Raw genomic sequence first — 57671 nt, forward strand, 5'->3', positions numbered from 1 at the left:
GAAATCATGCGCGACAGCGGGATTTTCGCCGATGCAATCTGACCCATCAACTGCTCTGCCGCGCCTCCCTGCCATGCGTCCATAAACGGAGAAAGGTAGTTTTCAAGTTCCGGGTAACTGGTGAGGATGGGAAACAAATCCTCATATCGGCGGTTGAGCAACTCTATTGCGTGTGGGAAAGTGCAGTAGATGCCATCCTTGTAGAGCTTGAGAAAATAGATGATTGCAGCGAACAGCACAATCGGAGACTCCACAAAGAAATCACCCTGTTTTTGCACCCAATTTCGGTTCAAGTTCATCATTATGGTATAGCTGCTCTCATAAGCGTCGGCTATGTCCGTCATGAAGTCCGGGTGAATTGGGTTGCAGCGGTGGCTGCGCTCAGGATCATCGAAATTTATCACATAGAATTTCGGCTTGATTTTGCCGTAACCATCACGGTGCATCAACAGATGATTGTATGCAATCGTCGATAAATCAGGGTACTTGAAATCATAAATGTATGCCGCAAAGCCCTTCTCTATCTGCTGTTTAATGAACGAATTGATGACTGCATACGATTTGCCGGAACCGGGTGTGCCGAGTACGATTGTGGCTCGAAACGGGTTTACAACATTTATCCATCCCCGGCGCAGTTTCTTCTCGCAGTAGAATTTTGTGGGAAGATTGACCGAATACTCGTTTGTCAACAGTCGTGTCTCCTGCATGAAACTCTCGTTCTCGTCGTTGAAACGGTCGTCCATCATATTGTTCTTCAGACGGCGGCTAATCCATATTCCACCCATCAGCAAGCACACATATCCGCTCACAGTAGTAATAATATAGGTGTATCTCCAGCCGATAGCCGGCATCCACCAGTTGAGAAGAAACAGCAATATGCCAATGGTTACAGCAATGCCGATATGAAGCCATGTTATCTTCTCGTTCTTCACGCCCTTTGTGCCGAAGCACGAGAGGGCGAGGAGCATAAGGGCGAAAAGTTTGGCGTTGAATGTTGTGCTGAAAAGTCCGCATGTGCGGTTGAAGTTGACGCAGATTTTATGGACTGTATTGTAGAACCAACCGCTATCGACGGTTTCCAAACGGGTAAACCAGTAGAGATTGGCAACCACAAGGACGATGCTCACCGCCCTCATGAAATCCATAATCTTCGCCAACGCTCTGAGGTCATCCTCCTGTTGGCTCATAATAAAATGTATTTGGGGTTAAAATTTCGGGCGATGCCCTTTCTTTTTCTTACGCTGCATACGGCGTCGGAATTCTTCCTCGTCGGGATTGAACGACTGCCCCGGCTGGAACAGGTCAAGGCCGGGCAATGTGAAGTCAAAATCTCCGCTGTCGCTGTGGATAGGTTGACTTTGTGTTGGAGCTGGTGCAGTTCCGGCCGATGATGTCGATTGACTTTGAGGTGTATCTTCTGTGGCAGGAATAACCGGAATAATCGGTGCTTGTTCTGTTGTCTGCTGTTGCTGACTGAACCGTGCGTTGAGTGCGTTTGCCGAAAACTCTTTGCCGAGGCGGGAGCCGTTCAAGGCTGTCATCGTGTCGTGGTCAACGAATGTCACGCCGTAGATGCGTCCTTCATCGGTGTAGCGGAAAACAACATCTATGTTGCGCTCCTTGAGCTTGGCAACGAAATCATCTTTGCCGGAGGCTTGGTTGAGAACATCTGCAACTTTACGTTTTGTCGGTGCAACATCTATCTTCTCTTTGGCTCTCTCGAAACGTCCATCTATCGCGGTGCGGCTTGCAAACTTACCGAGTCGTGACGCTTTGAGAGGATTGGCGATTGTATTGCCGTTATCATCGGTGGCGAAATAGACAAGACCGTGATACTCGCGCCCGTTGACACGTCCGTCGGCTGTGTCACATCTCACGTTGTAAAGTCCAAGAATGGCGTTATACTCGCCCATAGTCTGGAACTTGTAGCGCATACCAACCATCTTGACCGTATTGGCAACCTGTCGCTTGATGTCGCCATTCGGATCAATCTTGGTTATCGGAGTATCGGGAGAAATTTTCTCACGCTGCGCCTTGTGAAGATGATACTTTTCCTCCAGTTCGGTCGTGATTTTCTTACTGCGCCGGTAGAGAAAATCCTGATTGAGCCGCTTGCCATCCTCGTTGACATTGACCGTAACGATATGGATATGGTGGCGGTCTATGTCCTCATGTTTATAGATAACATAAGGTTGTTCACCAAAGCCGAGTTTATCAAGATACTCGCGGGCGAGTATCTCAAAGTCTTGGTCGGACAGTTTATCATCAGGATGCGGGTTCAGGGAGATATGAAGAACGGGCTTCTTAGTCTTGCCCATCTTCGGCATGAACAGACGGAAGTTCTCAGCCATCTGCCCGATGTCGGCTTTGCCGTCAACCGGAATGATGATTTTGTTCGAGCCTAAGATGCGTCCGTTCTCCTTGTTCACCTTTTCTCCGTTGTAGCAGAGAGCACCGTAGAGCGATGAGCCTATTGAGATTTTTGCGACCATCGTTCGTCGAATTTTTCCGATAAAGACTTCACCTCCCCCGTCATTTTCACGAGGTCGATTGTCGCTTTCTCCAACTTGTAGAGAAGTGTCATGGCTTTCTTTTCGGTGAAATTCTCCCTGAGAGTTTTCACAACGAGGTCGTAATTGACACCAATCATACGGTACTGGGCGAAGAACTCGGAGAGCTTGGCGCAGTAAACCGACAGATTTTTGTCTGTTATCAGTACCTTGAATGGCTTGCCGAAGATAAGCTGTTTGATGAACGTGGCCTTGACGGTCATATCGGCTCTCTCCATCATTCGGGTAAGCTCATCCCATTCGGCATTGTTGAACCGTACTTTGACGCAGTGGTCGCATCGGTCGATCAGTGGCGGTCGTCCGCCTTTGGTGAAATTAGTCATAAAAAAGTGGATTATGTGTGGTGAGTGCATCGCGGAGCCTGAGCCAACGGCAGTTTCATCGAGGGATATTCGACTTTGGAGAAATATCCTGCATAGCAAGGTTGTTTTGGTGGGACGCCGGTTCCCCAAAACCTTTTCGGACCCCGAAAAGACACCTTGCTATGTTCATGTGAACATTCTCCATACTATGAAACAAGTGGTTATGCGGTTAATGATGCCCGGTTATCATTAAAAGATGTACGATAGTCGTACTAACTTCTCCATTCATGGCGGCAACTGGCTTGCTGCTCCGTTCTGCTTACCTAAATTTACAAAAAATCCGTCGCAATTCCTAACGATGAAAGAAAAAATCAGGAATACTATACTGAAAAATTGATGCTCCAGTGCAGGTCGGGAGCGATGTGCCGAGCGACTCGAAAATTTTTTTGTTAAAAATTAAGCCAAGTTTTTGCGGCATATCCCGGCAAATCCGGACATAGGCGGACAATCCTCTAAATTCCAGCAATCTCGCTCTTTTGGCGACTTGACAAATCGCTGAATATTTTGTTTCTTTGTGTAGAGGTTGGTTCGCAGGATAGCCTTCACGAAAGTCAATTTCCTTCCTATATTATGCACTGTCCGCCTGAACTGCTGTCACGCTTCCCGGCCTCGCGTGAATATTCCAAGCCATACGGCAACAAAGCTGCCTATCGGTCTGACAAACGCCCTTCCGAACAATCTAATTGATTGATTGTGTATAGAGATTTGTTCCTGAACGGCTATGTTACGACCTTTATATATAGCGAAGTTGCCCCGTGGTAAAGAATATTTCCACCCATCTACCTACCTATGGCTATATGGCCCTATGGCTACATAGCCGGGAGAGTACCACCACTATTTATCCACAATTAAACCCGTTTTCAAATGACTGACAAAATCCCAACCCCAAGCACAGATTAGCTGCCGAGTTCCCTGTACGGGAGAAAGCCCGGTTTCCCGTGTCAGGATATACGCTGACGGCCACCGCTGTGTAACCACCACTTCATCCAACAATCCAAAGTTTTTTATGACAGACCCTAAATTTGTCGCTTTCTCCACCCAGAAAGGTGGAGCAGGCAAAACGACTCTGACCGTTCTCGCGGCGAGTTACCTCTACTATCAGAAAGGGCTGAAGATCCTTGTAGTGGACTGCGACTATCCGCAGTACAGCATCGAGGAAATGAGGCAGCGTGACAAAGACCTCATCGAGTGCAGCCCCCGTTTCAAAAAATTGTTTTCCGACAATCTCAGGCAGACAAAGCTCACGCCGTACCCGCTGTTGACCGCCAAGCCGGAAGAAGCTATGCAGAAGGTACGCGACATAATCGAAGCCGGCAATGAGATCGACATCGTTTTCTTCGACCTGCCCGGCACGGTCAATAACCGTGGAGTTGTCAACATCCTCAACTGTATGGATACGGTCATCGTACCCATCGCCGCCGACAAGGTGATACTTGAAAGCTCCCTCGCCTTCGCCCTGAAAATTCAGGAGTGGCTCACTTCAGGCCGCACGCAGGTCAAGGAGATGTATATGCTCTGGAACCTCGTCGATGCCCGCGAGAAAACCGACCTCTACGACCAGTATGAGGCGATTTTCGAGGAATACGGTTTGCAGACGATGCAGACCAAAATCCCGGACACCAAGAAATACCGCCGCGAGGGGTCAAAGACACTCGACCGCGCCGTGTTCCGCTCCACGGTCATGCCGCCCGACAAGACACTGCTCAAAGGAACGCGCCTGCCCGAACTTACCGACGAACTGCTCGGCATACTCAAGCTCTGATGTCTATGGGAAAGGTATATGAGTCCGACATCGACCCCGATGAGTTCATCAGGTCATTCCGCGAGGAGTCCTCCTCACTGTCAACGCTGAAAAAGCCTGCCGAGCAACCTGAGGAAAATCCGGCTTTGCCGCAACCTGAGTCACAATCCAAGCCACAACCCGTCAAGGAAATTCCATCCTCGGAGTCTGACCGTGAGAAGGAATACATGGACAGGTTCGTAAGAAACATGGCATATATGGCTCCCGAAGAAAAATTCACGCCCACCGAGATTGACCCCGATTTCATCTGGAAAATCCGCAAGATACTTTTCTGCCGACAGAAAGGGCGTGTGTGCTCCGTCAAGGCTTACATCAACAATGTGCTGGCCGCTCACTTCGATGAGTACGCCGATATTATCAACCCCAAACTTTAACGCATGACTAAATCCCGGTCAATCGTCACCATTGCGGTGACAGCACCATCGGAAGTTGAACTGAGGGCTTCCGAAGCACGCGACAGATATGTGTCGCAATTCCTCAGTCCCCATGAGGTAAGGTCGAACACAAAGGCATACCTCTATCCTGAAGTCCACGCGGTGTTGAGCCGTATGGTGAAAGCCCTCGGCAAGAGCGGAGTGTCAATAGGCTCATACGCCTCCGAGATACTGCTCGACCATTTCGCCCACCACCGGTCGGTAATGCAGAGCGTTTTCGATAACGGTAAAGAGCCGCTGTTCTGATGGAGATGGTTCTTATAATCGCGTTGCTTGTCAGCAATGTGTGGCTTATAAGGAAAGTCCTCAATAAGCCGGATGCGCCGACACCGGAAAAACCGCAGGATGCAGAAACGCCGCCCGCTCCTGAGCAGGAAAATCCTGCCGACATCGTGGGCACGAGTACGTTTGACATCCGCGAGTTTACCGACTCTGTGCGCGAGGCTGCAAAGGAAGCCGCCGTGGAAGCCGCGAAAGAGGCGATACCGCTTATCGTCAAGGAACTCGGCACACCTGCCGATGCCGGATTGCCAGATGAGAGTGCGGAGGAACATCCGCGACAGGTACAGTCTGAAAATCTTGACAAGGTTTTCTCCAATCTCTCGGCGAGTGAACTTACAGGCGAAACTCCCGCTCCGGCTGAGCCAAATGCCGACGGCATAGACTTCGAGGATATGCAGAAGACTATGGAGGTCATCAAAGACAAGCCTCATACGCCCGAAGATGAGCAGACCGCCAAGAGGGTACTTGCAGAACTTGAAGGCACTGAACTTATCGAGTATGTCAAACTTGACCCCGTTGTGCGGAAACGCATCCTTATGATTGAGTGCCGACTGCCTGAAGTGGAGGAAGCCGAAACTACATCGGCCACTCCAGTCGCAGAAACACCTACCAATCCTCCCCGCAGAATTGTATTCCATGCCGACATCGACACCACCGACATCGACGCTATTGACTTCAATATCCTGCACTGACCACCACTATTATCCACAAATCCATCCAAATTTTTATGACTAAATTCTTCAGAACTCTCTACAACCGCATCGTGGCGTGGATGAACCAGCCCCACCTCCGCCGTCCTATTGCCGCGATGCTTCTACTCACCGCCGCAATCCAGATGTGGGCCGCCGGCAACGGCATGGCGGGTATCAACGAGGCTACCTCTATGGTGACATCCTATTTCGACCCGGCGACAAAACTTGTCTATGCCATCGGCGCGGTGGTCGGACTTATCGGCGGCGTGAAGGTCTATTCAAAATTCAGTTCCGGCGATCCCGACACCAACAAGACCGCCGCCTCGTGGTTTGGCGCGTGCATCTTCCTGATTGTCGCCGCCACAATCCTCCGCTCGTTCTTCCTCTAAGTCTATGGAGTTCACAATCAACAAGGGCATAGGCCGGACAGTGGAATACAAGGGTCTGAAAGCGCAGTACCTTTTCATCTTCGCCGGAGGTCTTATCGCTGACTTCGTGCTGTTTGTGGTGATGTATATGTGCGGCATCCCCCAATGGTTCTGCATCTCCTTTGGAGTGGTGTCTGCCTCGGTGCTGGTCTGGTACACATTCCATCTCAACGGCAAATACGGTCAGTACGGGCTGATGAAACTCACATCAGTCAACTATCGCCCCCGATACATCATCAACCGTATCCGTATCACCCGACTGATTAAACACAAAAGGAAATGATAAATACACTTAAAGCAACAACCCTCGAAAGCAAATTGCCGTTGCTTGCAGTTGAACACGGTTGCATCATCTCAAAGGACGCGGATATTACCGTGGCCTTTGAGGTGAGCCTCCCGGAACTGTTCACTGTCACCAGTCAAGAATATGAGGCGATGCACTCGGCTTGGTGCAAGGCAATCAAGGTGCTGCCGCATTTCTCCGTGGTGCATAAACAGGACTGGTTTGTCAGTGAGAATTACAAACCTGAGCTTCAGAAAGACGATTTGAGTTTTCTCGACCGCTCATTTGAACGCCATTTCAATGAACGTCCGTATCTGGCTCACAAATGCTACCTGTTCCTGACAAAGACAACAAAGGAGCGTATGCGCCAGCAGAGCAATTTCTCAACCCTCTGCCGCGGTCGTATCACTCCGAAGGAGCTGAACCACGAGATGGTTGTCAAGTTCATGGAGTCAGTTGAACAGTTCGAGCGCATTATCAACGACACCGGCTATATCAAGCTGCGCCGATTGACCGATGATGAGATTGTCGGCACTGAAACTACCTCCGGCATTATCGAAAGATATATGTCGCTCTCAATGGGCGAAGTGAATTGTCTGGAGGACATAGACCTGTCGGCAAAGGAGATGCGTATCGGTGACAAGATGCTCTGTCTGCATACCCTCTCTGACACGGAGGACTTGCCCGGCAAGGTCAGTACAGATAACCGCTATGAGCGTCTATCCACCGATAGGTCGGATTGTCGCCTGTCATTCGCCTCTCCCGTTGGGTTGCTTCTGCCCTGCAATCACATCTATAATCAGTATGTGCTGATTGACGACCACGATGAAAACCTTGCACGATTTGAGAAAACGGCTCGTAACATGAACTCCCTGTCAAAGTACAGCCGCTCAAATTCCATCAATAAGGAGTGGATTGACCGCTATCTCAATGAGGCACATTCCTACAGCCTGACATCGGTGCGCTGCCACTGCAACATCATGGCGTGGAGCGATGATGCCGAGGAACTGCGCCGGATAAAGAATGATGTTGGCGGACAGCTCGCCACAATGGGCTGTATGCCACGCCACAATACCATCGACTGCCCGACACTGTTCTGGGCGGCGATGCCCGGCAATGAGGCTGATTTCCCAGCCGAGGAAAGTTTCTATACCTTCATCGAGCCTGCGGTGTGCTTCTTCACCGCCGAAACCAACTACCGCAGTAGCCTTTCCCCCTTCGGTATCAAAATGGTTGACCGCCTTACGGGTAAGCCTATCCACTTGGATATAAGCGACGAGCCGATGAAGCGAGGCATAACCACCAACCGAAACAAGTTCATATTGGGCCCGTCAGGTAGCGGAAAGTCGTTTTTCACCAACCACCTTGTGCGCCAGTATTATGAACAGAACGCCCATGTGCTGCTGATTGATACCGGCAATTCTTACGAAGGGTTATGCAACCTTATCCACAACCGTACCCACGGCGAGGACGGTGTGTATTACACATATACGGAGGATAACCCTATCTCTTTCAATCCGTTCTATACCGATGATGGGGTCTTCGATGTGGAGAAGAAAGACAGCATCAAGACGCTGCTTTTGACCCTCTGGAAATCGGAAGATGACCGTGTGACAAAGACTGAAAGCGGTGAATTAGGCTCGGCACTCTCAATGTTCATCGACAAGATGAAGTCTGACCGAAATATCGTGCCATGTTTCAACTCATTCTATGAGTTCATGCGTGACGAGTACCGCGATGAAATGGCGAACCGTCCAATCCCGATTTACAAACAGGATTTCGACATCGACAATTTCCTGACGACCCTTCGCCAGTATTACCACGGCGGACGCTTTGACTTCCTGCTCAACTCAAAGGAGAACATCGACCTGCTCAACAAGCGTTTTGTGGTATTCGAGATTGACGCCGTGAAGGATAACAAGGAATTGTTCCCCATTGTGACAATCATCATAATGGAAGCCTTCATAAACAAGATGCGCCGCTTGAAAGGTGTCCGCAAGATGCTAATCTGCGAGGAAGCGTGGAAAGCGTTGTCAACGGCTAACATGGCTGAGTATATGCGCTATATGTTCAAGACCGTCCGCAAATATTTCGGCGAGGCAGTGGTTGTTACACAGGAGGTTGACGACATAATTTCGTCACCGATTGTCAAGGAAACAATCATCAACAACTCCGACTGTAAGATACTGCTCGACCAGCGTAAGTACATGAACCGCTTCGACCAGATACAGGAGTTGCTCGGCTTGACCGATAAGGAAAAGGCGCAGATACTCAGTATCAACATGGCGAACAACCCGAACCGACTTTACAAAGAGGTATGGATCGGACTGGGCGGAACACAATCAGCCGTCTATGCCACCGAGGTATCGCCGGAGGAATATCTCTGCTACACCACTGAGGAAACGGAGAAGATTCAGGTACTCAACCGCGCCGCCCAACTTGGCGGCAACATAGAAGCCGCCATCAAACAGTTAGCCAATGAAAGAAGGGAGAAATAATGTATGAAAGTAATATCCGTGTTAGCCAAAATCGTGGCAGGTATCTTCGCTTTATCCGTGGCCCTCCTGACGGCATTGATTGCGATAGTCGTGAGCATGGCTCACAAGATACGATAACTCAATTTTAATCAATTCAGAATGAAGCAACTCAAATTTCTTATCCCCGTAATTGCCTTGTGCCTGATGCTCGGCACAGGCAGGGCTTCCGCCCAATGGACGGTAATAGACCCGTCCAACATCGCGCAGAGCATCGTAAACAACTCCAAATCACTTGTGCAGGAGTCGCAGACGGCCACGCACATGGTCAAAAATTTTCAGGAAACCGTGAAAATTTACCAGCAGGCGAAGAAATATTACGACGCTCTCCAGTCTGTCAACAACCTCGTCCGCGATGCCCGAAAGGTGCAGCAGACAATACTGATGCTCGGCAATATCTCCGGTTATTATGTCAACAATTTCCAGAAGATGCTCACTGACCCCAATTTCACATCTGCGGAACTGTCGGCCATCGCCTCCGGTTACACAAGGATACTCGAAGATGCCAACGGTGTGCTTAGCGACTTGAAGCAGGTAGTGAACATCACTACACTCTCCATGACCGACAAGGATCGTATGGATGTGGTAGATGATTGCTACAAGGAGATGAAGCGGTTGAAGAACCTCACGGCATACTACACCAATAAGAATATCAGCGTGTCATATCTCCGCGCCAAGAAGAAAGCGGATACAGAGCGTGTGGTGGCTCTCTATGGCGACGGCTCTGAAAAATATTGGTGATGCCTATGCTCTGCGCGATAGATTTTTCAAATCTCCACTCCATACTCCGGTCGCTCTACGATGAGATGATGCCGCTGTGCGAGGATATGGCGGGAGTGGCGCAAGCCATAGCCGGATTGGGTGCGCTGTTCTATGTCGCCTACCGTATCTGGAGGTCGCTTGCAGCCGCCGAACCGATTGATGTGTTCCCGTTGCTCCGACCATTCGTGATTGGTTTCTGCATCATGTTTTTCCCGACTGTTGTCCTCGGCACTATCAACAATGTCATGTCGCCGATTGTGCAGGGTACAGCCACAATGTTGGAGGGTCAGACCCTCGATATGAAGAAGTACCGTGAGGAGAAAGACCGCTTGGAATATGAGGCGATGATGAACGACCCTTCCACCGCCTATCTCGTTGACGATGCAGAGTTTGACAGGCAGATTGACGAATTGGGTGTGACGGAGATCGGCACAGCCGCCGGAATGTATATCGAGCGCGGAATGTACAAGGTGAAGAAGGCTATACAAAATTTCTTCCGTGAACTATTGGAGATGCTGTTTCAGGCAGCATCCCTGACAATTGACACGATAAGGACTTTTTTCCTAATTGTCCTCGCCATTCTCGGCCCGATTGCCTTTGCCCTCTCCGTGTGGGATGGTTTCCAGTCAACCCTTACGCAATGGATCTGCCGATACATACAGACATATCTTTGGCTACCGGTCGCAGACCTGTTTTCTACCATACTCGCCAAGATACAGGTGTTGATGCTCCAGAACGACATTTCAGAGTTGACCAACAACCCGAATGTGGACTTAGATGGCTCAAACACAGCTTATACCGTGTTTATGATAATCGGCATTATCGGATACTTCACAATCCCGACGGTAGCGGGCTGGATTATCCAAGCCGGAGGTGCAGGAAACTATAACCGTGCTGTCAACAACACCGCCATGCAGGTAGGTTCGGGAGCTGCGAGTGTCGGAGGTGCGGTAGCCGGTAATGTGGCAGGTCGTGCCGGTAAACTGCTCAAATAATTTTCAAACCATATTCTAACGACATTCAAATGGAGTTCAAATCACTCAGAAACATCGAGACATCTTTCCGTCAGATACGTCTGTTCGGAATAATCTTCGTGGCGATGTGCGCTGTGGTGGTGTCGGTGGCCCTTGTATCGGCATTCAATTTTGCCGAAAAGCAACGGGAGAAAATCTATGTCCTTGACAATGGCAAATCTTTGATGCTTGCCTTGTCGCAGGACATGGAGCAAAACCGCCCCGCCGAAGCACGCGAGCATGTGCGCCGCTTCCATGAACTGTTCTTCAACCTTTCGCCTGACAAGTCGGCAATCGAGCACAACATCAACCGTGCGCTGATACTCAGCGACAGATCAGCTTACAACTATTACACCGATTTCTCGGAGAAAGGTTACTACAATCGTATAATCGCGGGGAATATCAATCAGGTGGTGCAGGTTGACAGTGTTGTATGCAATTTCAACAGCTATCCATATTCAGCTACCACCTATGCCCGTCAGATGATAATCCGTGAGAGCAACGTGACCGAAAGGTCGCTTGTCACGAAGTGCCGCCTCTCAAACGTGTCGCGCTCCGACGACAATCCCAACGGCTTCATCATCGAGGGTTTCACAATCATTGAGAACAAGGATCTAATCACAACCAAACGATGAATTTATTTTCCAAATCACGCGCCGCGAGAGACGCCATATATAATATGGTGTGGCGCAACCCAAAGGGCAGACTCTCGGCAAAGCTGCGGAAAAGGTGCGACAAGCTTCCGCATAACCAACGGCTGACGGTAATAGCGGTGATGCTCACAGCCTTTGTACTGATAGCGTTCTTCGTATTCGGTCACGCCTGTTACCGCATAGGCCTCGGCCACTCCCGGCAATCCCTTGAAGTGGAGCATATCCGCTCACTTGAACTGCCTACCCTCGAAAATGATGTCCAAACCGTAATCCCAACCGCCTATGACGATGCAGGAATGGAAAGCGAAGATTAACTCAATCTTCCAGCCTAAAAATCAGGCTGAGCGGCAGAAGATGATGAAATATGTAATCGTCATGCCGGCGGCTATTCTATGCGGAATTGTCATCGTATGGCTACTGTATTCAAGCATCAAAAATGATGATGCCAAAGCCGGAAACGCTTTCAATACTGAAATTCCTGACGGTGAGAACACCGGAATGAAGTCGAAAGCGGAGGAATATGCCGCTGCGGAGGTAGCCAAAGAACGGGAGCAACGGCAGGCAACCATTGCCACCCTCGACACTCTTGCCGCCACAACACCCGACACTGTAACCCAACCCTCCGCTATTGAAACATCAGCGCAGGCATATCAGGAGGTACAGGCTTCACTCAACGACTTCTATATCCCGGAAACCGACCAATCGGCGGATATGGTAGCATTGCAGGAGCGAATTGATGAACTGGAGGCGCAGAATGCCTTAGCCCAGCAGCAGACACAGCAACCCAATGAACTGGAATTGATGGAACGCTCATATCAGCTTGCCGCCCTATATATGGGCAATGGAAATGCTGGTAATGTTCAGGCATCACCTCCGATAGATGAAAAAGGTAAACGGAATGTACAGCCGGTGGCGCAGGTAAACCACAATGTCGTTTCTTCGCTCGGATCATCTTCCAACCGCTCGTTCAATACCTCGGTCGGCACAAAATCAGCCACGGCAAAGAATACAATCGCCGCTGTTGTCGCCGGAAACCAGAGTGTGATTGACGGCGAAAGTGTGAAGCTCCGTACCACTGAACCGATGTGGATTGGCAACCGCCTTATTCCTCGCAATACCACAATCACCGGGTCTGCCCGTGTGCAGGGAGAGCGCCTTGAAATTGAGATAACCTCAATCGAATGTGAGGGGTCAATCTACGAAGTGGAGTTGCAAGTTTACGACTCCGACGGACAGGAAGGTATAAACATTCCTCAGTCAATGGAGAGTGACGCACTGCATGAAATCGGGGCCAATATGGGCAGCACAATGGGCAGTTCAATCAACATCTCCACCAATACCGGGGCGCAGATAGCGTCAGATGTCGGTCGTGGACTTATCAACGGAGTGTCGCAGTATCTCACCAAGAAGATGCGAACCGTCAAAGTTCACCTCAAAGCCGGATACCGTGTGATGCTCCACCAACCGGTGGATTTATAATTTACTCACCACTTTATCCACAATTCAATGAATTTCAAACTGTTTTTATTTACTCTCGTTGCCATTCTCGGTATGGCAACCCCGGCATTCGCCAAAAACACCAAAGTTAACGTGTCTTCCGACACTGAAACCACCGAAGTAACCGAACACGACCTTAACGTGTACGGAGCAAACTACACCGACGGAGACAAATTTGACGGTCTGACCCGCAAAGTAGGTTTCGACCGAATGATACCGCCTCATGCGCTGGAGGTGTGTTTCGAGAAAACGACGCACATCATCTTTCCCTCGGAGGTGGTCTATGTTGACCTCGGCAATGAGAACCTTGTTGCGGGTCTCGCAGATGGCGCGAAAAACGTGCTGCGTGTCAAATCGGCTTTCAAGTCGTTCAAGCAGGAAACCAATCTCTCGGTGATTACCGAAGATGGCAGCTACTATTCATTTAACGTGAAATTTGCTAAAGAACCGTTGTTGCTCAACATTGAGATGACCGTTTTTCTCCATGACGGCGAGGCGGTCAACCGCCCGAATAACGCCCAAGAGATATACTTGGAGCGTCTTGGTCAGGAGTCGCCGATGCTTGTGAAGCTGATTATGAAATCTATCCACAAGCAGAACAAGCGCGAAATCAAGCACATAGGCAGTAAACGCTTCGGGGTGCAGTTTCTCCTGAAATCTATTTACACAAACAACGGACTTCTCTATTTTCACACCGAGCTGAAGAACACATCAAATATCGCTTTCGATATTGATTATATCTCGTTCAAGATTGTCGATAAGAAGGTTATCAAACGTACTGCCATGCAGGAGCAGGTCTTGGAGCCCCTTCGCGCCCAGAATTATGTGACGGTGGTACACGGCAAGCAGTCTGAGCGCACGGTGTTCGCACTGGAGAAATTCACCATCCCCGACGACAAGCAGCTTGTTATCGAGGTCGCCGAAAAGGAGGGCGGCCGCCATCAGTCCTTTGTGGTGGAGAACGAGGATATTGTGAGAGCCAACGTAATCGACGAACTTTCAATCCAGTAAACCAATGAGAAAAGCGATAATGATTTTCGCTGCCATGCTTGCCCTTTTCACGGGGCAGGCAATGGCCCAGCGATGCCTCCCCGGAATGTCGGCAGTGGAGGTAAAGGCAAATATGGCAGACGGTTTCTATACAGGTAACTCTCGCAACTGTGGCTATTCTTTCGGAGTGTTTTACTCCGTATTCAAGGGCAACGCCAACACTTGGAGTTTCGGCGGCGAGTATCTCCAGACTTACAAACCATACGGCGAGAAAGGGCGTATCCCCGTCGCGGAGTTCACTGGTGAGGTCGGTTACAATCTCCACCTGTTGAGCGACTACTCGCAGACTTTCCACCTTTACGGCGGTATGTCAGCCCTCGGAGGATACGAAACGGTCAACTGGGGTAAGTCGGTACTGCCCGACGGTTCAACTCTCCACAATGGCGATGCCTTTATATATGGTGGCGCACTCACAGTTCAGGCTGACTTTTATCTATCGGATAAAATCGCACTGACAGCCAATGTGAAAGAGCGGTTTATTTTCGGCAACTCAACGGGACATTTCCATACACAATATGGTGTCGGCGTAAAGTTTATAATCGAATAAGCGTATGGCAGTGATAATGAATTTTGACCCTCGTAAAGTCAAACTCACTGACTTTATGAAAGCTCTCGGTCAGGAGCATCCGGTAGCAGCCGACGGCAACCTGCGCATCTACAATGCGCCTTACGACAATGAGCGTAAGCCGACATTGGTAATCAACCTCGAAACAAACCTGTGGCGTGATACTGAAAGCGGTGCATACGGCGGCATTTATGATCTTGCATACGAATTGACCGGAAGTTGCAACCGCTCGGAACTGAATATGTATATCGCCACGGAAATGTCGAAGTTTCAGAAAATATCCATGCGGCAAGAGCCGGATATTGTTGAGAAACGCAAACGAAAGATGCGTCTATGAACATCGACGCTATCAGACAAATCCCGCTGGTGGATTTTCTCAACCATCTCGGCTATCAGCCCACCGGACGCGACAGCAAAGGATTATGGTTTTATGCCCCATACCGCAATGAGCGTAAACCGTCGTTTCATGTCAACCCAAGCAAAAACCTATGGTTTGATTTTGGCATGGGAGCGGGAGGTGACATCTTCACGCTTGCCGGAGAAATGTCCGGTGAAACGGACTTTTTGAGGCAAGCCAATTTCATCGCGGTGAAGATGCAGCTCCCGGTCGAAAAACCATACAAGCCTGTGCCATTCAAGGAAGAGCCTACTTTTGAGGATGTGGAAATCTCACGTCTGGAATCCCCTGTGTTGCTGAACTATCTCGCCGACCGTGGCATACCGCGCGACATTGCACAACGCTATTGCGTACAGGTTGACTATACGCTTCATGGCAAACGGTATTATGCCATCGGTTTTGAGAACAATGCACACGGATACGCATTGCGCAACTCTTTTTTCAAAGGAGCTTTTCCTCCCCAGCATATATCTCATATCAGCAACGGCAACCTGCGATGCAACGTTTTTGAAGGCTTTATTGACTTTCTTTCAGCGGAAAAGCTCGGCTATAATGACGGCAACGACATAATAGTGCTAAACTCTGTATCCAATCTCAATAAAACCATTCAACCGCTCTCCGATTACTCCGTAATCAGCTGTTACCTTGACAATGATGTGGCCGGTCGTGCGGCACTCGCCAAACTTCAGCGCGAGTTCGGCGACAAGGTAATGGATAAATCCTCACTCTATCCCAATCACAAGGATCTAAATGATTTTCTTGTGTCAATCACCACCAAACCCACAATTAAATCCAAGTTCAAATTATGATTTCAAATCTGATTTCCCGTATCGGCGCAATCCGCGTCACTCCAGCTCGATTTTTCGGATTTTGGGCAGCACTCTTTGCCCTCGTGTTCACTCTCTCGTCATGCAATGACGACCTCGATGTCCAGCAATCCTACCCGTTTACCGTGGAGGTAATGCCTTACGCCGAAAAGATTGTCAAAGGGCAGACCGTGGAGCTGCGCTTTGAAATTAAGACTGAAGGCAACTACACCAACACCCTCTATACAATCCGCTATTTCCAGTATGACGGCGATGGAACGCTCAAACTCGTGGATGGCCCGGTGCTGGTAAACAATGACCGTGTGCTGCTCGAAAGCAAAACCTTCCGCCTGAACTACACCGCAAAATCAGACGGCGCACATAAATTTCTCGTGGTCTGCGAAGATAATTTCGGCTCGACTCCGTGGGAACAGACCTTTGAGTTCAACGGTAAGGACTCCGGCGATGACAACGGCGGCGGTTTGATTGTCAAGCCCATAAATCCCGGTATCATAACACCCGTGGGCCAATGAAAAAACTGATGATGCTGTTCGTGGCGTTGCTGACCCTTGCGGCAGCAACGCCCGCTGCTCACGCCAAACGTAGCATAATGGAGTTACCGCTATTTGAGCGTGCGGTGTTGATAATCAAAAAGTTTGAAACTCTCCATAAGCCGAAGCACTGGCCGACAATCGGTTTCGGACATGTGGTACAACGTGGTGAGCCATACCGAAAAGGCATTCAACTCACCGAAAGACAGGCCGACGCACTCCTGCGAAAAGACCTCCGGAAATTCGTTTCACTCTACAAGCACATGGGAGAACGTAACGCAATCCTGCTCGGTACACTCGCCTACAATATTGGTCCAGGCGCAGTCAACAAATCCAGCGTGTATCGCAAACTGAAGAATGGCAACCGGGATATCTATAAGGAATATACTGCTCATTGCCACTACAAAGGGAAATTCCACAAACAATTATATATTCGTCGTAAAACGGAAATAGTATTACTTTTCTTATAATACTCTAATACAATTAAATAAGTTGTGCCTATTTTATTCCTTTCTATATTGGAATTTGGTGGCACAACTTATTATATTGAGTATAAAATGGTTCCATCGCTTAATATGAATTTTATTGTTCCCGTATCAACTATCTCAGTAAGTATCTCAGCGAATATTTTACTCCCCAAAAATATCCATGCCGAAAAATCTTCAAACATTAAATAATCTTCTGGGCGGAGATATGAATTTGCACGAAAAGCTGTTGTATAATGCTCTGTGAGTGATAAAAACCGATAATGTGCGTATAGTTGGTTTACATAGTAAAATATTTCAGCCGGATGCTTTTTTAGACATGAGGCCATTGATGCTGTATCTATTTTTTTGTTTTTATTCTTAGAGTAAAATTCTTTTGGAGAATCAGGATTGACATATTTAACAAATGTAGCATACATTTTATCCAAATCTATATTTGTTGTGTCTTGTGTATCCACTTTCTCATAAAACTCTTTTTTCTCTTTAACCCATATTTCAAATGTTCTTGCAGCCTCTAAATTACGTTTCCATAATTCTTCTTCAAGTTCCTTTTCTGCTGACGCCACGAGATAAATTGCCTCTACTATATCAGCAAACATGGCACGAAGTATTAAACGATACGCAACAACCGTATGCTCGGATATTTTTATATTTAAGAGAACATTTATATTGGTCTGAATTCTTTTTAATATATCTCGTCCGATTATGAGTTTATTGTCGTTTGGAGTCAAACGTAGTTTTTCATCAATCTTATTGCCGATTTTTGCAATTAAATTGAATGTATCGTGATAATGCGATTCTATTTTAGAAATTATTTCACGAATATTAAGTGGCAATTCCTTTTTCATAATTCAAATTTACGCATAATTAGGAAATTAAGCACTCTGATAGTACAAAAAAATGCCCAAACGCCGCCTGTTGGCGGCCGAAATTTTCAGCAAAATGAGCGAGTAACTCTATATCGCATAGGGTTACTCGCTCTGTCATTACGACTATTGGCTAATTATTTCTTCTTGTAGAGCCATTCATCACGCTTGCGTCTGCACTCTGCGAGTGTCGGAGCAACGCAGGAAAACAGCTCGTTATCGGTATCCCGAAAATCGTACATCACACGGCTTATTCGTTTGCCACGGTGTGCCGAGTGGAAAGTCTCGTATTGTTCAGTGCCGGGGGCAGTGGTCGTGCTTACCCCGTTGGCGGTCATTCTCGTTGCCATATTCATTGCTTTTTTTAGAATTTCACAATCATTCTCCGTTGTTCAAAAATCTTGGTCGGGTCGCTGAATTTGCGTTGCTTCACCCAAAAGTGGTGGCTGCCGTAACCATATACAAAATACTCGTTGAGGTCGGTTTTCTCTGCACAGTCGGCTACTGTAGCTCTCTGCTCCGTTTCATTGCGTGTGAGCAATATCCGGTTGATTAGTTCCAGCACAACGGCTCTTATCTTGTCATCAATGTCAAATATCACATTTTCAAATATCACGTTCATATCGGTGGGATTTATGACCTGCGCCATTGTTGACGCAGGTCGGATTAAACTTATGCAGCCATTCTCTTTCGCTTTCTGATTAGCTTGGTATTAGCCTTGATAATCTCTGAAATGCGGTCGGTGTACTTGCATACTCCGTTGGCGAAGGCTCTGCATTGTAGGATTGAAAAGTCTTTCAGCGAGATTTCAATGGTGGCGATTGTCTTGTTGCCTATCTTGGCAATGAACACCAGAGAGTCCTTTTTCAGATAATATTCCGATGAGCCAACGCAGATATGCTGGCGCTTGCCTTCCTCGTAATACTCGGCTACGGAGTTGAGGGTGTGGACAGTGATTTCTCCGTCTGTCATCACAAGTCCGAGATACCTCCCTTTGAGTTTTGCGAACTCGGCTTCATCGGCTTCCGCTCTCTTGCGGTCGGCTTCCCTCTGTTCCTTGATGCGCTGACGCTCCACCTTTGCCACATATTCATCGTGTGCCGCTTTGAGGTCTTGCGGAGCCACCAACTTGGGGTTATGGAGGTCTTTGCCCATACGCTCCAACATCTTGATGTAGTCAAACCACATCTTGCCGTCGCTGACCTTGTATCCTGCACGCCGTGCCACCTTTATGGTGTTCCAATATTTGTCAACCTCGGAGGGGTGGGCGCAAAGGTATCGGAGCAACTCAATCTCTCCGGCTTTCATCAGAGTTTCAGCCTTCGGATTGGTGAGCAACTGCTGAAAGAGGGTTACGGGGTGAATGTCGTGGGTGCGCCCTTCAAAGCCGTTTCTGCGGATAGTATCGGTTGACTTGATGCGTGGGTACACATATTCATCGGATATGCGTTGGAACGCCTCGTGTTCCTGCCTTATCTCCAAAGGAGAGCCAAATGCGAAGGAGTCCATATACCAACCCATAGTGCGTTTTATCCCTACAAGTGTCCTGCCACCTTTTACATCAATCCAATACTGCCCGATTTCAAGATAGGCTGGGTTGACTGCCATTCCCTTGCGGAATTCGGCGATGAGAAGAAACATCCTCACAACCTGATAGTCGCCGACTGCGGTTATCACGTTGAAATACGCTTTGGTATGGTACACCCTTTGCGTGGTGGTCTCAACCTTCACCTTTATTCCGCAGTGGGGGCAGGTTGCCATACCCTCGTCTGCCGTCCATTCGTGTCCGCACGACATACATACCGCTTTGCCATTCTTCAGACGATAGGCGTAATGGTCGATTGTGTTGTTGAACGCCCATTTCTTTTGAGGGGTTGTGAGGGGGCGGAGCTGACCGCTCAATGCGATTATCTCTTTCTGTTTTTTTGTCTTGGGTTTCATAGCCGTGTGTTTTAGAGGTCAAAAAGACTTGGTTGGACATTCATTTCTGCTCCGGCTTTGGGAGCGGAATGTGTTGCCTTCGCTTGTGGCTTAGGCTGGTTTTGTCTGCGGAGTTCTCGGAGCTGTTCCTCCTTGTACTGCTCCATAGCCTGCTCCTTGAGATTGGCTTTATCCTCGGCGGAGAGTTCCGGCTTGCCGACAACGATATTGCAGTTGACATTACCGCAGTCCTCAATCTCGTTCTCGTCAAAGTAATGCACCAACAGGTTCATCACGGTGGTGTCGTCAACCACGCATAGACCGCTCTTTTGGATTTGTGAGCATAGGTAGTTGACCGCTCCCTCCATAGACTTTGAGGGGTTTGCCATTTTGATTGCGAACATCGGCTCTGCGATGCAACGCTCCTGCAACATCTGCTGCATCACGTGGATTGCAGTGTCGTTTGATTTAAGTGTCTGTGCCATAGTCGTAAATGTTTTTAGAGTGTCATTAACCAATAGATTATCGCTGTCATCGTCAGTATGGAGATTAGCCACCCCACACCTCGGAATATCGGCTGTACAATCGCCCATACCATCAGACCGACAATAGCACCAATGATAACCACAATCACCTTTGCAACCTTTTTTAATGCGGTATGAGCTGGTGAAGGAGTGAAGCTCGATTTTTTAATATGTCTGTCATTCAGTGTCATAAGGCGATATTTTTTTAATGCGTATAATCGCAGTTTGAAGTTTGTTCGCTCGATGAACTCTCCGCGTGACGGAAAACAAAGGGGTGTTCGCCTCACGGCTTATAAAAATACGAGCTGACAACGGGAAGTCTGGAGATTTTTTCAGCCGAAAGGCAAAGAATACCCCGTTCCGGCACGTTCATCGCCACGAGCGAACATACTTTGAACTCCGCTTATAATCAGCATGAAAGTAGAGCCAGCGCAGCCCCGCAGGGTGACACTGAGTGACAGACATACGAAAATGGTATCCCTGCCAACGAGGTGGAGGTACAACGACCAATGAAAGTAATACAATGAAGCGAGCGTGAAGAACACGGGTTGCCGATTTCAGTCGTGCGAGGTACAGCGACGTCTCCGGCGCATCATCACACGGCGTTGAGGCTACCGGTGTTTAACCCGCTTTCTCTCTATGGAGTGCGGTCAATGGGTGTCAGGCGTAGCCCGTCACCTTTTGACGGCACTCAACCGACACAACCAAGCGTTGCACCTCCACCTCGTTTCGCCAGAGAGAAAAATAAAACTATTGAACACTTAGTTTATTCAAATGTTTCTCAAATAAGAAACTTTTATTATATTTGCACCATGAATACTAATTTCAAGAAAATAGGAGAGTTGCTGTATCTGCGACGTAAAAGCAAGGGTCTTACCCAAGATGAGGTAGGAGCCATGATTGGTGTGCAGAAAGCGATGGTGTCGAAGGTCGAAAACGGATTGTGCGTGAACTTCAACACAATCAGTCGTATTGCAGATGCTCTTGAGGTTGAGCCTGTTGTTGAACTGAAACCAATAAAAAAAGCTGATAAGAATGTCATAGATTATATAATGACAGCCATAATCGAGTTTTCAAAAAGACACCGCCTGACAATCCGTGAGGCCAGCAATTACCTTAATCGCTTCAAGGGCATTGCTTTCCTGACTGAATTTTATGATGTGGAACATACATTGTCGTTTAATGACTGTGTTGACGACCTTACTGTCGTCTGCCAAAATAACGGAGGGGCTATCAAATGATACTGTATCACGGCTCAAACATGGCGATAGACAGGATTGACCTCGGAAAGTGTCGTCCTTACAAGGATTTCGGAAAAGGATTCTATCTTACCGACATTCGGCATCAGGCTGAAAGGATGGCTGCAAGAACAGTAAAAATGTTCAAGGGAGAACCCACATTGACAGCCTTTGAGTTTGATTTGGAGAATGCTGTCACAGTAGGGTTGAAGATAAAAACATTCAAATCGCCTGACGAGGAGTGGGCGAGGTTTGTGATGTCCAACCGCGATATAAATGTTCCTCAACCATGCCACGACTATGATATAGTCATTGGACCGGTTGCAGATGATACGATTGCTCGTCTGCTCCGTATGTTTTCGGAAAATTTCATCTCAGAGGAACAGCTTGTAAAGGAACTTACATTCTCACAAGTAACATCACAATACTTTTTCCATACGGAGGCAGCGATCAATATGCTGAAAAAATTATGAAGGACAGGAACGCACGTTATTTATTTGAGGGCATATCAGCCGATGTTGTCCGCTATCTTGTGGAACGGGACGGAATGGAATTGACGGAGGCTATCTCGACTTTCCACAATTCAGAGACATTTTCCAAACTGGAGGACTTTTCCACAGGATTGTATATCGAAAGTCCGGCATATGTCTATGACCTGCTGCTGTCGGAAATGAAGAATGGCCGTCTTGTGCCATAACTGATATTTACCCGTTAAAAATTTGAACTTTGCAGACAAGCTACATTTATGCTCCCGAATTTATCGGCTCACAAGAATGACCCGATAAATGGCTCTGAAAAGTTGATTTATAATCGCATCATTTCTTCTCCGGGAATAAGTACGCTTGCTCTGTAATGTGTATGTCGTCGGAGCTTAGGTGGAGAGGTGGCAGATGATGACAAATTTTAACATCGGAAAATGCCGTAAATCAGACTATTATTGCTAACTTAGCGTTGTAGATATACGAAGAACATTGAAATGTCCGGGTGTGCAAAAAGGGAACAGCCGCGATTTTCAGAAATTCTAAAGTATTGATAGACAAGATACTTAACCCCATGCGAGGTAAACCTCTCCGGGGTCACAAAGCAGTCAGCACATCGCTGACTGCTTTTTTATTGCCCAAGCCCCATCCCACCGCATTTTTCTGAAAATTCATGTACTTGAATTTTGAATTATGCCCCCAATATATTATCTTTGTATTATAATACCAATGAACTTACATTCACGGTGGCTAATAGCCGCTGACTATTATTTAAATAATTCATAATTGTAAGTTTTTTGGTTAATTAGGAGGCTGTGTCGTAATAAGATTTACGGTGCAGCTTTTCTTTTTAAGCTTTTAGGTTTCAATTATGAGCTAATTGGACTAATTGCAAAAAAGTATGCAGAAATAATGTACCACTTTTTGAGTGGTATATTGCCATGGCAGTGGTATAACTGTTGCCATTCTATTTTATTTACACCACTTTTGGGCGCATGGAGGTGTAGGGCTGTGGAGGATGCGGAGTGGGTTAGGGCTTTTTCTTGGGGGTGTATTTGGATTTGACGAGGGTGTAGGCTCTTTGGACGAGGGCGTAGATCTCGGGGTCGGGGATGTCGCCGTTGAGGTTGAGCTGTATCCAGTGTCGAAGGCTCTGATTGAGAGGGTTGCTCACCGATAAGTGTCGGTTGCGTATTTCCGCTATCTCTTCGGGTGTTGACTTGACAGTCACCGATGTGAAATCGTCCATATCCACGAAGCAGAACATGTGGTCGAGGACATAGAATACAAGGATGGAGTCGTAGCGCCGGGCAAATTTGCCGAAAGGTGTTTTTTCGGTAACACCGTCCATCGACAGGCAATATTCACGGAATTCTTCGATGTTCATAGTTTCGGGTTATTGTATAACGGCAGTCTTTATCTTGTCGGTTAATTAAATATAAATTGATTTTGGTATATAAAAGCGGCGTTTTCGTCACATTCAGTGGGCTTTCGACTGTATCAAGCTGGGATTGACGCGCTTTATAGTTGCAAAATTAATAAAATATCGGATATCGCGGATGCAGTGCGGCGTTTTCCCGCGCTTGTGGGATTGTAGGATAATTTGTAACTTTGCACCCGCTATGACACAAAGGACTAAAAATATACGCAATATGAATAAGCACGCCGAGTCACGGATGTGCCGTATAGTCTTTGTGCATTGGTTCAGCGGATTCATCTAAATCAAGGAATGTTTCTTGTCAAGGGCGCTGGCTTCTTGACAATGCCTTGACGGCCTATGCCATAGACTGTCGGGGGCTGAGGCTGCCGGAATGTTGGCCACCACGGCTTTGCTTGCCAACATAATCAGGGAGCTGGCGGCATTGGTGTTCTGCTCCTTCTTTTCGAGGAGCGGTCGAGGCGTATCGGCCATATCTCTTGCCGGAATAAACTCGATGGATGTGTGTCTTCCGTCCATATTGTCCGACCGTAGCCGCAATAATCTTATGCCGTTGGCTATAATCCATGGAATTATTCTTGAAATATCGGTTCCGGTGCTCATCTCGATATTCTGTTAAGATTCAAGCAGTCGTGTTGAAATGATTTTTTTGCGTTAAAAATGCGCTTCGCGACATTATGGGGTGAAATCGGGCGCTTCGGCGCATTATCTTTGCCGAAAAAGATAATACCATGGAAAACGCCGAAACGCCCAAGAAGAAGAGAGTTTACAAGTTGAAGTTTGATCAGTTGTGGGTCGATGCCATCAATCAGATACCGGTGTGCTATCACAGCGAGATATACTACTGGCTTGACTATTATCAGAATCATAATCACAGCGATTTGATAGGCACTATCAAGGACGACCTTGTGCGCTCGTTGTTCATGCTCATCTATCCCACGATCAGGCGTCGCCGCCTCGCCCGCGAGCGTCAGCGCCGTTACTGTGCGCGCAAGAAAGCCGCCCGCCTTGCCGCCGAAGCTTCTACACAGACTTCTGCCGCTTCTAAGCCTTCCTCTCCTGCCATGCAGACTGAACGTGCAGCGCAAGATGGTCATGCCTCTTCTGTCAAGCCCGATTGTCGTCGTGAGGGTTACCGATCGACACAGCCGTGCGCGCAAGAGCCGCATCCACAGGTGACGCGCGGCAATGACGACCCTCAGCTTGAGGAGCGTATCAGGCGTTTATTGGAGTTTTGCGACAGGATATGTCCTCCCGATTCCTGCTACTATGTAGAGGCCGATGCGTCCATAAACAGTGGCTGACCTGCGTTGCGCTTGTGTCGACGGGTAATTGTAATGCCAAAATAATCATAAAAAGCTCATCTCTGCATTAGTTTTTTTGCGATAGAGTTGCATAATTAAAAAAAAGAACGTAATTTTGCATCGCAATTTACGGGAAGCCGTAAATATCCTACTAAATAATTGCTTCAATAGCTCAGTCGGTTAGAGCATCTGACTGTTAATCAGAGGGTCGTTGGTTCGAGTCCATCTTGAAGCGCAATTCCGATTCCCGGTGAAAAAGGTCGTCCGATTTTCGGGCGACCTTTTTATTTGTATCCATTCCGCGGGTGCCCCTCGTTGTTAAGCAGCTAACGCAGCTTTTGCGCTGACGCGGGGATTTGCCGGTGGAGGGTATGGATGATGTGGGTGCGGGTTTGGGATGTGGTGAATTGGCGGTTGATTTTGTGGGTGATTCAAAATAATTATTTAACTTCACGGATTAATCTTAAAATGACCATTATGAAACATGTGCTATTGAAGTGTTTTGCGCCATTGGGCGTTATGGCGATGGCGGCGTGTGCCGCCGAGGCACCGAGCGAAGGTGAGTATAAGCCGCGAGTGGTGATATTGACCGATATCGCCCCCGTGGAAACCGAACCCGACGATATGGAGTCGATGGTGAGGCTGCTTTCACATGCCGACCTTTATGAGATTGAGGCGATAATAACCGCATCGGGGTGGAACAGCAGCGGCCGCGAGTATCCTGAGGAGTGGGGCCAATATCTTCAGACGGTGATCGATGCCTACGAGAAGGATCTGCCCAATCTTATGAAGCGTTCCGAGCAGTCGGAGTTCAAGCCGCTTGCCGAGGAGGCCGACAAGCAGATGATAGGTTACTGGCCGAGCGCCGATTACCTGCGCAGCCGTGTGTTCAGCGGCAGCAAGTATCTTGGAGTGTCGCATATAGGAGCCTATAACGTTTCGCCGGGAAGCGACTACATACTTTCGCTTGCGCGTGAGGATGATGAGCGCCCACTGTGGGTTCTCGTGTGGGGCGGCGGCAACACCGTGGCCCAGTCACTGTGGCAGGCACGCAACAGCGACGACAAGGAGCTGCTCGGCGATGTGCTTGACAAAATCCGGATATACACTATCACCGACCAGGATGTCGACTGGATCAAGAGGGCGCAGCACGACCTCAGCTCCCATCAGTGGATGAGGGAGGAGTTTGGCGACAGCCTCTTCTTTATATGGGACGAGAGCGCATGGCTGTCGCAGAATGAGATAGGCGCAGCCCACTGGCCCGAATATGAGCAACACATCCAGGGCAAGGGCAACATGGGCGCTGTTTATCCCCGTTACCGCTGGGGAGTCGAGGGCGACACTCCGTCGTTTCTCTACGTGATGCCCACGGGACTTAACGATCCCGAGAATCCTTCGGATATAAGCTGGGGCGGATATTTCAAGAGCGGTATGACGGCCGACAGCGTTACTTCCTGCTACACCAACATCTCGCCCGAGGTAAAGGCTGTGTCACGTAAATATGAGGAGCTTTTCTATCCGGCCGTGTTCAACAACTTTGCCGCCCGAATGGCCTGGGCTCACGAGGGGAAGGGCAATCGCAATCCGGTGGCCGTGGTCAACGGCAAGAAGGGGCTTGCGCCAATCGTGGTCAATGCACGCGGCGGTGAGTCGATAACTCTCGATGCGTCGCAGTCGACCGATCCCGACGGCGACAACATAAATGTCAATTGGAGCCTGTTGCCCGAAGCCGGCAACGCCGATGTGGAGGGTGTGGTGATTGCCGACCCCGACAGCCCGAAGACCGAGCTTACATTGCCCGCGCTCGACAAGGGCAGCCGGGTGAATGTGCTGTGCACGGTAACCGACAACGGCACTCCCGTGCTGACATCCTATCGACGGGTGATAATCGACATCGAGTAGCGGACGGCCGAATCAGCCGGGTTGTAATGGAAACGGGGAGGTGCACCTGGCGGTGCATCTCCCCGAAGTTTATTCTTAAGCTATGTATGCTGTTTTATTAGTCGATAAGCTGATCGGCCTTGTAACCGCCCATCTCACGGATGGCGTTCTTAAGCATTACATATTGCTCGAAGAGGTTGTTTACGGGTATTTCGTTCTTTGTATAGTCGTGCATCGGGCTCTTGAGGAAGAAGCTCAGGAATGACTGGATGCCGTAGCGTCCGCAACGTGCTGCGAGGTCGCTCAACAGAACGAGGTCAAGACACAAGGGAGCAGCAAGGATTGAGTCGCGGCAGAGGAAGTTGATCTTGATCTGCATCGGATAGCCCATCCAGCCGAAGATGTCGATGTTGTCCCATCCTTCCTTGTTGTCGTTGCGCGGAGGATAGTAGTTGATACGTACCTTGTGGTAGTAGTCGGTGTAGAGGTCAGGCTGCTTTTCAGCAACGAGGATTGACTCGAGAGTTGAGAGCTTGCTCACCTCCTTGGTGCGGAAGTTGGCGGGTTCGTCGAGTACAAGACCGTCGCGGTTACCGAGGATGTTGGTTGAGAACCATCCTGCGAGGCCGAGGCAGCGTACACCGATGATGGGGGCGAAACCTGACTTAACGAGGGTCTGGCCGGTCTTGAAGTCCTTACCTGCGATAGGCATCTTGGTCTTCTCGGCGAGCTCCCACATGGCGGGGATGTCGACTGTAGTGTTGGGGGCGCCCATGATGAAGGGAGCACCTTCGGTAAGTGCTGCATAAGCGTAGCACATAGAGGGGGCGATGTTCTCGCGGTCGTCGGCCTTCATAGCGGCTTCGAGATCGGCGAGTGTATAGTGTACCTTCTCGTTTACGGGAACATAAACCTCGGTAGAAGCAGCCCAAAGCACAACTACGCGTGCGCAGCCGTTGGCTTCCTTGAAGTCGCGGATATCCTTCTTAAGTTCCTGAACCATGTCCCAGCGGGTCTTGCAGTCCTTGACGTTGTCACCGTCAAGACGCTTTGCATAGTTGTGGTCGAAAGCGGCCTTCATGGGCTTGATCTTCTCGAGCTCGTCCTTAACGGGGAGGATGTCCTTCTCCTTGAGAACTTCGGCGTTCATAGCCGATTCAAATGCGTTGGCGGGATATACGTCCCAAGCTCCGAACACGATGTCGTTGAGGTCGGTGATGGGAACAATCTGGTTGTATTTGAGGTATTTCTTGTCGGCACCTTCTCCAACACGCATTACATCATATTGTGTCATTGAGCCAACAGGCTTGGCAAGACCCTTGCGAGTCATCAATACACCTGTCATAAAAGTTGAGGATACTGCTCCAAGTCCTACTACGAGAACGCCAAGCTTGCCTTCGGCTTTCTTTACTTCAATCTGATTCATGATTGTGAGGTTAAATTTTACGGTTTAAGTATTTAAATTGTTGTTTTAGTCACTTGCATAATGAAAATTACGCGCTCATCCGATGCCGTTAGCAGCGAAAAAGCGCGTAAAAGTAATCCTTATTTTTCAAATGTAAAAATATTTTTCAGCTAACTTTCCTTATTTTTCGTAAAGAATGGTTAAATATAAGGCTGTTATGTTAACGTAGTAAAATTTACGTTCACATCTCGAGTGACAATGTTAATGGACTATAACGCTGCATCGAGCACATCGGCCAACTTTTTGATGATTGAGGGGTGCATCACGGCATCTTCGTCGGCGGTCCAGCCTTTTCCTTTAAGCCAGGCCACCTTGCAGCCGATGCTTTCGGCGGGCACGATGTCCTTTTTATAGGAGTCGCCCACTACGAGCACCTCTTCGGGCTTCAGGTGCAGAGCCTCGACTCCGAGGCCGAATATGCGCGGGTCGGGCTTGCGCACGCCCACAACGGCGCTTTCTATTATATCCTTGAAATAGTGGCGCAGGTTGAAGTCGCGCAACACGCTCTCGACATTGCCGTAGAAGTTGCTCACAAGTACCATGGGATACTTCTCGTAGAGTGCCTCAAGCGTGGGGCGTGCCTCCTCGATGCATTGGCGCGCCTGATCGTAGCAGTACTTTGCAATGTCGGGTGCAAGAGTGTCGACGGCCTCGCGCTTGACGGCTCCGTTGTCGGCGAGATGTGTCAGCTCGATTTTCATTTTCTTGAGCAGCAACACGTAGAAGTTGTCGTCGGGCATTATGTGACGAACTTTGGCAAGTTCACGCTCGGCATACACGTAAGCCTCACGGAATGTGTCCTTGTCGATTTCCACTCCCGATGCCCGGTATCCGTCCCAGATTATTTCGCTCCAGTGGGTGCCGCGGCTGTCGATTGTGCCGCCGTAGTCAAATATTATACCTTTAATATTTTCCATCCTCAAGCTCTTTAGTGAATGTCTTGCAAATGTTTTCGTGGCGTATCACCATTCCGGCCAGCAATATGTTGAGCACCGTCAGTTCAAAGGCGAAGTAGAGCCAAGGCATCTGCAGGAAGAGCGATGCAAACAGGGCTATCGTGCGCCAGTTGAACGACAGGATGTTGGTGTACTTCATCAGGGGCAGGCTCTTGGCGCGGAATGCGTCGCGGAATGACTGCGGGATGCGTCCGTCGGGGAACCGGCGCTTAAGCTCGGCGCGTAGCGCCTGCATGCGCGGGGTCCATGCCTCCTGGTTGATGGTGTAGTTGGTGTAGAAGGTCAATGTGAGCTTCTTCCAGAAGTTGTGTTTCCACGACAGCTCGGCGAGCTTGCTCTTCAGGTCGGCGGCCGATTCAAGTTCACTGCCGTCCTCGCCCTTGAGGAAGTAGAGGTGGAACTGGCGGTAGTAGTCGGCCATTGCAGCCTGCTTGGCATGGCATATTCCCGTCACTACGGCGGTAACCCATATCACCCAGTGGTGCTGTGAAAAGAACTCCGATGTGACATTGGTGCGGAGGCATATAGCCACGTATATCGTAGCAAACCAGAAGTCGCCCGACAGTCCGTCGAGTATTCGTCCTATGCGTGAATATTGCTTGGTCATTCGGGCCAGCTGTCCGTCGGCCGAGTCAAATGAGTTGGCCCATATCAGCAGCAACATTCCTATTATGTTCAACCACAGGTCGTTGAAGTAGAACATCACTCCGGCGCCGATGCCGAGGAATATCGATGCTATGGTTATGGCGTTGGGCGTTACGCCGAGCTTCTTGGCGAGGCAGGCCCACATGTAGCCTATCGGGCGATAGAACGCGAGGTCGATGTGCTCCTCGGTGTCCATCGACTTGAGGCTGTCGCGATAGCTTGATGTGGACGGTTGTGCGTTATTTATCTGTTGCTCCATAGCCGTTATTTGCGTTTTTTGATTTCGTTGAGGATGCACTTGGCTATATGGGGCGCCGCTTCCTGACGGCAGGGCGCGAAGCTTGGCCAGTCGTTGAAGTCGATGATGCGAATGTCGCCTTCGGGGCTTATTATGCAGTCGCCGCCGTAGACCTTCACATCAAGAACCTCGCTCGCGTTCTGGCAGATGGCACGCAGCTTCTCCTTGTCAAATTCAAGTCCCTGCGACTTGCCGTTGATGGCTTCGTGGCCGTATTTGGAGTGGCCGAGGTCGAAGGGGTAGAACCAGAAGAAGAACGGAGTGCCCTGAACGCCGTAGAACTTTATGAGGTCGCCCACGAGGTGACGGTTGATGACGGCGCGCTTGATGCCGCGCAGGAAGTACTCCTGTAGCACCTCCTGAGCCTCTTCGGGGTGACGCACGTAGCTCACATCCTCCTTGTGCATGGCGTGGAAGTCGCCGCGCTTGATCCAGCACTGTGTGAATCCGGCCTTCTTGAGGGTTGCGGTTACGCCTTCGTCGGTGTTTACGATGAGGCTTTCGGGGTAGGGGATGTTGGAGCCTACGAGTATTCGTGTCATGCGCTCGCGGGTGCAGTTCTCGATTCCGAATCCCGAGTTGATCACCAGGGCTCCTTTCTGCTCGAGTTCCTGAAGCTTGTGTATCGACTTCATTTCGCGGCACATGTTGACGATGACCGGTTCGGTCACTTCGTCGGCAATGAACTGCTCTTCGCTGTATATGTTCACTATGCATCCGCGTTTGCGCAGATGGTCGGCAGCTGCATTGAATATGGCAGCGTCGTTGCCGATGTGGTTTGGCGAGTAGGCACCGGCACGCATGATGCCGGCAATCGTTATTTCAGCCATTTTAATAATATGTTACAATGATTGATTCGAGTTGCTTGTTGGCGTGGGCTTATGCGTTCCCTTCGGCGATGAATCGCTCGGCAGTGGCAATGTCGCCGGCATGGTCGACATCGACTATCTTGCTGAAGGGATAGGCCTTAAGTCGCAGCCCGCCCTCCACGAGTGCGCGCTGGTAGTTGCGCATGCGGCTCACTCCGCGCTTCATGCAGTCGTCGAGAATGTCGAGCGCGGGGGCTGTGAGGCCGTATATTCCGCCTGAGATGTACTTCACTCCGTCCCATGGGTTGTCGCGGAACGCCGTTATGAACATGTCGTTGTCGACATCGATGTAGAGCGGCTTCTCGTCGTCGATAAACGATGTAACGGCCATGTATCCGTCGGCGCTGTCGTCATGCTCGAAGGCGTTGACATATTGGCGGAAGTCCTTTTCGTGGAATATGGTGTCGACTGTCGTCAGCACGAATTTTCCTATGGCGGGGAACTTGCGGCTCACTTCCCAGAAGGAGTGCATCGAACTGGGTGTCGACTTCACGGTGAGGTAGAGCGGCACGGGCAGGGTGAGGCTTTCGATGTATCGGCGCACCTCGGTCATCTGCTCGTTGACGATAATCGACAGCGACTCGGCGTTGCAGTCGAGCATTATGTCGATGAGTCGTTTTATCATGGGGGTGCCGTTGAGCTCTACGAGCGGCTTCGGGCGCTCTACACCCTCCTGAGCGAGGCGGCTGCCTTCGCCGGCGGCTATTATGGCGTAGTTCATTTTATCTTGTTTTGTGGGTTGATTAGTCGTTTTCGCTGTCGTCCTTGGTGAGGTCAAGCACAACGTTGTCCTTGCTCTTGTCGAAGTACTGCTTGCGCAGCGGATTGCGGTAGGCGCGGTCGTAGCGCAGGCGGTTGCGGTAGATGTCGATGGCCATGTATATTGCGCTGCGCATCGACTCGGCCGATGCCATGTCCTTGCCGGCAATGTCAAATCCAGTCCCGTGGTCGGGCGAGGTGCGCACGTAGGGAAGGCCGGCGGTGTAGTTTACGCCCTGATCCATGGCGAGCGCCTTGAACGGTGTGAGTCCCTGGTCGTGGTACATGGCAAGGATGCCGTCAAACTTCTCGTAGGCTTCCGAGCCGAAGAATCCGTCGGAAGCGTAGGGCCCGAAGGCGAGTATCTTCTCGTCGCCGGCCTCTTCGATTGCCGGTATTATTACATCACGCTCCTCGGTGCCGAGCAGTCCGTTCTCGCCGGCATGGGGATTTAGCGAGAGCACCGCTATGCGGGGGCAGTCGATGGCGAAGTCACGCTGCAGCGAGCGGTTGAATATGCGCAGCTTCTCGAGTATCGCCTCCTTGGTTATGGCCGATGGCACCTTGGCCAGCGGCATGTGGGCTGTCACGAGGGCCACGCGGATGTCGTCGGAGCAAAGCACCATGAGGCTCTTGTCGCCGTCGCCTATCGAGGCTTCGAGGTATTCGGTGTGGCCGGGGAAGGTGAATGTTTCGCTCTGTATCGTGTCCTTGTTGATGGGCGCAGTCACGAGCACATCGATGCTTCCCGAGCGGAGGTCGGCTACGGCACTCTCAAGCGACGCGAAAGCGGCCTGTCCGGCTGTCTTTGATGCCACTCCGGGTTCAATCTTGGTGTCCTCGGGCACAACGTTTATTATGTTTACATCGCCGTCGCGCGCATCGTCGGCCGACGGAACCTGAACCAGGTTTACGGGGGCTATGTCGAGCCCTTTGCGGTAATATGCGGCTATCTTTGCCGAACCGTAAATTACGGGGGTGCAAAGTTCCACAAAGCGTGGATCGTCGAGGGCCTTGAGTATCACCTCGTAGCCAATTCCGTTTATATCGCCTTGGGTTATTCCCACTTTTATCTTTCGGTTGTCCTTCATTGTTGTAGTTTATAGTTGTAGAGTCGTAGAGTGGCCCGTAGGCGCACATTTACTCAAAATAACGCGCTAAGTTACGAATAATCCCCCACATAACCGCGTTACATCGGCAAAAATGTGGAAATCGCAATCCATGTTTCGTTGCCGATTTGTGGGGATGTGGAGTAATGCTTAACTTTGCCGAATAAAACAATGTGGATGTTTATGAAGATAAGAGAAGTGCGCACCGACGACGCAAAGGAAATTGCCGAGATATACAATCACTATGTAAGGACTTCGACCGTGACTTTCGATACGGTCATAGCCACCGAGGAGATGACGCGCAACCGCATCGAGGCAATCGCTTCGCGCTATCCCTACTATGTGTGCGAGGACGAGGGGCGTGTGGTGGGCTATGCCTACGCTCATGAGTGGAAAGGACGCGGAGCCTATCACAACACCCTTGAGGCATCGGCCTACGTGCTCGACGGAATGACCGGGCGCGGCATCGGCCGCAAGCTGATGGAGTGTCTTATCGACGACTGCCGCAAGCGCGGATTCCATGCCCTGATAGCGTGCATCACCACCGGCAACGAGGCGAGTGAGCGCATGGTTAAGTCCTTTGGCTTCTACGAGGCGTCGCATTTCCGCGAAGTGGGATATAAGTTCGGACAATTCCTCGACGACAGCGACTACGAGCTTCTGCTGTGACATATATTTGTGGCTACGATGAGCTGTGACGCAAACAATGGACGGCCCGGCTGCGTTACATCATAGTAACCAAGATTTTCAGGATGATGAAACGAATTGTTATCATGGGGGCCTCGTCGGGGATAGGCCTCCGCACAGCCGAGATATTTGCTTTAACCGGATGGCATGTGGGCGTGGCTGCACGCAATGAGGGCCCGTTGAGGGCTTTGAAGGAGATGTTTCCCACTCAGGTAGAGTATGAGGTTATCGATGTAACCCGAAGTGACGCTCCCCACAAGCTGACTGAACTTATAAGGCGGCTTGGAGGCATGGATGTCTACTTCCATGTGGCCGGCATATTCAGCGAGAATCCCAGCCTTGATCTTGACAAGGAGGTGGCCGTGACCGAAACCAACACAACGGGCTTCGTGAGGATGGTCGACACCGCCTATCACTACTTCTGCCTCACGAGAATCAAGGGCACCATCGCCGCCGTGACATCGGTAGCCGGAGTAAAGGGCATAGGGCGGATGGCCGCCTACTCGGCATCGAAGCGTTTCCAATGGAACTATCTTGAGGCGCTTGAACAGCTCTCCAACAACAAGCGCGCCGGAATATCATTTGTCGACATACGCCCGGGATGGGTGCGCACCCCGCTTCTCGACAAGGAGCGCAAATATCCGGTGAGCATGTCGCTCGACCATGTTGCTCCGCTCGTTGTCGATGCGATAGAGCGCAAGATACGCATAGCCGTCGTCGACTGGCGGTGGGCCATAGGGGTGTTCTTCTGGCGTTTGATTCCGGGATGCCTCTGGGTGAAGATGCCCGTAAAGGTGTCGAGGGCGGTTAAGCGCATACCCCGACCCGCTAAATGATGTAACGGTCGATACAATAAGCCGCGACCTGCATTCGTTTACATTTTGTAATGAGTGCGGGTCGCGTCATATTGTCACGTTTCGTTGTCGTCCTCATCCTGATAGCCGGGGTGGGATGTCACGCTTGTGCGCAGCGCAACAACCGCGTGATGAACCGTCCCTATACCGACCTGAGGCCGTGGCATCTCGGATTCAGTGTGGGGCTGCACACCCAGGATCTCCAGCTGACGCATAACGGATATGTCACGCCCGACGGCGAGTCATGGTTTGTCGAGCAGCCCGACTTCTCGCCGGGATTCTGCGTGGGCGGACTTGTAGATTTCCGGCTCAACGAGTGGTTCAGCCTCAGGGTGTCGCCGGGCATCTATTTCGGCAACCGTAGCCTGGTGATGCGCGACCACGAGAGCGGAGCAGTTGAGCGTCAGGACATCAAGAGCAATCAGGTGGTGCTGCCTGTCGACTTTAAGTATGCGTCGTTGCGCTACCGCAACGTGCGTCCCTATCTTGTGGGCGGCGTAATGGGCGCATTTGATGTGTCGAAGCGACATGCCCGCGACCTGTTGCAACTCAATAGTGCCGATGTTCTTGTGTCGTTGGGGCTGGGGTGTGACATCTATCTCCCATATTTCAAGTTGTGTCCCGAGCTGAAGTTCTGTTTCGGGCTTACCGACATGCTGCGTCACGACCGTCCCGATCTTGCCGACGACCCTGACCGTTACAAGTTCACGCAGTCGCTTGCCAAGGCGGCTACGCGCATGGTTGTACTAACCTTTTACTTTGAGTGACGCATGGCAAGGATTAACCGCATATTGTCGCTGATTGCCGTTACGGTCGCATCGCTTGCCGTCACCGTCGACGCGCAGGTCGACATGATGATGACCAATTATGTCGAAGCACTCAACTACTACAATGCCGCCGCCATAGGCACGAGCGACTATCTGCGCGTGAGAGTCGGCGGCCGTTGGGACCGTATAGGCGCCGACCCGGCTCCCAAGTCGTTTATGCTCACAGGCGACATGCCTCTTCCCCTCCTCGGCAACAAGCTTGCGGCGGGAGTGGTGGCGCAGCGTGAAAGCATAGGGCTTTACCGCAACATCACCGCCGGACTTCAGTGCGGCTACAAGATAACGACCGGACGAAGCTCGAGTGTCACGCTTGCGGTTCAGGCCGGCATCATCGACAACGAGTTCCGATGGTCGGAGAGGGAGCTCCCCGAAAGTGACGCTGCAAGCGACGAGGCCGGTGACATCCCGATTGAAGACCAACGACATTCGGCTGTGGATCTGTCGCTTGGAGCGTTCTATAACTCGCGTCACTTTTGGGCGGGAGTGTCGGTGACGCATCTCAACCGGTCGCAGGTCACTCTCGATGTCGACGGCGACGGTGACAACGCCGTCGCGTTTAATGCCGGACGCAAGTTTTATTTGATGGTCGGCGGCAATATTCCCATAAAAAACACGTTATTTGAGATACAGCCGTCAATGCTTCTGAGAGCCGACCGCGACCGCGTGACGGGCCAGCTGACGGCCCGCGTGCGTTACAATCGCTTCCTGTGGGCCGGTGTGGCGTGGCGTCACGACGATGCCGTGGCACTGCTGCTCGGAGCCGAGTTCAGCAACATCTTCATCGGCTACAGTTACGACCGTGTCGTGGCCGATGTGTCACGCCGGGGGCGAGGCAGCCACGAGGTGTGGGGCGGCTACAAGGTAAAGCTTGACTTCGGGCCGCGCAACCGATACGGGCATAAAAGCATACGCATAATGTAATCATCACAATATGAAAGGAGTATCGACAAGATTATCAATCATTATAATGGCCTCGGCCATGGCGGTGTCATGTGCCGTGGGAGGGCATGGAAACTCCGGCGGCGAGGTTACCGGCGTGGGCGGCGTGTCGTGGAGCGAACCTACGCCCTACGGCATGGTGCTTGTCGACCGAGGGTCGATAATGGCAGGTCCGGCCGAAGCCGACAGCGCATGGAACCTGCGAGCCGACGCCCGCGGAGTGTCGGTCGACGGATTCTGGATGGATGAAACCGAAATCACCAATGCCAAGTACAAGCAGTTTGTCTACTGGGTGCGTGACTCCATAATCCGCGAGCGACTTGCCGACCCGGCCTATGGCGGCAACGACGAGTTTCGCATCGAGGAGGACCGTGACGGCAATCCCGTGGGGCCCTATCTCAACTGGAGCAAGCCCATTCCGTGGCGTAACGCCGACGAGGACGAGCAGCGTGCCATCGAGAGCATGTACCGCGTGAATCCGGTGACGGGTGTGCATGAGCTTGATCCCGAGCAGCTCACCTACCGTTACGAGGTGTACAACTACACCGAGGCGGCCAAGCGAAAGAACCGCCTGAACCCGGCACGGCGCGAATACAACACCGACAAGCCGGTGCCCACGCGCGACCCGGTGATATCGAAGGACACGGCCTACATAAACGACGACGGCGAGATTGTGCGCGAAACCATAACCCGTGCATTGACCGGCGAATACGACTTCGTGAACACCTATATAGTAAATGTCTACCCCGACACCACCGCGTGGATCAACGACTTCGACAACTCGTTTAACGAGCCCTACGTGCGACTCTACTTCTCCCACGGCGGTTACAGCGACTATCCCGTGGTGGGCGTGAGCTGGGAGCAGGCTATGGCATTCAGCAACTGGCGCACCGACTTCCTGCGCAAGTCGCTCGGCAAGGAGGGCATCCACATCGAGCCTTACCGACTGCCCACCGAGGCCGAGTGGGAGTATGCGGCCCGAGCCGGAAAGAGTGAAAACAAATATCCCTGGGACGGTGACCTGCCGATGAGCGAGGACAAGGGGTGCTTCTATGCCAACTTCAAGCCCGGCGAAGGCAACTACACGCGCGACGGCCACATAATAACCTCCAAGGTGGGAACCTACGCGCCCAACGACTTCGGCCTATACGACATGGCCGGAAACGTGAGCGAGTGGACCTCTACCGCCTACAATGAGAGCGTGAGCCGCCTCACGAGCGATGTAAATCCTGAATACCGATATGACGCCGCCGTGGACGACCCCTACCGCATGAAGCGCAAGATAGTGCGCGGCGGCTCGTGGAAGGATGTGCAGCACAACGTGCGCAGCGACCTGCGCATGTGGGAGTACCAGAACGAGCAGCGCAGCTACATAGGATTCCGTAACGTGCGCACACGCATCGGATTTGCCAAGGGGCGCAACAAATAACCGTCAATAGACAACTGTGACAATGGGAAAAATCAAGAGATACCGTAACCGCGTAGAGCGTTTTCTGTCAAGCGACCGCGGACAGAGCTTTTTCAATTTCGCCTATTCGATAGGCGCCGCCATCGTAATATGGGGTGCGCTTTTCAAGATTCTCGACCTGCCCGGCGGCGACCTTCTTCTCACCGTGGGCATGGGCACCGAGGTGATAATGTTCATCCTGACGGCTTTCGACCGTCCGCCGCGTGAATACCGGTGGGAGGATGTGTTTCCCGTGCTCGATTCGCATCGTGACGCCGACCGCCCGGTCATGACCGGAGCATCGGGTCTTGCCGTGGCTCCGGCGGCACCCCGCCAGGCATCGGGCGATGTTAATGACCATGTGGCACGCATAGCCGAGGCCGCCGACGCACTCGCCGGGGTGTCGGCCACGCTCATGGAGCAGTATAAGGCGGCGGGAAGCGACAGCGAGGAGATAAGCCGCGTGTCGGCCGACTACCTTGAGCAGATGCGCAGCCTCACCCGCAATATCGCCGGGCTCAACGCCATCTACGAGCTGCAACTGAAGAATGCCGGGTCGCAGCTTGAAACGATCGACCGCGTCAACCGTGGCATGAACGATGTGCGTGACATGTATGAACATTCGTCGGAGATGACCCGCCGCTACCGCGAGGAGGCCGAGAAGATGACCGAGCACATGCAGCAGCTCAACGCGATATACGAAAAGATGCTTACGGCCATGACCGCCAATCCGTTGTCGGCCGTGTCGTCCAACCGATAAAGACTTACGATGGGAAGTAACAATACACGCAATCTGTCGCCGCGTCAGAAGATGATAAACCTGATGTATATCGTCCTGACGGCCATGCTTGCCTTGAGCGTGTCGAGCGATGTGCTCGACGGCTTCGGTCAGGTCGATGAGGGGTTGTCGCGCTCCAATGCGAATGTGGAGTCGCGCAACGCCGTGCTTCTCGACCGGCTTGAGGCTGTAGCGTCGCAGAATCCCGAGAAGGGAGGAGCATGGCGCGACAAGGCTGTGGAGATTCACTCGATGACCGGCAGCTTATATGCGCTCATCGACACGCTGAAACTCGCCATTGCGGTGGAGGCCGACGGAGAGGATGCCGACCCGGGCAATCTGCGTCACCCCGAAAACCGCGAGGCCTCGTCGGTGGTGATGGTGACGGCGCCTGATGCCCGCGGCAAAGAGCTGCGCAAGGCCATCGAGCGTTATCGCGAGCAGGTGACGGCGCTTGTGCCCGACTCGGTGAAGCGCGACAACCTGCAACGTGCACTGTCGACCGACCCCATGCTGCGTGACGGCGCACTCGCCAAGCGACCCTGGGAGGAGGCCCTGTTCCTGTCGAAACCGGCCGTGGCTTCGGTGACCATGCTCACCAAGCTGCAGAACGACCTGCTCTATGCCGAGGGTGAGGTGCTTGTCGCACTGCTCGCCAATGTCGATGCCGGTGATGTGAGGGTCAACGAGCTGAGAGCCTTTGTGATACCGTCGTCGCGCAACGTGATGCGCGGAGCGAGCTACCGGGCCGACATTGTGCTTGCCGCAGTCGACACGACACAGCGCCCGAGGGTCTATATCGACGGTCGCCGCCTCGACAACGACCGCGGAGTGCTTGAAATCGACGCTTCGGCCACAGGAGCGTTCAGCTACTCGGGCTACATCGAGCTGCCGCACCACGACGGCACTGTTACGCGTCACGACTTTGAGTCGTCCTACAATGTAATCGAGCCCGGCGCTACGGTGTCGGCCAAGATGATGAATGTGCTGTATGCCGGAATCGACAATCCGCTTGGAATCTCGGTGCCCGGAGTGCCTCAGTCGTCGGTGAGCGCAACGATGACCAACGGCTCCCTCTCTCGCCGCGGCGACGAATGGATTGCGCGTCCCGACCGCATAGGCGAACAAGCGGTGGTGACGGTGACCGCCGACATCGACGGTAGCCGCCGACAGGTGGCCTCGACCGGCTTCATGGTGCGCCGTCTGCCCGACCCCGCGCCCTATATCACAATCACCGATCAGGCGGGCAACAAGGTGCGCTATCGCGGCTCCAAGCCCATTGCCAAGTCGCAGCTCATGCAGGCTCAGGGAGTTGAGGCGGCAATCGACGACAATCTGCTCGATGTCAATTACCGGGTTCTTGGTTTTGAAACGCTCTTTTTCGACTCGATGGGGAATGCGATGCCCGAACTGTCGGACGGCCCCCGGTTCTCGTCGCGACAGCGCGAGGCGTTCAAGCGCTTATCGCGCGGTAAGCGATTCTTCATCTCGCGTGTACGCGCCGTAGGTCCCGACGGCGTGGAGCGTGACATCTCGCCCATGGAAGTTATTGTAAATTAGAATAATCAGGAGAAAATAAATTATGAATGTCATGACTTCGATATATCGCTATGCGCTGGCACTGAGCATGGTCGCTGCCGCCGGTGCTTTGTCGGCTCAGAATGCATCGACCTCCTCGGGCGTGAGGCGCGTAGGGGGCGACGACAAGAGCCCCGCCGCGCAGGCACAGGTAAGCGACCGCATGCAGATGCGACAGGCCGCCGACTCACGCGTGCCCGACGATGACGCGCAGTGGATGAAGGTGGTGTATCGTTCGCTCGACCTCGCCAAGGTGCCTAATGCGTCGCTCTACTATCCGCAGGAGGTGGTCGACGGACAGGAGAACCTGTTCCGCATCATCATGAACCGCTTTGCGTCGGGCGAGCTTACGGCCTACGAGTATCTCGACGGGCGTGAGATGTTTACCGAGCAGTATCGGGTCAACCCTGTCGATGTGCTTGAGCGTTTCCACGTGCCCTACACCGATGCTGGAAGCGGAGCGCGTCGCCGTTATGTGGTCGAAGAGAGCGATGTGCCCTGCAACGAGGTGCTGAGCTACTACATAATAGAGCGATGGGAGCTCGACCGCTCCACGACGCGCATGACAACGACGGTGCAGGCGTTGTGTCCGGTGCTTCACCGCGCCGGCGACTTCGGCGGCGAGGATGTGCGCTATCCCATGTTCTGGGTCAAGATGGATGACCTGCGCCCCTATCTGCTGTCGACAACGACATTTGTCGACGACGACAACAATGCGTCGCGTTACACCTACGACGACTTCTTCGCCCTGTCGCTCTACGACGGCGAAATCTACAAAACGCGCAATCTGCGCAACCTGTCGATGATGCAGATGTATCCCGACCCCGACGACCGCCGTCGCGCCCAGGACAGCATCCAGCACCGGCTTGAAACGTTTGACGACATGATGTGGGTGCCCACTCGCGAGGAGGTGCAGGCACGTGGCGGCGGAGAGTCGGCCGATTCGGCTGCGGTGGGCGAGTACCGCAAGGAGGCCAAGCCGGCGTCACATTCGCGCAAACCGGCCAAGGTGAAGGCTCCCAAGAAGCCCAAGTCGTCGGCCGACAGCGGAGCGAAGCGTTCGGTGCGCCGCCGCCGTTGAAAAATACCTTAATATGCGCTTGTAACCGGGAGGGAAGCATTAAAAAAATGTAATACGGAAAAATTTCTTTATTTAATTGTCACCGTTATCAAAAAAGTGACTATCTTTGTAGGCGATTTAGAGTACATAGCCCATAACTAAGTATATACATCTAATAAACTCAATTAAATAAAGTCTACAAAATGAGCAAAATTGATTTAACTCAGTACGGTATCACCGGTACCACAGAGATTGTACACAATCCCACCTATGAGCAGCTCTTTAAGGAAGAAACCTGCCCTACGCTTGAGGGCTTTGAAAAGGGCGTAGTTACTGAACTCGGCGCCGTTAACGTAATGACAGGCGTCTATACCGGACGTTCACCCAAGGATAAGTTCATCGTTCTTGACGACAATTCAAAGGACAATGTATGGTGGACAACCGAGGAATATCCCAACGACAACAAGCCTGTTACCGAAAAGACTTGGGATGCCGTTAAGGAAATCGCTATCAAGGAACTTTCAAATAAGAAACTTTACGTAGTTGACCGCTTCTGCGGTGCCAACAAGGACACCCGCATGGCAGTGCGCTTCATCATGGAAGTTGCATGGCAGGCTCACTTCGTAACCAACATGTTTATAGCTCCTTCAGAAGAGGAACTCGCTAACTTCAAGCCCGACTTCGTTGTTTACAACGCATCAAAGGCTAAGGTTGAAAACTACAAGGAACTCGGCCTCAACTCCGAAACCGCAGTTGTGTTCAACATCACTTCTCGCGAGCAGGTTATCATCAACACCTGGTACGGCGGTGAAATGAAGAAGGGTATGTTCTCGATGATGAACTACTTCCTTCCTCTCGAAGGCATCGCTTCAATGCACTGCTCGGCCAACACCGACAAGAACGGCGAGAACACAGCTATCTTCTTCGGCCTCTCGGGAACAGGTAAGACCACCCTTTCAACCGACCCCAAGCGTCTGCTTATCGGTGACGACGAGCACGGATGGGACGACAACGGTGTCTTCAACTTCGAGGGCGGCTGCTACGCCAAGGTTATCAACCTCGACAAGGAGAGCGAGCCCGACATCTACAACGCCATCACTCGTGACGCTCTTCTTGAGAACGTTACCGTTGACGCTGAAGGCAAGATCGACTTCAAGGACAAGAGCGTAACCGAGAACACTCGTGTATCTTATCCTATCAACCACATCAAGAGCATCGTTGAGCCCGTTTCGGCCGGCCCCGCTGCCAAGAATGTAATCTTCCTCTCGGCTGATGCATTCGGTGTGCTTCCTCCCGTTTCAATCCTTACTCCCGAGCAGACTAAGTACTACTTCCTCTCAGGCTTCACTGCAAAGCTTGCAGGTACTGAGCGCGGTATCACCGAGCCTACTCCTACTTTCTCGGCTTGCTTCGGCCAGGCATTCCTTGAATTGCATCCCACCAAGTATGCTGAAGAACTCGTTAAGCGCATGCAGAAGAGCGGCGCCAAGGCTTACCTCGTAAACACCGGCTGGAACGGTTCAGGCAAGCGTATCTCTATCCGTGATACCCGCGGTATAATCGACGCTATCCTTGACGGTGCTATCCTTAAGGCTCCCACCAAGCAGCTCCCCATCTTCGACTTCGAGATTCCTACCGAACTCCCCGGTGTAGATCCCAAGATCCTCGATCCTCGCGACACCTACGCCAACCCCGAAGAGTGGAACGTTAAGGCTAAGGACCTTGCCGAGCGCTTCATCAAGAACTTCAAGAAGTACACCAACAATCCTGCCGGTAAGGAACTCGTTGCCGCAGGTCCTCACGTTGGCTAATTCACGCAAGTAGTGACTGACTAACTTTCACGACTATAAAATTTTTCCTTAGAAGGTGGACGCTTAAGCGCCCACCTTCTATTTTTTTGCTGCCATCCGCTACTGGGGATGCTATTTTGTGGGTATGTCGTGAATGATGCGCGGGCCTGACGTTATTGAGCTGCTATGCAGCTTTTGCGCTGACGTGGTGATACCACCATCAGGAGAGGGTAGTTATCGCGAGGATTGTTTGTCGTTGAGGTAGGCGGCGTTTACATGGTAGACGAGGATGGTGACGAGGACGACAAAGATTATTGCAAACAGCCCGGCGCAGCCTCGCAGGAGCAGCAGCACGGTGGTTGATGTGCCGACCAACCCGAAGGCATTTATCAAAAGTAGTATTATGGCGATGGCGATTGATGCGATTGCAGCATATTTCAATCGCAAATTGGGCTTTTCGTTATAATACTTTTCAAGCTCTCTGCGATGTGCTTCCTTTTTTTCAAAATAGTTGGCCATATCGAATAAATTGAGGTAATGTGATTTGCAAATATACTTATTTTTCCCGTTTATCACCTAATTTTTATTAGGCTGTGCAAACGTAAAATGGACGAGGCTGTTGCCGGCCTAGTCCATTTTATTACCAATAATATCAGACTGTTACTTTTGGATGAATGTGTTCATGGAATGAGGATTCAGTGTGACATTCAGATATTTCTTGTTGAGTTTCACGCTTACACTGCAGGGCTTGTCGCTGAAGTTTCCGGCCACTACGACATATTTGTTGTCGGGAGTCAAGGCTATGAGTATAGGCGTTTTCTCATCCCCCGATGCTTTGGTTGTGAGTATCTTGGCTCCATTGCCTATGAAACTGCTGTAATGGCGGTAAGAGTAGTACTCGGGTGCATATTCAAATGTGCGGTTGGCCGAGTTTACCCTAATCAATGCATTCTGACGCCATCCCCATGCGCTTTCTCCTTGGTCGCATAATATAAGGTTCCAGTTGTTGTATTCCGAGCAACCGTTGCCAAGATAGTGATTTATCAGGTGGAATGTGTGCTCGGCTGCGGGCCAGTCGAAGCTTCCCCAGCCACATTCGCTCTCGCTCGACACGTAAGTGTAGTCAGGATATTCCTTACGTATACGCGGCAAAATTTGACCGCCTTCCCATTGGAAGCCTACGCCCTTGATGTTGGAGGTCATTCGCGGATCTTCGAGCAACCCTTTCACGTGGTCATAACGGTTGGTGTTGAACGTGCCGAGATAGAGGTCGACTTCGGGATGCTTGTCGCGCAGGGTGGGAGCGAGATACTCCATGTTAAAGCGCAGTATGCCTTCGGAAGTCCAGGGACATCCGGGGTAGGGGGTATAGCTGTAGGCTTCGTTCTGGTACATTATCATGCCGATGTTTATGTCCTGCTCGGCATAAAGATCGATGAACCGGCAGAACATGTCGGCGTAGCACTGAAGGTAACGCGGGCTTTGAATCATGTAGTCCTGCACTGCCAGACGGCGGGGAAACAGATTCTTGTCGGGATTGACCTGCTCATTGTCGGAGCGGTCGTCGTCACAGTACAACAGACGGTCAAGCTTGGGGGCCATGTCGCTGAACTTGCTGCTTTGCACCGCATAGTGGTTGTTGATTTTCATCCATGCCGGAGGGCTCCAGGGCGACATCCAGAATGTCATGTCGGGATTGTACTTCTGAGCGGCGCGGATATAGGGGATGATAGTGAGCTTGTCCCTTTCGATGTTGAAATATTTCAGATCAAAGTCGCCTTGAACATCGCTGCATGAGAACCATGACAGAGCATAGTCGTTGGCGTTCATCGATATTCGGCCCATGTTCAGCTTAAGCTGTCCGTCGGGAGAAAACGCGTTGTGAAGAATCTCATCCTGCTCGTTGCGCGACAGCATGCACAGCGCTTTCCAGTCCTGCTCGTTGAATGTCGTGCCCCATTTCTTGAATGTCACTATGGGGCTTTCGACATCGGCATCTATCGCGTCGGCGACAGGCGAGGCTGATATTTTAACGTTACCCTCTTTATGCCAGCGCAATGAGTCGGTGGTCATGATGTGCTCAAATGTCTGCGCACCGGCTGCAAAGGCAGTGATTGCGGGCAGTATCAATGCAAATAAGTACTTGTTCATTATTGAGATTAATAGTGTTTTGACATTAAGGATAGTGAATGAAGCGCCTTGATGCGGCAGGCGTCAAGGCGCTCCCTTCTTAACCTAAAAAATCAATTATTTTACTGAAAAAAGTATTTATGTCGTTGCTTAAATGCTGGGATATCCGGGATTCTGCTTCAAGTTGGGATTGGTGTTGAGCGTTGTGCGCGACAGAGGCAGCCACATTGTGTGGTCGTCGGCATCGGGCTCCTTGTCCCACCAGCGTCCGGTGTTGTAGACTCCGAATCGACATAGGGTCTGGCGGCGCAAACCTTCGGCAAGGAACTCGCGGCCCCATTCATCGAGCAGTTCCTGCTTGGTAAGCACGCTTCCATCTTCGGGATAGAGGCTTGGCGAACCTTCGGGATAGTTGCGCTTTCTCACTGTGTTGAGCAGTCGTTCGGCCTCGGCCTTGTTGCCTTGGTTGAAGCGTATCTCGGCGAGGTAATATATTACCTCGGGAAGTCGCAGCATGGCGTAGTCCGATTCAATCTTGTTGGGGTCGTCTGACGGGTAGAAGGGGTATTTAATCACGCACCATCCTGAATTCTGGTCGCCGGTGGTCATCTTTGACTCGGTTGTCACGGCACCGTTTGACGGATTAGGCGACGGGCTTGAGGGGTCGGTGTCACGGAACACACCCACCTGATCACGGATGTAGAGTTCATAGGCACCGTTGTCCGATGTCACGTTCTTGATTTCTCCGTTTTCCTCGTAGGGCAGGTATCCGTAAAGGAACAGGCCTTCACGCTTGCTGTTTCCGAGATTCTTATATTTCTTCAGACGCACATCGTCGGGATAGTTCATGAATTTGCGCACTGGCTTGCCAAGATCAAATGTGTACTCATTTCCGTCAAGGTCGAGTCCCGGTTGAAGCGCATACTTGGGATTGCAGTTTCCCCAGTCGGTGAATCCGAAATATTTGGGCGACAGGAAGGGTGCCACCTGCCAGAACATCTCGGTACCGTAGACCCAGTGCATGCCGCCGAATGACGACGGGAATCCGTAAAGCACTTCATTGGAGTTGACATTGTCCCAGTCAAATGGAGCATCCCATCGTGAGTCGGGCTCATAGAATCCATAGTCGCCTCTTAGAATGGCTTCGCAATATTCGGCAGCCTTGTCCTCCATGTTTTCGCCTATCCACCAACTTGCATTCATGTAAAGGCGGGCAAGCAGAGCGGCGCATGCGCCCTTGGTCCACAAGCCCTGGTTTGTGCCGTTTCCGTTGGTTCCCTCCTTGACATTCAATTTGGGGAGCGCTTCGAGCAACTCGGTTTCAAGGAATGTGAATGTTTCCTTGGGTGTGGATTGTGCGGGAAGTTCCGACACGGGGTAGTCGGTAACGACGGGGATGTTGTGGAAGAGATCAAAGATTGTCATATACATCCAGGCGCGCAACACGCGGCTTTGGGCAATGAAATCATCAATCTCCTGCTTGTTCACGCCGAGTTGTTCGCCGTCGATGCGGCTTAGGTCGGATATACTTGAGTTACAAAGTCCGATGCCACGATAAGTGTCATCCCATGTACTGCGTATAAACCAGTCGTCGATAGTCCATGTGTGGTAGTGATAGCGACAGAATTCGCCGCCGTTATACCAGTGCTCTTCGCGTTGCACTGTCATGTAGTGGTCGGCCGAAAGCTCACCAAACCAATAGAGCCCCTGGGTGTTGAGCCAGTAGGCGTGACCAAACGGGCGCAGAAATCCTTGTATGACATTCTCCCTCGTCTTGTAAAATCCTTCCTGCGGGATGATGTCGTAGGTCTTTTCATCAAGGTCGGTACAGCCGACCGATGCAAGCAACACTGTAGTTGCGATTATATTTCGTAGTTTAAGCGTTTTCATGCTGATGTGGGTTGTTAAAATTAAAAGTCGATTTGCACTCCGAAAAGATATTGACGCGATGATGGGTAGTAACCTGTCTTGCTGTAGGGAATACCAGGCTGCAGGCCGTTGACACAATAAGAGTCGGGGTCAAGTCCGCGGTTGTAGCTGCGTATTGTGAAGAGGTTGCGTCCGGTCATGTAGAAGCGTATGCGGCTTATGTACTTGTTTATGTTCCATGTGTAGCCAAGTGTGGCCACATCAAGCTTTACGAAATCGCCGTCATGCACGAAGTAGCTGCTGTGTACGTTCTTGCCTTCGGTGACATGGGCATTTTCGGCGTAGGCCGATTTCAGTACATTGGTGCCGGGAGCCGCTCCCATCACGCCGTAGTAGAGGTCCTGTGCGTCATAAATCTGGTATCCGAATGCTCCGCGGAAATAGAGCGTGAGGTCGAAGTTGCGATAACGGAAGCTGTTGGTGAGCGATGCGGTGAACTTGGGAAGACCGTTGCCTACGACACACTTGTCATTGTCGTTGCCCTGTGCCACGGGTATTTTCTCGCCGTCCTTGTTATATATAAGCCAATTGCCGTTGTCGTCGACTCCCGCATAGCGGAATGTGTAGAAATTACCCACACGTTCGCCCTCTTCGATGCGCTGTACTGATCCGGGATTGCCGGGATAGGTGGGGAATCCGTCCATCCAATAGAACTTTTGTCCTTCGTACATCTGATTGGAGAACGACACGAACTTGTTGTCGGATGTCGAACCGATGAAACCGAGAGTATAGTCGAAATCCTTTGAACTTACGGCATTCCAGCGTAAGTCAATCTCCACGCCGGTGTTTTTCATCGTTCCCACGTTGACATAGGAGTTGGCGATTACATTCGGTGGAACGGGTACGCTGTAGGAGCCCAGAAGGTCGCTCTGCTTGCGGTTGTAGTAGTTGATCGAACCTTCAAGTGAGTAATTGAACAGGCTGAAGTCGATGCCCACATTCCAGTTTTTTCCCTTTTCCCACTTCAGGTCGACATTGGGGTTGGTGTTTATACCCCAGCCCTGGATGTAGCTGCCTTTGTAAAGGATCAGGTCATAGGATGCCATAGTGGCGAGCGACTGGTAGCTTGCGAAGTCCTGGTTGCCGGTTTCGCCGTAGTCGCCTCTTATCTTCAGGTCATTGATCCAGGTTATGTCACGCATGAAACGCTCTTGGCTTATGCGCCATCCGGCCGACACGGCGGGGAAGTTACCCCACTTGTTGTTGGCTCCGAACTTCGATGAACCTTCATGACGGAGCGATGCTGTGAGGAAGTAACGGTCGAGGAAGCTGTAGGATAGGCGACCGAAGAAGGCTATCAGTTTTGAGTCGTTTCGGTAGGAGCCCATTCCCTTGCGTCCTGCTGTAGCGCCCATGTAGGCACCGGCTCCGAGATTGTCGGCTCCGAGCAGGTCAGAGGCGAAGTCCTTGTTTTCGCCGCTCAGGCCATCGTTTACGAAATACTGATAGGAGTATCCGGCCATTAGGGTGGCATTGTGCTTGTCGTTACGGAAGCCGTAGTTTACGAGCCATTCAAGTGACTCCTGCTTGTTTTTGTCGTAGGAGCGCTTGGCTTCTCCGTCAAATCCTGACTCTTCGGCTACTGTCGATGTCGACGGACGATACCATGAATAGTCATTCTGTATAATCTGCTGTGCAAGGGTTATCTGTGTGCTCAGTGAATGACGATCGTCCTTGCATAGTGCCGGGAACAGATTGAGCTTGAACGTTCCGTCCCAGTTCAGGAAGGTGCGTTCGCCCTCGTTTTGCTCAATATTGAGTCGTTCAACCGGGTTGTTTGTTGCATAAGCCGTGATGTAGGTATATTTTCCGGGGTTATTGCTGTCCATCACCGGAATGGTGGGATTTATCATGATAGCCTCGCGGAATGCGTCATAGTCTGAGTTTTTGTATTTTACATTTCGCGGAGCCATATTCAGCGTTATTTTATAGAGGTCGTCTTTGCCGGTGTGGTTGAGTGTCATGCGCGCTCCGAGCTGACGCTTGTTGGCACGCAGGTCGATACCGTCGGTGTCCTTGTAGTCGACTGTCGCACGGTAATTGGTGCGTGATGTGCCTCCTGAAATGGATAGGGTGTGGCTGTGTGACACACCGGTCTTTGTAATCTCCTTGAACCAGTCGGTATTTGCACCGTAGTCGTCACCTCGGTCATATTTGCGGAATTCGTCGGCCGACAGAACTTCCAGCTCATGCAGTGGCGAAGTGATGTTGATGAATCCTGAATAGGTGGTGTGTACGCCGCCGTCACTTGCTCCTTTCTTGGTAGTAATCACCACTACGCCGTTGGAGCCTCGTGTACCGTATATTGCCGAGGCGGCTCCATCCTTGAGCACATCTATCGACTCGATGTCGTTTTCGTTGATGTTGTCAAGGCTACCGCCGGGGACTCCGTCGATAACCACCAGCGGTCCGAGTCCGGCATTGCGTGATGTTACGCCGCGTACCTGCATGCTTACTCCCGAATTGGGGTCGGAAGCGGTTGAGTTCTCTACCGAAAGTCCGGGAACTTTACCTTGAATCTGCATGGCCGGATTTCCGTTGCCTATTTGCAGCATATCCTTGCTCGACACGTGCGACACGGCACTTGTCAGCTCCTTCTTGGATATTGAGCCGTAACCTATCACAACAACTTCGTCAAGGCTGGTCGAGTTGGCCTTGAGCGTGATGTTGAGGTCGGTTTTTCCGTTTAATTTGATTTCCTTAGTTTCACATCCCACATAGCTGATTGTCAATGTGGCATTGGAAGGAACATCCTTCATGGTGAAATGTCCGTCAAAATCGGTAGACACTCCGATTGCCGAACCTTTGACGATTACACTTGCACCGATTACCGGCTCATCGTCCTCAAAAACGACAGTACCAGTTACAGTAACTTTTTCATTGACTACATTGCTTGCCGGAGCCTGCGCGTAGGCCTCAAATCCACACCAGGGACTGATGGGTATTGTAGCAAGCAATAGTGATAAATAAATTGATTTTGTCTTCATGTATAAATAATTTATAGGAAAATAGGTTAATGTGACATGGTTGCGGCATCAAATCCGTCATCATGGTTGATGATTGCTTTGATGCCGCAAAGTTATGTCATGTAGACCTCTCCCTATGTTCATACATGCTCCATAAATGTGTACTTATCGGCTTTAACACTTTCGCAAGTGTAAATATCGACCATTTTATGGTGTCATATTGACCGCAGGTGTGTCTTTGATGTGGCTATGTTGCTTATGTACAAGGTGTTATGCTCCGGTTGATTTATACTCTCCGGGAGTGACGCCAAATTCGCTCTTGAAGCATTTGCTGAAGTAACGCGCATCGCTGAATCCTACCATGAAGGCAAGCTCACTAACCCTTATGTCGGGATGCCGGGTGAGAATGTGACATGCGTTGCGAAGGCGTATTGTGCGAATGAAGTGTGACGGACTCATGTTGGTAAGTTCCTTCAGTTTCCGGAATAGATGTGTCTGTGACATTCCTACCTCACGGGCAAATGTTGGGATGTCAAACTCGGTCTTGTCGATATTTCGTTCAACAACCTCAGTGGCGAGATTGAGAAATTGCATGTCGGCCGACTGGAAGTCACACTTCTTCATGTTTATCACCAATTGTCCGTCATTGTCATGCAGCATTTGGCGGTGGGAGTTAAGCTGAGTTGCGATGCATGCCTTGAGCATTGCGGGGTCGAAGGGCTTAGGCAGATATACATCGACGCCGGCTTCGTAACACTCAGTGCGGTCCTCATTCTGTCGTCTGGCTGAGAGTACGACGATTGGCCGTAGCGAGGTGCGGCTGTCGTTACGTAGCCGGCGTATCATTTCCAGTCCGTCGATTCCAGGCATCGTGAGGTCGGTTATGATGAGGTCGGGGCTGTCGTTGAAGGCCATTTCGAGCCCCGACATTCCATCAGAGGCCGTTATTACCTCGTAATTCCGTTCAAGCACCTGTTGCATGAGGAGCAGCAGATCCTCATTGTCCTCGATTACAAGAATCTTGGCTTTGGATTCGGGATCGGGTGTCGTTTCTTCGGGCTCATTGATGTCATTGTCGTCATCATCATCATCGACAACAGAGTCGTTAATGTCGGCCTCGTGCGTGTCGTCGGCTTTTACATCCATCACGCTTATTTCATCGTCGCTGAAGGCTTCGGCGGTGATGGGTATTGTAATAGTGAAGCATGTTCCTTTTCCCTCCTCGCTTTCCACCGTTATGGTGCCGTGGCTTAGCTCCACAAGGTCGCGTGTAAGCGACAGCCCTATTCCGGTCCCTTGAGTGTTTTGTTCGCGGTAATCACCGTCATAGAATCGCTTGAAGAGGTTGGCTTGCTTGGATTTCGGAATGCCTCGGCCGGTATCCGATACCTTTATGATAAATTGCCGCAGGTCGTGAGTCAATGTTCCGTCAACGGTGATGACGCCGTTTTCATCGGAATATTTTGAGGCGTTGGATATGAGATTATAGAGTATCTTGTCGAGTTTGTCGGGATCGAAATATCCCATTACCGGTTGTTGGGGCATATTGACTTCCATTTTCATGGATTTTCTTAATGTGAGCGGTCTTACAGCCTCTACCGTATTGGTGACAAATCGACTTATGTCGCCGTAGTTGACTCGGAGTTTTATGTTGTCGGTTTCGACTTTGCGGAATTCGAGAATCTGCTGAAGCAGTCTTACGAGTTTCGACACATTTATGTCGGCTGTGCGGCACAGGGCCTTCTCGTCGCAGTGTCCGTTGCGGAGTTCGCTGATTGCTGCCGATATTACAGTGAGCGGGGTTAACAGCTCGTGGGTGACATTGGTGAAAAAGCGCAGCTTTGTGCGGTTTATCTCCTCGAGATTCTCTTTCTCCTTCTGCATGAGCTGAATCCAGGCCTTTACGCGTTCGCGTTTGCGCACGATTCTGATGAACATGATGACTAATGCAGCTGCCAGTAGCACGTAGAGGCATATTGCCGGCCACGACAGATACCATGGGGGAAGGATGCGTATTCTGATGCTGTGTTCATCGGTGCTCCACTGACCGTTTTCATTGCCCGCGCGCAATCGGAAAGTGTAGGTGCCCGGTGACAGATTGGTATAGGTAGCCGACAGGCGGTCGTTGGGCGACGGTTGCCATTCGTCATCGTATCCTTCGAGTTTATACTTGAATGGTATGCGTTTGGGATTCCTGTAGTTGTAGGCGTTGAATCCTATGCTGAAATTGCTAAGTTCATGCGGTATTGTGATGTCACGGCTGTACTCGGGAAGCTGATCGCCGCTGATTGACTCCCTCTCTTCAGGTGACAGCTCTTCAAACGGGCGATTGTTGAAGTGCATTCCCGTGAATCCGAATCGTATAGAGTTACACGGCAGAGTATCGTTATAGGCCGATTCGATGTCGATGATTTCAAAATTGTTGTAGGTGGGGAGATAGAGCAGCGAGTCGGTTGGAGTGCCGTTGTATATGAAGTAGTCGCTTTTCAGTCCGTCATAGACTGTGTAGAATTTTCGTTCGGCGGGCTTCTCGGTATTTATATGGTATAGTCCCCTGTTGGTGGCTATCCACAACATGCCGTGTCGATCCTCATGTATGAAAGCGACCTGAAGATTGCTGTGCCGAGGTACGTAGTCGGTCAATGTGTACTCCCCGTTTTCGGCGTTATATGTCCATAGTCCTTCATCTTCCGTTCCTATATAGAGCAAGCCTTTTCGGCGTGACGGAGCTATGCTCAATATAACCGGCTGGAATCCCTTTTCGGCAGTGACTCGTGAATTGCTTACAGTTGCGTCGGCGGTAAGGGGTCGACTTGTGTCGATTGAGAAAATTCCGTCGTTTAGGGTGGCAACATATACGTTGTCACCATTTTCGCATATTCCCATTACATCACCTTTGTCGGAAAATGTAAATGTCTGTCGGTCGGGAGTAATAGCGCAGAATCCTGTTGTAGTTCCTACCCAGATGTTGTCTTTGCTGTCGGCTTTAAGTCGCATTATATTGTTGCCGGGGAATGTCTTTGATTCCGACGGCCGGATGTGCGTTACGGCTCCGGTGGTTATGTCACGACATATTATGTCATTCCAACAACCGTAATATATGTTGCCTTTACTGTCCTCGGTCATGGTGAAAATTGTAGGCATTCCGGCTCTCGGATAGTCGAATATTGAAGAAGGAGTATCCCAATGTCGGCTTCCTTTTGTGTTATATGCAACAGGGTAGTTGAGGCCGCCTGACCACAGGGTGCCTTGTCTATCCTCATATACCGACACGGTATTGCCTAATCCGGCCGGTAGCTTTGGCCGCAGTGAGTCGCAGTAGTCGAAGCGTCTCGGTGCCGTGTCCATGAAATAGACACCCGAATTGCTTGTCGCCGCCCAGATTATTCCGGAGTCGTCGGCCCAAAATTTTGATACTACAGTGGCGTTTATATCGTTATGTGCTTCCACCGGGTTGAAGCTGTCGATGTCAAATGACAATATGCCGCCATCGGTGCCTATCCACATTTGCCGGTTGTTGACCGATTCAATCATGTCGCACACCGGAAGCTTGCCGTCGAGCACCTCGGGAGCCATACGTTCAAGCGAGCTCTTGGACGATGTGTAAGGCTCGTTCATGCGGTAAAGTCCCGATGACTGGGTGCCGGCATATAGTCGGTCATGTGAATCCTGATAGATGCACTTTATCGTACTCAGATGGGAAGAACCGGGGTATTGGTAGGTCTTGCGCTCATGGGGCGAATAACGTAATATGCCGTTATTGTCGGTCCCTATCCATATTTGACCGATGCGGTCCTGATAGATGGCCGATATTCCCGACCGATTGAATCCTCCGTCATCGGGCAGTGCATGATATTCCGATGTCACGGGGTCATATATGATAATATTATTGTTGCATACGATGAGAAGCTCTCCTGAGTCGAGCCGCGATATTGACTTATAAAATTCGACGCCTTCAAGCATTATGGGCTCAAACTTGTTGCGGTGCTTGTCATATACGCCGAAAGTCAAGGCTGTGACAAAATATATCTTTCCGTCACCTGAGGAGCATAATGACAGCACATCGTTGTACATTTTGGGCGTAGTATGGGCTGATAGCGGCAGGTGGGCTTTGGCCCGGGTGCCGTCGTAGGATATGATGCCGTAGCGAGTCGGAAGCCAAATGATGCCGTCATCGTCCATGTCGATACTATAAACCTGATTGCTTAGCAGTCCGTTGTCAATAGTCAGCTTTCTCCATTCCCTGATTGATGCTGATGAGATTATTGGACTTAAAGATGCAATGATGCATAGCAATGATACTCTTATCAATTGTGACATAGTTTTATCGTGGTATGAGGTTGAATGGTTAAATCATTGGTAGTGAAGGGCTTCTGGAATTTGTTGCCGGTAGAGATTAGAGGATGGTGTCGAGGGTGGTGGGGATGTTGTTCTGCTTTTTGACTAGGACTGTCGAGGGGCGGTCGGTGTTCCATTCGACTATCTTTCCGTCGGGGCCTACGAGAATGTAGGTGGGGTAGCCGATGGTGCTGTAGATGGGCGCCGACTCATTGTGCATGATTACGGTGTTGATGTCGTTGAGGTTGTGGCGCTTGATCATGTTTTTCCATCGACGATTGTCGGGATTGCCGCAGCACACTGTCACTATCTGAAGATTGTCGGCCTTGTCGCCGAGCGCTTTCTTGAATTCATCCATTTGTCGGAACTCTTCAAGGCAGGGGCCGCATCCGGTCGACCACATGTCGAGCAGCACCGGCTTGCCCTTGAAGCTGTCGAGCGACAATTCACGACCGTCGGCGTCGATAAGCTTCATGGGCGGCAGGTCGCTTCCCGTGCTTGTGAGCTTGTAGTTTTCGACGGCTTCCGACAACAGGCTCCTGAGCCACGGGGTGGTTATGCCCTCGATTGTCTTGTCGGCAAACGGACGGATTTTTTCATAGGGGTCAAATACCATGCTGTTGCACAGCTGATAGGCGTTGACAACATCGGCAGTGAGCGAGTCGGGCGAAATGCCTCTTGATGCCCGGATTATGTTGTAGTAGTCATCATTGGATAACAGGGAGTCATTGTAGACATTTAAAGTAGCATTGAAGGTTATGTGTCGTGATGCAAAATCGCGTGTATTGGGATACTTCATATCGTCGCCGGTGATGCATTTATAGGGCTCTGATGATTTCAGAGCTGCCTGACCTGCGGTGATGCGTGGCAGCAAGTCGGGGCGTCCGGCGATAAAACCGACGACGCCGAAGTAAGCGTCATGTACAAAGTAGTTGTGATTGGCCAACGTTCCTGACGAAGCCTCGAAATCATCTATCAGCTTGTTGTAGTCGTTGATGTAGTCGTTTATGCTGTCGATGAGCGCCGATTTGGCCGAATCGGTTAATGCGTAGTAGGATGCGACATTAATGTCGAGAAACCGCTTGCGCATGTTTTTGTGGCATAGCAGCGCAAATTCAAGGTCACGGTCGAAGTCCTTGTCGTTGCTTGAAAGAGTGAGCTTGCCGTTATTACAGTTTACTGTCACCGTTTTATCGGGCATCAAAGGTATTGACACGGCATCGTTGTTGACATACAAGTAGGCTTCCTGCAGGGGGCCTTCGATGTCGATCGTGCTTTGGAAATTGCCGTCGTTGTCGATGGCAATCTCCTTGGAATAGTTGTCAAGGTATCCGGTTACGGCCATTTCAAACAGATTGCCGAATGAGGGGTCGACATTTCCGTTTATTACGAAACTTCCTTTTTCGCCTAATGAGGAGATGTTGTCGCTGGCATGCAATCCCAAGGCCGCCGTGAGCATAAGCAATGATGCGATAATGTGATTGGTGTTCATAAATCAGCTGATGTAAAAACAGATATAAATTCCGATACGCAAAAGTAGCAAAAATTATCCAATGTCGATTATTTGCAACAAGGTTTTATGAATTGGTGAAAATCAGGGAGGCTGTGTCGAAAGTGCGGCACAGCCTCCCATGGAAATATGAAGAATGAAGGGTTTAAATCGAACCTTTCGGGATGTCGTCGGACGACTGTGCGGGCACATCGTCCACACCCTTGAAGAATTTGCTCAGCACCTTCTCCTGGAACGTTTGCATCATGTCCCAGAAATTGGGGACAAAGAGGGTTCCGAGGATTGCATTGAGCAGCATTCCGAACACTACGGCCGTTCCAAGCGAAACGCGGCTTTCGGCTCCCGCACCCTTGGCAAACATCATGGGCATTACGCCTAAGATGAAGGCTATCGCTGTCATCATGATGGGGCGGAAACGTATCACGCCGGCATCGAGCGCGGCCTGCTTTATCGTCACTCCTCCCTTGCGGAAATAGGTGGCATACTCCACGATGAGGATTGCGTTCTTGGCCGAGAGGCCGAGCAACAGTATAAGTCCTATCTGAGTGTAGATGCTTATGCTCTGGCTCATGAACATACATCCGAGCACGGTTCCCAGGATGGCTATAGGCATCGACAGCACTACCGCTATAGGGTCGGTCCAGCTCTCATACTGGGCTGCGAGCACGAGCAGTGTAAGGATGATGGCAAAGAGGAACACGGCCGTCACCGTGGTGCCCGACTGGGTTTCCTGATAGGCCTCGCCCGTCCATGCGTAGGAGTAGTTGTTGCCGAGAGTCTTCTTGACAAGCTGCTCCATGGCCTTGATGCCGTCGCTTGAACTGACGCCGTGGGCGACATTGGCGGTTATCGCCGCTGTGGCATACATGTTGTAGCGCGAAGCCGTGGGCTGTCCCATCACCGACTCTATAGTCGTGAACGAGGCAAAGGGCACCATCTCGCCGCCTGAGTTGCGCACGCTCAGCTTCATCACATCCTCGATGTTGCCTCGGGCGCTGTCGTCGCCTTTAAGCGTCACCTGATATACGCGACCAAACTCCACAAAGTCGTTGACATAGCTGCCGCCCATGTAGTAGGCGAGCGTCGAGAATACATCGCTCATCGTGAGCCCCTGAAGCTTTACGCGGTCGCGGTCGATGTTGAGGCGGTACTGCGGCACCTCGCCCTGATACATCGTAGTGATGGAGCTGATGCGCGGCTCATCCTTGGCCGCTTCCTGGATGCTTGCTATGGCCTTCATCATCTCGGCTGCACCGAGGTTGTTTATGTCGAGAAGCTGCATCTCAAGACCCGACGACATTCCCAGTCCAGGAATCGTGGGCGGATTTACCGAGAACACTATCGCCTCCTGATAGCTGTCGGCGATGTTGCGCACGCTGTCGATTATCGCAAACACGCTTTGGCTCTTGGACTTGCGTTCCTTCCACGGCTTCAGCACAACTACGAGCGAGCCCATGTTGGAAGACGCGCCACCGCCGAGGAACGAGAATCCCGATATCGACATGACATCCGACACCTCGGGCAGCCGACGGCGTATCTCGTCGGAGAGGCTGTTGACCACCTTCTCGGTGCGTTCGAGCGATGCTCCCTGCGGCAGCTGGATCGACGACATGAAGTAGCCCTGGTCCTCCTGCGGAATGTAGGATGTAGGCCATTTAAGGAATGCGATAATACCTATAACAGCTACGATGACAAATGCAAGTATGGCGAGCTTGGCGTGATTGAGCGCATGGCCCACCACTCGCTTGTAGAATGCCTCGACGGCGTTATATGCCTTGTTGAATACCTTGTAGATGACATTTTTGGTGTTCTTGTTGCGGGGCGTGAGGAAGAGGGCGCAAAGAGCCGGGGTGAGCGTGAGCGCGTTGAATCCCGAAAATGCCGTAGACACGGCTATCGTGAGCGCGAATTGCTTGTAGAGC

General features: G+C 51.0%; 56 protein-coding genes and 1 tRNA gene (2 of these 57 cut by a window edge). 34 read left to right on the plus strand and 23 right to left on the minus strand.

Annotated elements, in window-relative coordinates:
* The 3 genes in view from mobC to mobA are tightly spaced (at most 18 nt apart) and all read right to left on the minus strand, a layout consistent with a single transcriptional unit that may run on beyond the window.
* Window positions 1-1187 carry the 5' portion of a conjugal transfer protein MobC gene (mobC, locus tag E5354_RS02785; RefSeq protein WP_135946345.1) on the minus strand. It extends 814 nt beyond the left edge of the window, so the window shows 1187 of its 2001 coding nt (coding positions 1-1187); the start codon lies at window positions 1185-1187; the stop codon falls past the left edge of the window.
* Between the two features lie 18 nt (window positions 1188-1205).
* Complete coding sequence (gene mobB, locus E5354_RS02790) at window positions 1206-2492, minus strand: conjugal transfer protein MobB (protein ID WP_135946346.1); 1287 nt, start codon at window positions 2490-2492, stop codon at window positions 1206-1208.
* Complete coding sequence (gene mobA / locus E5354_RS02795) at window positions 2471-2893, minus strand: conjugal transfer protein MobA (RefSeq protein ID WP_135946347.1); 423 nt, start codon at window positions 2891-2893, stop codon at window positions 2471-2473. The genes mobB and mobA overlap by 22 nt, the downstream gene beginning before the upstream one ends.
* A 1045-nt stretch (window positions 2894-3938) precedes the next feature.
* On the opposite strand from mobA, the gene E5354_RS02800 reads away from it, so the two are divergent.
* The 18 genes from E5354_RS02800 (at window position 3939) to E5354_RS02885 (ending at window position 17150) form a co-directional block, all read left to right on the plus strand.
* Window positions 3939-4694, plus strand: a complete 756-nt coding sequence (locus E5354_RS02800) for a ParA family protein (protein WP_135946348.1) — start codon at window positions 3939-3941, stop codon at window positions 4692-4694.
* Between the two features lie 5 nt (window positions 4695-4699).
* Window positions 4700-5107, plus strand: a complete 408-nt coding sequence (locus E5354_RS02805; protein ID WP_168353808.1) for a DUF3408 domain-containing protein — start codon at window positions 4700-4702, stop codon at window positions 5105-5107.
* A 3-nt stretch (window positions 5108-5110) separates the two neighbouring features.
* Window positions 5111-5413 (plus strand): DUF3408 domain-containing protein, encoded by a 303-nt coding sequence (locus E5354_RS02810; protein WP_135946350.1) that lies wholly within the window; start codon window positions 5111-5113, stop codon window positions 5411-5413.
* Window positions 5413-6141, plus strand: a complete 729-nt coding sequence (locus E5354_RS02815) for a hypothetical protein (RefSeq protein WP_135946351.1) — start codon at window positions 5413-5415, stop codon at window positions 6139-6141. The genes E5354_RS02810 and E5354_RS02815 overlap by 1 nt, the downstream gene beginning before the upstream one ends.
* 80 nt (window positions 6142-6221) lie before the next feature.
* Window positions 6222-6530: a DUF4134 domain-containing protein gene (locus E5354_RS02820; RefSeq protein WP_135946593.1), complete on the plus strand. Its 309-nt coding sequence runs from the start codon at window positions 6222-6224 to the stop codon at window positions 6528-6530.
* Between the two features lie 4 nt (window positions 6531-6534).
* Complete coding sequence (locus tag E5354_RS02825; RefSeq protein ID WP_135946352.1) at window positions 6535-6852, plus strand: DUF4133 domain-containing protein; 318 nt, start codon at window positions 6535-6537, stop codon at window positions 6850-6852.
* Window positions 6849-9350: a TraG family conjugative transposon ATPase gene (locus E5354_RS02830; protein ID WP_135946353.1), complete on the plus strand. Its 2502-nt coding sequence runs from the start codon at window positions 6849-6851 to the stop codon at window positions 9348-9350. Before E5354_RS02825 ends, E5354_RS02830 begins: the two co-directional genes overlap by 4 nt.
* Before the next feature lie 138 nt (window positions 9351-9488).
* A complete protein-coding gene (locus E5354_RS02835; protein ID WP_135946354.1) occupies window positions 9489-10127 on the plus strand; it encodes a DUF4141 domain-containing protein in 639 nt (212 codons plus the stop codon).
* Window positions 10128-10144: 17 nt separating this feature from the next.
* Complete coding sequence (traJ, locus tag E5354_RS02840) at window positions 10145-11143, plus strand: conjugative transposon protein TraJ (RefSeq protein ID WP_135946594.1); 999 nt, start codon at window positions 10145-10147, stop codon at window positions 11141-11143.
* A 29-nt stretch (window positions 11144-11172) separates the two neighbouring features.
* Window positions 11173-11796: a conjugative transposon protein TraK gene (gene traK / locus E5354_RS02845; RefSeq protein ID WP_135946355.1), complete on the plus strand. Its 624-nt coding sequence runs from the start codon at window positions 11173-11175 to the stop codon at window positions 11794-11796.
* The gene (locus E5354_RS02850) at window positions 11793-12128 is read left to right on the plus strand and encodes a TraL conjugative transposon family protein (RefSeq protein ID WP_135946356.1); all 336 of its coding nucleotides are present in this window, start codon (window positions 11793-11795) and stop codon (window positions 12126-12128) included. Before traK ends, E5354_RS02850 begins: the two co-directional genes overlap by 4 nt.
* Window positions 12097-13293: a conjugative transposon protein TraM gene (traM, locus tag E5354_RS02855; protein WP_135946357.1), complete on the plus strand. Its 1197-nt coding sequence runs from the start codon at window positions 12097-12099 to the stop codon at window positions 13291-13293. The genes E5354_RS02850 and traM overlap by 32 nt, the downstream gene beginning before the upstream one ends.
* A gap of 27 nt (window positions 13294-13320) precedes the next feature.
* The gene (traN, locus tag E5354_RS02860; protein WP_135946358.1) at window positions 13321-14322 is read left to right on the plus strand and encodes a conjugative transposon protein TraN; all 1002 of its coding nucleotides are present in this window, start codon (window positions 13321-13323) and stop codon (window positions 14320-14322) included.
* Window positions 14323-14326: 4 nt separating this feature from the next.
* The gene (locus tag E5354_RS02865) at window positions 14327-14908 is read left to right on the plus strand and encodes a conjugal transfer protein TraO (RefSeq protein ID WP_135946359.1); all 582 of its coding nucleotides are present in this window, start codon (window positions 14327-14329) and stop codon (window positions 14906-14908) included.
* A 4-nt stretch (window positions 14909-14912) separates the two neighbouring features.
* Window positions 14913-15263, plus strand: coding sequence for a hypothetical protein (locus tag E5354_RS02870; RefSeq protein ID WP_135946360.1), 351 nt, complete (start codon window positions 14913-14915; stop codon window positions 15261-15263).
* Window positions 15260-16132: a toprim domain-containing protein gene (locus E5354_RS02875; protein ID WP_135946361.1), complete on the plus strand. Its 873-nt coding sequence runs from the start codon at window positions 15260-15262 to the stop codon at window positions 16130-16132. Before E5354_RS02870 ends, E5354_RS02875 begins: the two co-directional genes overlap by 4 nt.
* Entirely contained in the window at window positions 16129-16662 is a 534-nt protein-coding gene (locus E5354_RS02880; RefSeq protein WP_135946362.1) for a DUF3872 domain-containing protein, read from the plus strand. Before E5354_RS02875 ends, E5354_RS02880 begins: the two co-directional genes overlap by 4 nt.
* A complete protein-coding gene (locus tag E5354_RS02885; protein WP_246863725.1) occupies window positions 16659-17150 on the plus strand; it encodes a glycoside hydrolase family protein in 492 nt (163 codons plus the stop codon). Before E5354_RS02880 ends, E5354_RS02885 begins: the two co-directional genes overlap by 4 nt.
* A gap of 71 nt (window positions 17151-17221) precedes the next feature.
* Here the strand turns inward: E5354_RS02885 and E5354_RS02890 are convergent, their stop codons facing one another.
* From E5354_RS02890 to E5354_RS14155, 6 genes are all read right to left on the minus strand, one after another.
* Window positions 17222-18013 (minus strand): hypothetical protein, encoded by a 792-nt coding sequence (locus tag E5354_RS02890; RefSeq protein WP_128703440.1) that lies wholly within the window; start codon window positions 18011-18013, stop codon window positions 17222-17224.
* A gap of 155 nt (window positions 18014-18168) precedes the next feature.
* On the minus strand, window positions 18169-18381 hold the full coding sequence (locus tag E5354_RS02895) for a DUF3873 domain-containing protein (RefSeq protein WP_128703441.1): 213 nt from the start codon (window positions 18379-18381) through the stop codon (window positions 18169-18171).
* 14 nt (window positions 18382-18395) lie between these two features.
* Window positions 18396-18680, minus strand: a complete 285-nt coding sequence (locus E5354_RS02900; RefSeq protein WP_246863726.1) for a hypothetical protein — start codon at window positions 18678-18680, stop codon at window positions 18396-18398.
* Between the two features lie 23 nt (window positions 18681-18703).
* A complete protein-coding gene (locus tag E5354_RS02905) occupies window positions 18704-19972 on the minus strand; it encodes a PcfJ domain-containing protein (RefSeq protein ID WP_128703442.1) in 1269 nt (422 codons plus the stop codon).
* Window positions 19973-19983: 11 nt separating this feature from the next.
* Window positions 19984-20436, minus strand: a complete 453-nt coding sequence (locus tag E5354_RS02910; RefSeq protein WP_164913267.1) for a PcfK-like family protein — start codon at window positions 20434-20436, stop codon at window positions 19984-19986.
* 14 nt (window positions 20437-20450) lie between these two features.
* Window positions 20451-20666, minus strand: coding sequence for a hypothetical protein (locus E5354_RS14155; RefSeq protein ID WP_164913268.1), 216 nt, complete (start codon window positions 20664-20666; stop codon window positions 20451-20453).
* Window positions 20667-21287: 621 nt separating this feature from the next.
* Between E5354_RS14155 and E5354_RS02915 the strand changes: the two genes are divergently transcribed.
* The 3 genes from E5354_RS02915 to E5354_RS02925 are packed head-to-tail and all read left to right on the plus strand — an operon-like array spanning window position 21288 to window position 22410.
* Window positions 21288-21716 (plus strand): DUF3791 domain-containing protein, encoded by a 429-nt coding sequence (locus tag E5354_RS02915; protein ID WP_128703444.1) that lies wholly within the window; start codon window positions 21288-21290, stop codon window positions 21714-21716.
* Entirely contained in the window at window positions 21713-22186 is a 474-nt protein-coding gene (locus E5354_RS02920) for a DUF3990 domain-containing protein (RefSeq protein ID WP_128703445.1), read from the plus strand. The genes E5354_RS02915 and E5354_RS02920 overlap by 4 nt, the downstream gene beginning before the upstream one ends.
* Entirely contained in the window at window positions 22183-22410 is a 228-nt protein-coding gene (locus E5354_RS02925) for a hypothetical protein (RefSeq protein ID WP_128703446.1), read from the plus strand. The genes E5354_RS02920 and E5354_RS02925 overlap by 4 nt, the downstream gene beginning before the upstream one ends.
* Window positions 22411-23222: 812 nt before the next feature.
* Here the strand turns inward: E5354_RS02925 and E5354_RS02930 are convergent.
* Window positions 23223-23579, minus strand: coding sequence for an MmcQ/YjbR family DNA-binding protein (locus E5354_RS02930; protein WP_135946363.1), 357 nt, complete (start codon window positions 23577-23579; stop codon window positions 23223-23225).
* A gap of 424 nt (window positions 23580-24003) precedes the next feature.
* Between E5354_RS02930 and E5354_RS02935 the strand changes: the two genes are divergently transcribed.
* From E5354_RS02935 to E5354_RS02950, 4 genes are all read left to right on the plus strand, one after another.
* On the plus strand, window positions 24004-24249 hold the full coding sequence (locus E5354_RS02935; RefSeq protein WP_135946364.1) for a LysO family transporter: 246 nt from the start codon (window positions 24004-24006) through the stop codon (window positions 24247-24249).
* Between the two features lie 112 nt (window positions 24250-24361).
* Window positions 24362-24934 (plus strand): hypothetical protein, encoded by a 573-nt coding sequence (locus E5354_RS02940; protein WP_135946365.1) that lies wholly within the window; start codon window positions 24362-24364, stop codon window positions 24932-24934.
* 161 nt (window positions 24935-25095) lie between these two features.
* Window positions 25096-25169 (plus strand) — tRNA-Asn (locus E5354_RS02945).
* A 242-nt stretch (window positions 25170-25411) separates the two neighbouring features.
* Window positions 25412-26836, plus strand: coding sequence for a DUF1593 domain-containing protein (locus E5354_RS02950; protein WP_210433127.1), 1425 nt, complete (start codon window positions 25412-25414; stop codon window positions 26834-26836).
* 97 nt (window positions 26837-26933) lie between these two features.
* On the opposite strand, the gene E5354_RS02955 is transcribed toward E5354_RS02950, so the two are convergent.
* The 6 genes from E5354_RS02955 to pdxA form a co-directional block, all read right to left on the minus strand.
* Window positions 26934-28241 (minus strand): inositol-3-phosphate synthase, encoded by a 1308-nt coding sequence (locus tag E5354_RS02955; RefSeq protein ID WP_135946366.1) that lies wholly within the window; start codon window positions 28239-28241, stop codon window positions 26934-26936.
* 248 nt (window positions 28242-28489) lie between these two features.
* The gene (locus tag E5354_RS02960) at window positions 28490-29197 is read right to left on the minus strand and encodes an HAD family hydrolase (protein ID WP_123395042.1); all 708 of its coding nucleotides are present in this window, start codon (window positions 29195-29197) and stop codon (window positions 28490-28492) included.
* Window positions 29184-30140, minus strand: a complete 957-nt coding sequence (locus E5354_RS02965) for a CDP-alcohol phosphatidyltransferase family protein (protein WP_135946367.1) — start codon at window positions 30138-30140, stop codon at window positions 29184-29186. The genes E5354_RS02960 and E5354_RS02965 overlap by 14 nt, the downstream gene beginning before the upstream one ends.
* A 5-nt stretch (window positions 30141-30145) precedes the next feature.
* Window positions 30146-31009, minus strand: coding sequence for a hypothetical protein (locus E5354_RS02970; protein ID WP_123395044.1), 864 nt, complete (start codon window positions 31007-31009; stop codon window positions 30146-30148).
* Window positions 31010-31058: 49 nt separating this feature from the next.
* Window positions 31059-31769, minus strand: a complete 711-nt coding sequence (locus tag E5354_RS02975) for an NTP transferase domain-containing protein (RefSeq protein WP_123395045.1) — start codon at window positions 31767-31769, stop codon at window positions 31059-31061.
* 22 nt (window positions 31770-31791) lie between these two features.
* On the minus strand, window positions 31792-32898 hold the full coding sequence (gene pdxA, locus E5354_RS02980) for a 4-hydroxythreonine-4-phosphate dehydrogenase PdxA (protein WP_135946368.1): 1107 nt from the start codon (window positions 32896-32898) through the stop codon (window positions 31792-31794).
* A gap of 201 nt (window positions 32899-33099) precedes the next feature.
* On the opposite strand from pdxA, the gene E5354_RS02985 reads away from it, so the two are divergent.
* The 9 genes from E5354_RS02985 to pckA all read left to right on the plus strand — a co-directional run bounded on the left by E5354_RS02985 (window position 33100) and on the right by pckA (window position 42897).
* Window positions 33100-33585 carry a GNAT family N-acetyltransferase gene (locus tag E5354_RS02985; RefSeq protein WP_123395047.1) on the plus strand — a complete coding sequence of 162 codons (486 nt, stop codon included), beginning with the start codon at window positions 33100-33102 and terminating at the stop codon, window positions 33583-33585.
* Between the two features lie 83 nt (window positions 33586-33668).
* Window positions 33669-34439, plus strand: coding sequence for an SDR family NAD(P)-dependent oxidoreductase (locus E5354_RS02990; protein WP_246863727.1), 771 nt, complete (start codon window positions 33669-33671; stop codon window positions 34437-34439).
* Window positions 34440-34489: 50 nt separating this feature from the next.
* Window positions 34490-35224, plus strand: a complete 735-nt coding sequence (locus E5354_RS02995) for a porin family protein (RefSeq protein ID WP_135946369.1) — start codon at window positions 34490-34492, stop codon at window positions 35222-35224.
* A gap of 3 nt (window positions 35225-35227) precedes the next feature.
* Entirely contained in the window at window positions 35228-36205 is a 978-nt protein-coding gene (locus tag E5354_RS03000) for a PorP/SprF family type IX secretion system membrane protein (RefSeq protein WP_135946370.1), read from the plus strand.
* 10 nt (window positions 36206-36215) lie between these two features.
* Window positions 36216-37652 (plus strand): SUMF1/EgtB/PvdO family nonheme iron enzyme, encoded by a 1437-nt coding sequence (locus tag E5354_RS03005; protein WP_370271099.1) that lies wholly within the window; start codon window positions 36216-36218, stop codon window positions 37650-37652.
* 22 nt (window positions 37653-37674) lie between these two features.
* A complete protein-coding gene (gene gldL, locus E5354_RS03010) occupies window positions 37675-38430 on the plus strand; it encodes a gliding motility protein GldL (protein ID WP_135946371.1) in 756 nt (251 codons plus the stop codon).
* A 9-nt stretch (window positions 38431-38439) separates the two neighbouring features.
* Window positions 38440-40008 carry a gliding motility protein GldM gene (gldM, locus tag E5354_RS03015; RefSeq protein ID WP_135946372.1) on the plus strand — a complete coding sequence of 523 codons (1569 nt, stop codon included), beginning with the start codon at window positions 38440-38442 and terminating at the stop codon, window positions 40006-40008.
* A gap of 31 nt (window positions 40009-40039) precedes the next feature.
* The gene (gene gldN / locus E5354_RS03020; RefSeq protein ID WP_168353809.1) at window positions 40040-41107 is read left to right on the plus strand and encodes a gliding motility protein GldN; all 1068 of its coding nucleotides are present in this window, start codon (window positions 40040-40042) and stop codon (window positions 41105-41107) included.
* Window positions 41108-41289: 182 nt separating this feature from the next.
* Window positions 41290-42897 (plus strand): phosphoenolpyruvate carboxykinase (ATP), encoded by a 1608-nt coding sequence (gene pckA / locus E5354_RS03025; protein ID WP_123395054.1) that lies wholly within the window; start codon window positions 41290-41292, stop codon window positions 42895-42897.
* A 213-nt stretch (window positions 42898-43110) separates the two neighbouring features.
* Here pckA and E5354_RS03030 read toward each other — a convergent pair whose 3' ends face one another.
* The 7 genes from E5354_RS03030 to E5354_RS03060 form a co-directional block, all read right to left on the minus strand.
* On the minus strand, window positions 43111-43395 hold the full coding sequence (locus tag E5354_RS03030) for a hypothetical protein (protein ID WP_135946374.1): 285 nt from the start codon (window positions 43393-43395) through the stop codon (window positions 43111-43113).
* 141 nt (window positions 43396-43536) lie between these two features.
* Complete coding sequence (locus E5354_RS03035) at window positions 43537-45027, minus strand: glycoside hydrolase family 30 protein (protein ID WP_135946375.1); 1491 nt, start codon at window positions 45025-45027, stop codon at window positions 43537-43539.
* 129 nt (window positions 45028-45156) lie between these two features.
* Window positions 45157-46896 carry a RagB/SusD family nutrient uptake outer membrane protein gene (locus tag E5354_RS03040; protein ID WP_135946376.1) on the minus strand — a complete coding sequence of 580 codons (1740 nt, stop codon included), beginning with the start codon at window positions 46894-46896 and terminating at the stop codon, window positions 45157-45159.
* A gap of 20 nt (window positions 46897-46916) precedes the next feature.
* Window positions 46917-49922: a SusC/RagA family TonB-linked outer membrane protein gene (locus tag E5354_RS03045; protein ID WP_135946377.1), complete on the minus strand. Its 3006-nt coding sequence runs from the start codon at window positions 49920-49922 to the stop codon at window positions 46917-46919.
* A 249-nt stretch (window positions 49923-50171) separates the two neighbouring features.
* On the minus strand, window positions 50172-54221 hold the full coding sequence (locus E5354_RS03050) for an ATP-binding protein (RefSeq protein WP_135946378.1): 4050 nt from the start codon (window positions 54219-54221) through the stop codon (window positions 50172-50174).
* Window positions 54222-54297: 76 nt separating this feature from the next.
* A complete protein-coding gene (locus E5354_RS03055) occupies window positions 54298-55731 on the minus strand; it encodes a TlpA family protein disulfide reductase (RefSeq protein ID WP_135946379.1) in 1434 nt (477 codons plus the stop codon).
* A gap of 163 nt (window positions 55732-55894) precedes the next feature.
* Window positions 55895-57671, minus strand: partial view of an efflux RND transporter permease subunit gene (locus E5354_RS03060; protein ID WP_135946380.1) — the 3' portion only. Its footprint extends 1400 nt past the window's final position; 1777 of the gene's 3177 nt are visible here — the last part of the coding sequence; the start codon falls outside the window, past its right edge; its stop codon occupies window positions 55895-55897.

The organism is Muribaculum sp. NM65_B17, assembly GCF_004793735.1.
GTDB lineage: Bacteria > Bacteroidota > Bacteroidia > Bacteroidales > Muribaculaceae > Muribaculum > Muribaculum gordoncarteri.

Coding starts and splice junctions, on each gene's coding strand:
- mobB (WP_135946346.1), bottom strand. CDS start 2,492: ATGGTCGCAAAAATCTCAATAGGCTCATCGCTCTACGGTGCTCTCTGC.
- E5354_RS02950 (WP_210433127.1), top strand. CDS start 25,412: ATGAAACATGTGCTATTGAAGTGTTTTGCGCCATTGGGCGTTATGGCG.
- pckA (WP_123395054.1), top strand. CDS start 41,290: ATGAGCAAAATTGATTTAACTCAGTACGGTATCACCGGTACCACAGAG.
- E5354_RS02965 (WP_135946367.1), bottom strand. CDS start 30,140: ATGGAGCAACAGATAAATAACGCACAACCGTCCACATCAAGCTATCGC.
- E5354_RS03045 (WP_135946377.1), bottom strand. CDS start 49,922: ATGAAGACAAAATCAATTTATTTATCACTATTGCTTGCTACAATACCC.
- E5354_RS02935 (WP_135946364.1), top strand. CDS start 24,004: ATGTTGGCCACCACGGCTTTGCTTGCCAACATAATCAGGGAGCTGGCG.
- pdxA (WP_135946368.1), bottom strand. CDS start 32,898: ATGAAGGACAACCGAAAGATAAAAGTGGGAATAACCCAAGGCGATATA.
- E5354_RS02885 (WP_246863725.1), top strand. CDS start 16,659: ATGAAAAAACTGATGATGCTGTTCGTGGCGTTGCTGACCCTTGCGGCA.
- E5354_RS02925 (WP_128703446.1), top strand. CDS start 22,183: ATGAAGGACAGGAACGCACGTTATTTATTTGAGGGCATATCAGCCGAT.
- traN (WP_135946358.1), top strand. CDS start 13,321: ATGAATTTCAAACTGTTTTTATTTACTCTCGTTGCCATTCTCGGTATG.
- E5354_RS02930 (WP_135946363.1), bottom strand. CDS start 23,579: ATGAACATCGAAGAATTCCGTGAATATTGCCTGTCGATGGACGGTGTT.
- E5354_RS02955 (WP_135946366.1), bottom strand. CDS start 28,241: ATGAATCAGATTGAAGTAAAGAAAGCCGAAGGCAAGCTTGGCGTTCTC.
- E5354_RS02890 (WP_128703440.1), bottom strand. CDS start 18,013: ATGAAAAAGGAATTGCCACTTAATATTCGTGAAATAATTTCTAAAATA.
- E5354_RS03030 (WP_135946374.1), bottom strand. CDS start 43,395: ATGGCCAACTATTTTGAAAAAAAGGAAGCACATCGCAGAGAGCTTGAA.
- gldL (WP_135946371.1), top strand. CDS start 37,675: ATGGGAAAAATCAAGAGATACCGTAACCGCGTAGAGCGTTTTCTGTCA.
- E5354_RS02870 (WP_135946360.1), top strand. CDS start 14,913: ATGGCAGTGATAATGAATTTTGACCCTCGTAAAGTCAAACTCACTGAC.
- E5354_RS02800 (WP_135946348.1), top strand. CDS start 3,939: ATGACAGACCCTAAATTTGTCGCTTTCTCCACCCAGAAAGGTGGAGCA.
- E5354_RS02915 (WP_128703444.1), top strand. CDS start 21,288: ATGAATACTAATTTCAAGAAAATAGGAGAGTTGCTGTATCTGCGACGT.
- E5354_RS02995 (WP_135946369.1), top strand. CDS start 34,490: ATGAGTGCGGGTCGCGTCATATTGTCACGTTTCGTTGTCGTCCTCATC.
- E5354_RS02920 (WP_128703445.1), top strand. CDS start 21,713: ATGATACTGTATCACGGCTCAAACATGGCGATAGACAGGATTGACCTC.
- E5354_RS03005 (WP_370271099.1), top strand. CDS start 36,216: ATGAAAGGAGTATCGACAAGATTATCAATCATTATAATGGCCTCGGCC.
- E5354_RS03035 (WP_135946375.1), bottom strand. CDS start 45,027: ATGAACAAGTACTTATTTGCATTGATACTGCCCGCAATCACTGCCTTT.
- E5354_RS02970 (WP_123395044.1), bottom strand. CDS start 31,009: ATGGCTGAAATAACGATTGCCGGCATCATGCGTGCCGGTGCCTACTCG.
- E5354_RS03055 (WP_135946379.1), bottom strand. CDS start 55,731: ATGAACACCAATCACATTATCGCATCATTGCTTATGCTCACGGCGGCC.
- gldN (WP_168353809.1), top strand. CDS start 40,040: ATGACTTCGATATATCGCTATGCGCTGGCACTGAGCATGGTCGCTGCC.
- E5354_RS02910 (WP_164913267.1), bottom strand. CDS start 20,436: ATGGCACAGACACTTAAATCAAACGACACTGCAATCCACGTGATGCAG.
- E5354_RS02985 (WP_123395047.1), top strand. CDS start 33,100: ATGAAGATAAGAGAAGTGCGCACCGACGACGCAAAGGAAATTGCCGAG.
- gldM (WP_135946372.1), top strand. CDS start 38,440: ATGGGAAGTAACAATACACGCAATCTGTCGCCGCGTCAGAAGATGATA.
- E5354_RS03050 (WP_135946378.1), bottom strand. CDS start 54,221: ATGTCACAATTGATAAGAGTATCATTGCTATGCATCATTGCATCTTTA.
- E5354_RS02895 (WP_128703441.1), bottom strand. CDS start 18,381: ATGGCAACGAGAATGACCGCCAACGGGGTAAGCACGACCACTGCCCCC.
- mobA (WP_135946347.1), bottom strand. CDS start 2,893: ATGACTAATTTCACCAAAGGCGGACGACCGCCACTGATCGACCGATGC.
- E5354_RS02830 (WP_135946353.1), top strand. CDS start 6,849: ATGATAAATACACTTAAAGCAACAACCCTCGAAAGCAAATTGCCGTTG.
- E5354_RS02850 (WP_135946356.1), top strand. CDS start 11,793: ATGAATTTATTTTCCAAATCACGCGCCGCGAGAGACGCCATATATAAT.
- E5354_RS02815 (WP_135946351.1), top strand. CDS start 5,413: ATGGAGATGGTTCTTATAATCGCGTTGCTTGTCAGCAATGTGTGGCTT.
- E5354_RS02865 (WP_135946359.1), top strand. CDS start 14,327: ATGAGAAAAGCGATAATGATTTTCGCTGCCATGCTTGCCCTTTTCACG.
- E5354_RS02960 (WP_123395042.1), bottom strand. CDS start 29,197: ATGGAAAATATTAAAGGTATAATATTTGACTACGGCGGCACAATCGAC.
- E5354_RS02905 (WP_128703442.1), bottom strand. CDS start 19,972: ATGAAACCCAAGACAAAAAAACAGAAAGAGATAATCGCATTGAGCGGT.
- E5354_RS03000 (WP_135946370.1), top strand. CDS start 35,228: ATGGCAAGGATTAACCGCATATTGTCGCTGATTGCCGTTACGGTCGCA.
- traM (WP_135946357.1), top strand. CDS start 12,097: ATGACGATGCAGGAATGGAAAGCGAAGATTAACTCAATCTTCCAGCCT.
- E5354_RS02940 (WP_135946365.1), top strand. CDS start 24,362: ATGGAAAACGCCGAAACGCCCAAGAAGAAGAGAGTTTACAAGTTGAAG.
- E5354_RS03040 (WP_135946376.1), bottom strand. CDS start 46,896: ATGAAAACGCTTAAACTACGAAATATAATCGCAACTACAGTGTTGCTT.
- E5354_RS02835 (WP_135946354.1), top strand. CDS start 9,489: ATGAAGCAACTCAAATTTCTTATCCCCGTAATTGCCTTGTGCCTGATG.
- E5354_RS02875 (WP_135946361.1), top strand. CDS start 15,260: ATGAACATCGACGCTATCAGACAAATCCCGCTGGTGGATTTTCTCAAC.
- E5354_RS14155 (WP_164913268.1), bottom strand. CDS start 20,666: ATGACACTGAATGACAGACATATTAAAAAATCGAGCTTCACTCCTTCA.
- E5354_RS02900 (WP_246863726.1), bottom strand. CDS start 18,680: ATGGCGCAGGTCATAAATCCCACCGATATGAACGTGATATTTGAAAAT.
- traK (WP_135946355.1), top strand. CDS start 11,173: ATGGAGTTCAAATCACTCAGAAACATCGAGACATCTTTCCGTCAGATA.
- E5354_RS02810 (WP_135946350.1), top strand. CDS start 5,111: ATGACTAAATCCCGGTCAATCGTCACCATTGCGGTGACAGCACCATCG.
- E5354_RS02825 (WP_135946352.1), top strand. CDS start 6,535: ATGGAGTTCACAATCAACAAGGGCATAGGCCGGACAGTGGAATACAAG.
- E5354_RS02820 (WP_135946593.1), top strand. CDS start 6,222: ATGAACCAGCCCCACCTCCGCCGTCCTATTGCCGCGATGCTTCTACTC.
- E5354_RS02975 (WP_123395045.1), bottom strand. CDS start 31,769: ATGAACTACGCCATAATAGCCGCCGGCGAAGGCAGCCGCCTCGCTCAG.
- E5354_RS02805 (WP_168353808.1), top strand. CDS start 4,700: ATGGGAAAGGTATATGAGTCCGACATCGACCCCGATGAGTTCATCAGG.
- E5354_RS02880 (WP_135946362.1), top strand. CDS start 16,129: ATGATTTCAAATCTGATTTCCCGTATCGGCGCAATCCGCGTCACTCCA.
- E5354_RS02990 (WP_246863727.1), top strand. CDS start 33,669: ATGATGAAACGAATTGTTATCATGGGGGCCTCGTCGGGGATAGGCCTC.